Below are 57,671 nucleotides of genomic sequence, written 5' to 3'. Positions count from 1 at the left end.
AGCGTCGTGCCAGAGTATGGCTTCCTGCAACGTCCTCGCCCGTCCATCATGCAAGAAACCGGCTTCAGGATGCACCTTTTTGGCCAGGCCGATTCCCCACAGTGGTGGTGTGCGCCATTCACGGCCACTCGCCGCAAAGTCTGGCCTATGGTCGGCCAGGCCTTCACCCATATCATGGAGCAACAAATCGCTATAAGGGCTAATGCTGCGCTGGTTTAACAGCGCAATACTGGCGTGTTGCCCGGTGCGCAATTGATCCGTGTGGCATTCTATGCACTGCGCCTGCCTGAATAACAATGCACCACGTTGCAACGCCTGGCTAGTCGCTTCGGGTTGAGGCACTGCCAGAGCGGCCAGGTAAAACTGTATTTCATGCAGTTGCTGGTCTGATAATTCCGGCGTGGTCTGAGAGGGTATCGATAGGCAATGCGTTTGCTGCGGTGTGCAGTTTTCTGCGGCAAACAGGCTGGAGGTGATCCCCAGGTCGCCATGGAAAGCGCTGGCGATCTGTTGGCGTAGATTCGGCACATTGGCCTTCCAGCCAAATTTACCGATCACTATTTTCTGTTGTGCTATATCCCACACCCTATTCGGCCGTCCGAAAATGCCCTTGGGCTTGCGCCGTTGCGCCTGGCGCAGGATCTCTGCATCTGGAATATTATCCAGCAAACCCAAGCCAAACACGGCAGGCGCAATCCGCGCAGAAGTCAGCACATTGGTGAGCGGGCCATAAGCCAGCTCGCTAAAGCTTAGTCGTGGTTGTCGTAATGGCACTGTTTCACCATCTGCCAGCGTGATGGTGATGGTGTCATAATGCACGCGTGCCACCCCTTCGCCAGTCACGCCAGGAATGCCGAACTCATTGAGCTGTTCGCCATACACCGGGTGCGGCAAAGTCCCTTGCAGCGGAGCATGCACGCTCAACCTGACCAGCATGGCTTTCATCGATTGTGAGGCGTCATCGGGTGCAAAACCACGACCATTGCCCGGATGACAGGCCACGCAGGAGAAGCGGCTATACAGCGGCCCCAGCCCCGAGAAACGCTGGTCTTCGCCACCCTGTATCGTCCACACCTGGCGGAATAAGGTACGCCCTTCCTGAAACGTCTTGAGGGCGATGGGGTCGGTTAAGCCCGCGTAGGGTTTTGTATAAGCGTCGGCTGAGCGCGAGGGTGTTGTTAACGTGGTCTCCTGAGCCGCGACATTGCACACATAGCACAGTACAAATCCGCACAGTATCAGCCGCATGTGTTAGTCACCATCAGGGTGCGACAAGCAATGTCTGTAAGGTGTTAGCGACAGACAAATAGCGGGTCTTGGCCAGTTCTGACCATTGTTTGATCAACGCTTCTTTTTCACTGCTCTGGTTTTGTTGAAAGCGCTGGTAATGCTCGGCAGTCAATAGCTGTTGTTCAGAGAGCAGCGGCTGCAATAACTGTTGTTCAAGCGCATTGATTTTTGCCGGGTCACGTTTCAGATGCCTGGCAAAATTCAGGTTCACAAATAAGGATTGCAACAGGGCCTGATGCCTGGCGAGCGTCGCTTCGAAATACGCATTCAGCAGGTTTTGCTCTGTCACGTCGCGCACTTGCCCGCTTTTGCTTTCTGCTGCGGCATAAGGGTTGAAATAACCATGCGGGCGTTGCGCATAGGCCGCTGGGTCTACCGGTAATTTTCGGATATCAGGCGTAAACAATAATTGCTGCCCGGCAGTCGATAACGTGAATTGCACAAAATCCCTTGCTGCTGACGAGTGAGGCGCCTCTTTTAATAGCGCGACATGTGCGGGCGAATAAGCCACTACTGGCGGATAAATATAGTGTAGCGGTGCGCCTTTGGCGATCGCCGATGCCGCAAAGAAATCCATGGTAATGCCAACCATGGCACGCCCTGCGGCTACTTCATCGGTGATAAATGTGGAGCCGTGTTCAATAAAACGTGCATTGAGGGTGATTTTAGTGAGCATGACCCAGCCATCTGACCAGGTCTTTTCTCTTAACATGGCATCAATCAGCCCACCGGCAAAGCCGATTTTAGCAGGCAAGGGAAAGGCGATCTGCCCTTCTAAGCTTGGCTGCGTCAGGTCTTGCCAGTCTTTGGGCGCAGGCAGTTTGGCTTTAGAAAATGCCGAAGGCGCAATCACCATGCCCAGGCCGGCAATTTCTGTCGCCGCATAATCACCTTGTGGGTCATTCAGTAAGGTGCCATGCAAACTGGCAGGCGATTTAATCCATACCGGGTCCAGTGTTTGCAATAATCCTTGCTGCTTCAGCTGCATAAAATTCTGCCGTGAAGGCGTCCAGTACACATCCACTTCGCCATGGTGCTGGGTGAGGTAGGGCAGGGCATCATTCGATTGTTTCCACAACACTTCCAGCCGGTATTGTGGAAACTGCTTTTCAAACGCCGCTTCAAACTGCGAAATCATCTCTTGCGGATAGCTGGTCATGATGACTACTTTCTCAGCCGCATTGGCCGCCATGCTGAATAGCCAACTGCTGCCAATTAGTAATCCATACAACAGGCTAACAAGTGTACGGCGAAGGGACATGAAATAACTCCTGCTTAACATGGATAACGCACTGTTTAACTGCATGCCTGCATCTGTGAAACCATGGCAGGCATGCCGTCTTGGCCGGAAAGTAACGGCTTGACATGCTTAGAACTGGTAACGCGTCGATAACAGGAAGTGACGGCCCTGCGAAGGATAACCGGCCGACAACTCATAATTCCTGTCGAGCAGGTTATTGGCGGCAAAAGACACTACCCAGTCGTTCACGATTCTGTAATCAACCTTGAGGTTGAGTAAGCTGTAAGAGCCTGTTTCCACATATCTCGGCCCGGGAACCCCGGTTAACTGCGAAGACCAGCGTTGATCTGCCACTTCATAGCTAGGCACGATGTTCCATTTGTTGGTTGGGTTCCATTTTGCATAGAGGAAGCCTTTGTTTTTGGGTGTCGCCAGATAAGGATACGAAGTCACCGTGCCCGGTGGCGGCGATATCTCGGCATCGATCCACGAGTAATTGCCACCCACTTCGAGTGTGGGAAACACAGAGGCGACCAGCCCAAGCTCTATACCTTTAATCGTGGCTTCGCCGACGTTCTGGTTCTGAGCAAAGAAGCCTCCGTCCACCCCTGCGACAAACACAGCATTCGGTACTTGCTGAATGTAGTCTTTAATTTTGTTATGAAATATCGCTGCTGTACCGCGCACGCCCTGTGCCAGGTTATCCTCTATGCCCAGCTCATAGTTGCGCGAGCGTTCCGGGTCTAGTCCGGGATTCGAGACTGCCGTACCAAAGCGGCCACTGTAGCGCTCAAAGATCGTGGAGAAACGTACGCGGTCAGATACTGAAAAATGTGCTTTCCCGCCCGGTTGGTAGCGCCAGATCGCCGCAGCCTGGTAGTTTGTCGCATTCGTATCTTTCACTGGCAGATTAAATAGTACTGCTGGTTGCAATGACACTGCCTGGTTGAATTCCTCTGCTTGTTTGGATCCACGCATGTCGCGGCTGATGCCTCCTACCAGGTCGATGGTGGGCGAGATATGCCAGGTGTCTTCTAGTGCGAGCGACCAAATATCCTCAACGGTTTTTTGCTTTGGCTCAGGTGGGTTATTGTTGGCAGCCACTGGCGAGTTGTTCAACCGATTGGTGTTCATCTCAATATGTTCATCACGACGATAGTGCAACGATGTTTTCAGGGTCTGTTGTGCAAAGTAGGTAGTCCCAAGCTCGACACTGAATCCCTTGGAATTGTCATCATAGGTACTGGAGTTCGCCAGGGTACCGAGGCGATTACCGCCACCCGGTGCCACGGTATAGAAATCCAGCTGGTTGTTAAAGGTATTGTAAAAAGCGCGGGATTTCAGATAAGTTTTGCTACCAAGCTGGGTGTTCGACAGAAAGTAAAGACTGCTGGTATCCCAGATCGGCCAGTCCCAGACACGCGTGTTAGCGCCTGTACTCTGCACATCATCATTCCCTCGCACTGGCGGCGCACGACGCTTTTCACCACTTTGCTTGGAGTAATTGAATGAATACTCATCAGTCTCGTTCGGTGTAAAACCTAACTTTACGCTGCCACGCCAATCACTCGAATCCGAGAAGTTACGCAACCCGCTGCCTTGGTAGTTAGGTGCAGTAGCAGGCAAGTCGGATTTATAATCCCTGGAGAGCCGCCAGCCGTCAATGTCGCGTTGCTGCAGGCTGGCTTGCCAGTAAAACTTCTCCTGCTTGCCGCCGAGGTTGGCATACCAGATATCGCCATCGTGCTGGCCATTGTTACCCAGCAGCGCAGAATAGCGTACTTCACCCTCGAAGTTTTTGACTGGCTTGCGCGTCACCAGGTTAATGGCGCCACCCATACCGTCCGGGCCGTTAATAACCGAGACATAGCCTTTGGCGACCTGAATTTCTGAAAGGTCAGCCGTCAGGAAGCGGCTAAAGTCGATACGGTTGTCCGCAGGCAAGAACAGGCGGATGCCATCAATAGTGAGTGGCACACGTGTACGGTCAAGACCGCGCAGACTGATGTCAGACTCGTTGCGCCGACCTTGCCCGGAAACCATGGTAGTCGCTACCCCCGGAATCAGGTTCAGCGCGTCAGCCACACCATTCTTGCCAAAATCCCACAGTTGCTCACGATCCAGCGTGGCAGTCCCCAGTGGATTTTCTGAGTCGCGGTTGCCGGTCACTGTGATTTGGCCCAAGGTAAATACGTTGCTGCTGTTATTGTTATCTTCTGCCAGAGCCTGAGCGCTGGTGCCTCCCAACAGGCAAGCGATGATGCCTGCTATTTTTTTATGATGTAAAACTGCCACCGTAGGTTGTCCTCTCTTTTTAGTGCTTTATGCCAAGAAAAATCATTCGATACATCCGAAAGGGAATAGCGATATGTAAACAAATACTGACTTTTCTTCTCCCTTAAATCGACAGGGATTTTAGCATCGTTATATTCTATCGGGAATATCGATGGCTTTGACCTTGGCGTTAAAAAGAATAATAGCGTTGGAAAGTTGCGATTTATGACGAATGATTGCAACGCCAGATGTTATTCAAACGCCACTTGTTATTTAAACGCCACTTGGGCAGCGCGTTTTGAACGGCATGCGAATGTACGCCGCATCATGAGAATGGTAATTATTTTTGATAGCGCGAAAATGCCAGGTCTTGAGTCTCAATCGCCGGTTTTTCCCCGGCAATCAAATCAGCTACCACCTGGCCAGAACCGCACGCCATGGTCCAGCCCAGCGTGCCATGCCCGGTATTCAGCCAGACATTGGCAAACCGGCTATCGGCCTGCCCGATAATCGGTGTGCCATCTGGTGTCATGGGGCGCAGGCCTGCCCAGAATTTGGCTTGCGTGACATCGCCTGCTTTGGGGAATAAGCCGTTCAGTACCTTCTCCAGGGTTTCACGGCGGCGCGGGTGCAGCGTTAGATCAAAGCCTGCCAGTTCCGCCATGCCGCCGACACGTATGCGCTGGTCAAAGCGGGTGATGGCGACTTTATAGGTTTCATCCATCACTGTGGAAACCGGTGCGGCATCACTGTTGATAATCGGCACCGTCAGCGAATAGCCTTTGACCGGGTAGACCGGTAAATTCAAACCTAGCCCTTGCATGAGTTCGCGCGAGTAACTGCCCAGGGCGACGACATAATGGTCGGCAGCCAGTGTTTCAATGCCATTGCCGCTATTGATCTCCACGCCGTGCAACTGATTGTTTTGCGTGATCAGGCGAGTGATAGTAACGTCCTGCCTGAATTGCACCCCCAGCGCTTGTGCCTGGGAAGCCAGGCGGGTGGTAAACAGCTGGCAATCACCTGTTTCATCATCAGGCAAATGCAGGCCACCCAGCAGCTGGTCTTTCACCTGACTCAAAGCCGGTTCAATACGCGCGCAACCTTCCGGGTCCACATGCTGGAAAGGCACGCCCATCTGGCTGAGCACGGCGATATCCTTGGCTTCAACATCCAGTTGCTTTTGTGTGCGGAAGACCTGTAAGGTGCCACGGCTGCGTTCTTCATACTGGATACCCGTATTGGCCCGCAACTCACGCAGGCAGTCGCGGCTATATTCGGCCAGACGCACCATGCGGGATTTATTCAGGGTATAGCGTGCAACAGAGCAGTTGCTTAGAAATTGCGCCATCCATTGCGCCTGCCACTGGCTGAAATCCGGCCGCAACCGGAGTGGCGCATGCCGTTGAAACAGCCATTTGAGTGCTTTGAAAGGGACGCCTGGCCCGGCCCAGGGCGCCGCGTAGCCAGGCGATATCTGGCCGGCATTGGCAAAACTGGTTTCCATACCAACAGTCGGCTGACGGTCTATGACGGTGACATCAAAACCTTTTAACGCAAGGTAGTAAGCGCTTGTCACCCCAATCACACCAGAACCCAGCACTAGCACACGCATGAACAACACTCCTGGAGCAGCAATCTCTGATATAACGTGTTTAATTAAACCGTTTAAACCATATTACCAAAATTGATAAGGTAAGACGTCAGTTAGCCGCAGGAATTTGTATTTAAAGATATATATTGCGGTGTCAGCCCGTGCGAGAATGCCATGAAAGCACGCACAAGGCTATCGGAAGAGCGAGGAAGGCAGATGCTAGAAATGCGGTAAAGCCCGACTAAAGCATGCGCCAGCTTTAGTGAAGTTAAAATTATTTTTAACCTGCGATGCCTTTCTCCAATGCTTCCACCATCACTTTGGCCGGGTCGCAGGGCACGGCCCATTCCCTGGATTGCGCAGCGATTTCCACCATGCCGGTCGGGCTGGTGACATTCACTTCGGTGAGGTAATCACCAATTACATCTAAGCCGACCAGAAACAGGCTGTGCTGCTTGAGGGTTTTACCAACTGTTTCCGCAATTTCACGGTCACGGTCACTCAACGGTTGCGCGACACCTTTGCCCCCTGCGGCCAGGTTGCCGCGAGTCTCGCCAGCCTTGGGAATTCGTGCGAGCGCATAAGGCAGTGGCTCACCATTGATGATCAGAATACGTTTGTCGCCTTTGACTATTTCCGGGATATAGCGCTGCACCATGATGGTTTGCGTTTCAAACTGCGTCAGTGTTTCCAGGATAGCGAAAATATTCGGGTCATCTTTGCGTAGCCGGAAAATACCGCTGCCGCCCATGCCATCGAGTGGTTTGACGATGATGTCGCCATGTTCCGCCAGAAACGCCAGTATTTTGTCGCGCTGGCTGGTGACGATGAAGGGTGGCGTGAATTGCGGAAAGCGGGCGACCGACAGTTTTTCGTTCCAGCCCCTGATAGAGGCGGGGTCGTTAATGATCCTTGCGCCTTGTTGCTGCGCCAGTTCCAGCAAGTAGGTGCTATACAGGTACTCGTTATCAAACGGCGGGTCTTTGCGCATGAGAACGGCGTCAAAAACCGTGGGCGCATGCGTGGTTTTATCACCTACTACCCAGCCATTGTCATCAAAGTTGAAGGGTTGCGCATCCACCAGTGCGATCTCGCGCTGCAAATGCCAATCATGCTGTTCGCACACATAAAGATGGTGCCCGCGTGCCTGCGCGGCGCGCATGATGGCGAGGCTGGTGTCTTTATAAACGGTCAGGGTATGCAGCGGGTCGAGTATAAACAGCAGTTTCATCATGCGCCTTAGAGTCAGTTAAGCGTTTAGCGGGTCATTGTCCTGTAACTCCATGCCGGCTGCCAGCAAGGCCAGGCGCGCGACTACACCATAAGCGTAGAAGCGGTTGGGCGGCGCATCTGGCGCGTCGCTACAGTCGGGCAGGGTACAGGGCTTTTCAAACGCCAAAGGTACAAACTGCATGCCGGGCGCATTGAGGTTTTCATCCACGCCCCGGCTGGTGTGCACACGGTAAAAACCGCCGATGACAAAGTGATCCATCATGTACACCACCGGTTCGGCCACGGCATCATTGATGTTCTCAAAGGTATACACACCTTCTTGTATCATCACCTCGGAGACTTCTACGCCTTCTTTAATCACCGACATTTTGTTACGAGTCTTGCGGTTGAGGTCGCGCACTTCGTCGGCCGATTTGACGCTCATAATACCCATGCCGTAGGTGCCTGCATCTGCTTTAACGATGACAAATGGGGCGTGCGTGATGCCGTATTCAGCATACTTGGCGGCAATCTTTTTCAACATGGCATCGACTTTGTCCGCTAGTTGGTCTTCACCGACGCGGGCATGGAAATCAATGCCGCTGGCCGTATCAAAATAGGGATTCAGCAGCCAGGGGTCTATATCCAATAGTTTGGCAAAGCTATCCACCACCTTGTCGTACGCTGCGAAATGTTGCGATTTACGGCGGGTAAACCAGCCTGCGTGCAGCGGCGGGATCAGGTTCTGCTCCAGGTTTTGCAACAGGTCCGGCACGCCACCAGACAGGTCGTTATTGAGCAGGATGGCACAGCTATCAAACGCCGGGTAATCCACACCTTCAAACGTCACGGCCTTTAACTTGAGGCGGTTTTTCTCGCGTACCAGTGGTTCCAGGATCAAGGGCAGGCCATCATGGGTTTCCAGCCGGGTGACTTCGGTGATGTCTGGTGAGAGGCTGCCTACGCGTACTTCCATGCCAGCGGCCTTGAGGATATGGCAAAGCTCAACCACATTGCGCAGGTAATAAGTGTTACGGGTATGGTTTTCCGGGATCAGCAATAAACGGCGCGCGTCAGGACAGATTTTCTCCACCGCTACCTGCGCCGCCTGCACCGCCAGGCTGAGGAATTCCGGATTCAGGTTATTAAAACCGCCGGGGAACAAGTTGGTATCCACCGGTGCTAATTTAAAGCCTGCGTTACGTAAATCTACGCTGGCATAAAATGGCGCGGCGACTTCCTGCCACTGGCCACGGAACCAGTGCTCAATATCCGGCATGGCTTCCAGCATGCGCTTTTCCAGGCTGACCAACGGGCCGCTCAACGCGGTGGTTAAATGGGGAACCATATATTGCTCCTATGCAAATCTTTTTGGGCTGGCTGCTTCAGGTGCAGGCCAGCGATGCTGTTCATTATGCTTCTTGTGCGATGACTGCATGGGCTTGCGCATCCGCATGGTAGCTGCTGCGCACCATGGGGCCGCTGGCGGCATTATCAAAGCCCATGGCATCCGCCTGCTGTTTAAACCAGGCAAACGTCTCCGGCGTGACATAGCGTAGCACCGGCAGGTGATGCACACTTGGTTGCAAATACTGCCCCAGCGTCAGCATGCTGACATTGTGCGCACGCAAGTCACGCATGACTTCTATGATTTCTTCATCGGTTTCACCCAGGCCCAGCATGAGGCCGGATTTGGCAGGCACATGCGGGTACATCTCGCTGAATTGCTTGAGCAGGTCGAGCGAATGCTGGTAATCGGAGCCCGGACGCGCCTGTTTGTACAAACGCGGGACGGTTTCAAGGTTGTGGTTCATGACATCCGGCGGCGCTTCACGCAGGATTTTCAGTGAAATATCCAGGCGGCCACGGAAATCGGGCACCAGGATTTCGATTTTAATATTGGGGGATTGGGCGCGGATGGCGCGGATGCAATCCACAAAATGCTGGGCACCGCCATCGGGCAAATCATCACGGTCTACTGAAGTCACCACCACATAGCGCAGTTTCATCTGCGCGATGGTACGTGCCAGGTTTTCCGGCTCGTTCGGGTCAGGCGGCAGCGGTTTGCCATGCGCGACATCGCAGAACGGGCAGCGGCGGGTGCAGATATCACCCAGAATCATGAAAGTTGCCGTGCCGCTGCTAAAGCATTCGCCTATATTCGGGCAGCTGGCTTCTTCACACACGGTATGCAGGTTGTTGTCGCGCAATACCTGTTTGATTTCCTGGAAGCGGGCAGAATCCGGCACCTTCATGCGTATCCACTCCGGCTTGCGCAATACCGGCATGGGCACGATTTTGATCGGGATACGCGAGGTTTTTGCAGCGTCGATTTCTTTGACGCCAGCCACCTTTTTCGCCGGGCGTTCGGTTTGGCATTTATCTGACATGCGCCAGTTTCTCTTTCAATCTCTGGGTTAACTCGGTGGCGATATCAGCCATGGTTAACGGAATCTGTAATTCTTTGGTTTGCGTCATTTGCATGCCGGCATAACCACACGGGTCTATGTCAGCAAATGGCTGCAAATCCATCGCTATATTTAAACTTAAGCCATGATAACAGCACTGATTTTTAAGGCGTAATCCTAATGAGGCGATTTTTTTACCAGCCACATAGACGCCAGGTGCATCCGCGCGCGCTTCGGCAGGCACGCCGTAGGCTGCCAGGAATTCTATCAGGCTGCTTTCCAAGATGGTGACGAGTTGCCGTACATTCAAGTGATGGCGTGCCAGATCGATCAGACAATAGATCACCAGCTGGCCGGGGCCGTGGTAAGTGATTTTGCCGCCACGGTCTACATTCACCAGCGGGATGCCGTTCTCAGGCAGGCGTACGCCGCGCCGGTTCAGGCCCAGGGTATAAACGGGTGGGTGTTCGGTGACCCATAACTGGTCTGCAGAGTCGGCGTTGCGTTTCGCCGTATAGGCCTGCATGTCGGCCAGGGTGACTGCATAATCAGTCAGGCCCAGCTGGCGGATTTCCAGGGCAGGCATGGGAGGGGTTGAGAAGACTACAGCACGACCTTGACCATCGGGTGCGAGGTCAGGCTGCGATAGATATCATCCAGTTGCGGTTTGGAGGTGACATACACGAGGCAAGTCAGGCTCAGGTATTTGCCATTGCTGCTGCCACGGATCTCGATCAGGTGCGTATCAAATTCCGGCCAGTGGCCCTGTATCACACGCGTGACTTCGGCGCTAAAGTCATCATGTGTCTCCCCCATCACTTTGATGGGGAAGTTAGTGGGAAACTCAATCAGGGTTTCCTCTGCTGCCGGAACTGATTCTGGCGGATTCTGATCTTGCTGGCTCATACGGTCACCTGTTTGCTACGCGGTTATTGCAGGTACAAACGCACCTGGTCGATCATGCGTGAAAAAATATTACTGGCTTCAACCGCCTGCATAGTGACCAGAGGCACGCTGTGAACGACCTGGTTATTCAGCGTAAATTCGATTTTGCCTACGGTTTGTTGTGCCTTGAGTGGCGCTTCCAGCGGTTTGGCTATGCGCACATTGGCTTTCATATTGGCGTATTCGCCTTGTGGCAAGGTGAGGTACACAGGTTTGGCCACGGTCAGGTCGACTTCGCTTTCGGTGCCTTTCCAGACTTTCTGGCGGGTGATGGCTTTAGCGGCCGGGTAAATCAGTTTTGATTCAAAGAACTGGAAGCCGAAGTTCAGCAGTTTCTGGCTTTCAGCCGCGCGCACATTGTCAGAAGCTGTACCCAATACCACTGAGATCAAACGGAAATCGTTGCGCTTGGCGGAAGAGATCAGGCAATAACCCGCTGATTCAGTATGGCCGGTTTTCATGCCATCGACGCTAGGGTCGAGGAACAATAAGCGGTTACGGTTAGGCTGGGTGATCTTGTTATAGGTATAGGATTTTTGCGAATACAGGCGTGCGTAGTCTTGCGGGTAATCGCGGATCAGCGCATTGGCCAGGATAGACAGATCACGTGCCGTCGTCGTATGGGTCGGGTCAGGCAAGCCGGTAGAGTTAATGAAATGGCTGTTTCTCATACCCAGCGCTACTGCTTTTTTGTTCATCAGCGTGGCAAACAATTCTTCACTACCGGCAATGCCTTCTGCCAGCGTGATCGCTGCATCATTGCCGGACTGGATGATCAGCCCATGCAACAACTCGTCAACCGTGACTGTCATCGTGGTGTCGATAAACATTTTAGAGCCTTCGACCTTCCAGGCTTTGTGGCTCACCGGCAATGTTTGCGTCAGTGACAAGCGCTTCTGTTTGACGGCTTCAAAGGCCAGATACGCCGTCATCACCTTGGTCAGCGAAGCGGGTTCTACCGGCATATCCGGATTATTGGCGGCCAGTAATCCGCCGGTATTGGCATCGCGTAATACAAAAGCTTTGGCGGCCAGTGTCGGTGAAGGAACATTCAGGGTGACGGTTTCAGCCGCCAGCGTGATGATTGGTAAAGAGAGTAGAAGTGCAATGCAAGAGCGCCACATGGTTAGTCACTTAACGAGAAAAACAGTCAATGAGAAAAAACCCTAAACGGGAAACAAACTTCACGCAAAAAACCTTGCGTGAAAAAACAATTACCGGGAAAAAATCAGTGCAGGTAACTGCAGTTGGTCACGCATCTGACTGGCAGCCTGTGCGGCCAATGCGTGATCTGGATACGGCCCCAGTACAACCTGGAACAGCTTGCCATTATACACTTTGTTGAGCAGGGTTTGTGTCTTGGGGATGCTGTTGGAGATGCGTTTCTGCAAGCGGTCGGCATTTTCTTCCTGCCCGAAAGCCCCGACCTGTATGTAAATGCCATTGGCTTCAGGCCCTGTGGCAGGCATAGTTGACGTAGTTGGAATGCTTGCGGGTGCCGGTGTGTCAGAGGATACGGACTGGACGATCTGCCTGGTCATTTGCACGGTTTCACTGGCTGCTGGCGGCGTGGCAGGTGCCGCGAGCGTGGTGTCTATCAGTGTGATTTCTACCTGGCTGGAGCCATGCTGGATGATATCCAGCTGCTTGGCTGCCGCATAAGATAAATCAATGATGCGAGGACGCCCGAATGGCCCGCGGTCATTGACCCTGACGATCACAGATTTACGGTTGCTGAGGTTGGTCACACGCGCATAGCTGGGCAGAGGCAAGGTTTTGTGCGCGGCGGAAAGCTTGAACATGTCATAGACTTCGCCGCTGGCAGTTTTACGGCCATGGAATTTTTTGCCATACCAGGAGGCATGGCCGGTCTGGGTGAACGGTGTGGCAATCGTAGTCATCGGCGAAATCGTCTCGCCATTGACGATGTATGGCTTGGTGGTAGATTTGACGATAGGGTCCAGCCTGGGCGTGACTGTGGTTTCCAGCGGCGTATTCGGGTCTATGCCATCGGTGGCATTGCCTTCAAATTCCGGTTTCGGATCAATATTGATGATGCGCGGGCCCATGATGGTCGGTGTCGAGGGTGCCGTTGCCTGTGGTTTTGCGGCTGGCCGTTCAGTGGGCGTGGTTTTGCTGGCTGGCGGTTGTGAGGGTGTGGTCTGGCGTGGCGGCATACTGCTGCTACAGGCAGCCAGCAGGCTGGTAAGCAGCAGTATTCCCAGCATATTCAAATTGAAAGACATCCTATCCTCACTCAATGACAGCACTAGTCGGTCGCTACCAGGCGTTTATGCGATTGCACACTCATTAACAAGCCCAGGCTCAGGCCCAGGGTTAATAATGAGGTGCCGCCATAGCTGACCAATGGCAGTGGAATACCCACCACCGGCAAAATGCCACTGACCATGCCCATATTCACAAAACAATAAGTGAAGAAGGTGGCAGCAATACTGCCTGCCAGCAGGCGCGAAAAGGTATTTTTGGCTTGCGAGGCAATAATGAAAGCGCGGCCAATGATGATGATAAACAGCAGCAATAACAGGCAGCAACCCACCAGGCCAAACTCTTCGGCAAACACGGCAAAAATAAAGTCAGTGGTGCGCTCTGGCACAAAATCCAGTTGTGACTGGGTGCCGTTTAACCAGCCTTTGCCTGTCATGCCGCCTGAGCCAATCGCAATCGTTGCCTGAATGATATGGTAGCCCGCACCCAGCGGGTCCTGGCTGGGGTCTATCAAAATCTCGACCCGGCGCCGCTGGTAATCATGCAGCATGGACCACAGAATGGGCAGCGCAGCGCCAAACGCAATCGCACTGCCAAAAATAAATTTCCAGCTCAGCCCGGCCAAAAAGATCACGAAAAAGCCGGAAGCGAACACCAGGGTGGCGGTGCCGAGGTCAGGCTGCTTGGCGATCAGTAATACCGGCACCAGCAAAATCACGCCTGCCACCAGGTAATCGGCGGTACGCAACATGGTTTCACGTTTGGAAAAATACCACGACAGCATGATAGGCACCGCCAGTTTCATGAGTTCTGATGGCTGGATTTTTGTTACACCCAGATTTAACCAGCGCCTTGCGCCGTGGCTGATATCGCCTATCAGCGCGACCGCGAGTAATAGCGTCAGCCCAAAAATATATACCGGAAACGCGATGCGTTCAATCAACAGCGGCTGCGTATTCGCCACCACCAGCATCACTGCCATCATGATGATGATATTGATGATTTGCGCATTCACTTTGGTGAGCGACTGACCGGAGGCGCTGTATAGCACCATCAAGGCCACCACCAGCACCATAAGCACGGTGGCAAGCAAGATAGAGTCTATATGCCTGATAAAGCGGCCTATCAATTGTCTAATCATGTGGCTCCTCTTCTTCAGGCGCATTAGGCACGGTGACTTCAGGCGCCGCTGCGGCAGCCGGATCCACTGGCACTTTGCCCAGCAAATAATAATCCATCACCTTGCGCGCGATCGGGCCAGCAGTAGAGCCACCGTGGCTTCCATTTTCAACGATCACCGCCACTGCGATTTTCGGGTCATCCGCCGGGGCATATGAGATAAACCAGGCATGGTCGCGGTGCCGCTCGTTGATCAGTTTTTCGTTATATTTTTCGTTTTGCTTGATACCGACCACTTGTGCGGTCCCGGTTTTGGCCGCAATCAGATAGCCGGCATTGGCGCCAATCGCAGCAGCGGTACCGCCAGGCTGGGTCACATCCATCATGCCCAGTTTGACGATTTCGAGGTTGTTTGCGCTTAGATTCAACTGGTCGGCGATCTCATGCGGCAACAAACTGACCTGATTGGTTTTGGAGTTGACAATGGCATTCACCAGGTGCGGACGTATCGATTTGCCGCTGTTGGCCAGCATGGCGGTCGCGCGCGCGAGCTGCATGGGGGTGACCAGTGTATAGCCTTGCCCGATGCCGACAATTACGGTTTCGCCCATATACCAGGGTTGTTTGAAACGTCTTTTCTTCCAGGCCGGTGTGGGTAGCAGGCCGGACAATTCGCCCTGGATATCGATATTGGTTTTTTCACCAAATCCGAAATGCCGCACAAAGTCGGTCAGACGGTCTATACCCAGTTCCATCGCCAGGCCGTAAAAAAATGTATCGCAAGACACGGTGATCGCCCTGCGCATATCTACCGCGCCATGGCCGGAGGGTTTCCAGTCACGGTAGCGGTGACGGCTGTTTGGCAGCATGAAATAGCCAGGGTCGCTGATTGCGAACGGTGGCTGGCGTTTGCCTGACTCTAATCCTGCCAGCGCCACAAATGGTTTGAAGGTAGAGCCGGGCGGGTATATGCCTTTCAGGCTGCGGTTGATCAGTGGTTTATCCAGCGAGTTATTCAGCAGGTTCCAGTTATCGTAATCAATGCCATCGACAAACAGGTTGGCGTCAAATGAAGGCATGCTGGCCATCGCCAGCACTTCGCCGGTTTTTGGCTGGATGGCGACCAGCGCGCCGCGCCGACCTGCAAATTCATGTTCGGCGATCTCCTGCAACTTGGCGTCCATGGACAACACGATATTGTTACCGGAAGTCGGGGATGCGCTGGAAAGTACGCGTACCGCACGGCCATCTGCATCGATTTCTACCTGCTGGAAACCGGTGATGCCATGCAATTGCTCTTCGTAGGCTTGCTCCACCCCGGCTTTGCCTATGTGCTCGGTGCCTTTGTAATTCGATAGCTGGTTATTTTCTTTCAGCTGCTTAAGGTCGTTCTCGTTGATGCGGCTGATGTAACCAATCGCATGCGTACCCAACGTGCCATAAGGATAGTGACGGAACAAACGCGACTTCAGTTCTACGCCCGGAAAGCGAAAGCGGTTCACCGCGAATTTGGCCGCTTCATATTCATTCAGGTGGGTACGGATCGGGATGCTCTCAAAGGTGTGGCTTTGTCCGCGCAGTTTTTTAAAGCGCTTTAAATCAGTCGGCGAGATCTCGACCAGCTGGCCCAGTTCTTCTATCGTATCCTGGAGGTCATCGGTTTTAGAAGGTGTGATTTCCAGCGTATACACAAAAAAGTTGTGCGCCAGGATGATGCCGTTGCGGTCTGAAATCAGGCCACGGTTGGGCGTGATAGGGACAATCGAGATGCGGTTATTTTCTGCCAGCGTCTGGTAATAATCGTAACGGTAGATCTGCAAAAAATAGAAACGCCCGGCCAGTGCCGAAAACGCGGCAATCACCACTAATACCAGAAAAACCAGGCGAACCCTGAACTTGTGCTGTTCGTTCTGATGGTTCTTGAGTTCGGTGCTGTACCCCATGCGCTTACAGCTTTTTCGGGCGCGACAGTTCGCCAAACCACATGATCATGATTTGCCAAAGGATCAGGTCGGAGATGATAGGCAAGCCATAGGTCCAGTCAGGCAGTTCGCCGCCTGCAAACAGCTTGAGCAACATGATCAATACACGTTGCATGCCAAACAGGAAGATCAGGTAAAGATACAGCTGCCAGCGGTTGAACAACACCAGGCGACGCTGGTAGATCACGCCCAGAAAACCTGTGATCGAGAAAGTCAGTGCATGCTGGCCCAGCAGACTACCGGTGGCCAGGTCTACCAGCAAGCCCGCAAACCACACCCAGCCGATGTTGCAGTGGTAAGGCGCTTGTAACAGCCAGTAAAGTGCGATCACCAGCAGAAAATCTGGCCGGATGATCACGCCTGAGTTAGACCAAGGATAGAGCTGGAACACCAGCCCGACCAGCAGCGTAAAAAAGAAAGTGCTGAATTTAACCGGCTTCATGGATGCCCCGGTGTTGTCGTAGTCTGGCCATTATTCGGTGGCGTGGCGCCAGGTGTAGTGCCTGCTGGTGGTGTTGCCGGCGAAGTAGGCGTGGCAGGTGTTGGTTCGCTATCTGCCGCCGTATCCAGGCTGGGGATCTCGGTGACCGGGTGCGGGTCGACGGCTGCATTGTTTTTTTGCAGTACATCAACCACCGACTGATCCAGATGTTGGGCGTTATTGCGCGGCAGCACCGGTTTGTTGTCAGTCACCGGGTTGATGGCCGGAGATTCGGGGATCTTTAAAATCAATACGTGTTTATGGTTGTTCACCCCGGCGATCGGCCGGCTGACGATCTTGGCAAAAGGTGAATCCTGGCTTTGCTTGATTTGCGTGACAATGGCGACCGCCAGCCCGGCCGGGTACACGCCGTCTATGCCTGAGGTCACCAGTTTGTCGCCAACCTTGATATCGACGCTGGTCGGCAAGTAGGGGATGTCCAGGGTGTTACGTTTACCTTCCCCAAACGCGATCGCACGCAACTGGTTGCGCTCGATCTGGATAGGGATGGATAGTTTTTTATCGGTGATCAGCGTGACTTCACTGGTAAACGGGTAAACGCGCGTGATCTGTCCAACCACACCCTGCTCATCCACCACGGCTTGCCCGGGGGTGATGTCGTGGCGGCTGCCACGGTTGAGTGTGATGATATTGCTGAACGGGTCGCGCCCCATATGCATCACTTCGCCCAGTGTGGCTTTGGGGATGATAGGTGCATCACCGGCGAGCAGCGTGCGTAAATGCACGTTTTCGGCATCGACAGTGGCCAGCCGTTGTAGCGCGGCATTATCAATCAGGCCCTGTTGCTTGAGCTTGAAGTTTTCCTGGATCAGCTGATTGTGCGAGGTGAAATAAGTATTGATATTGCGCCCCCACTCATTCGGGGCGCTGGCGACGATCTCCAGCGGGTGCAGGGCAGCGCTAAACCATTGGCGGACCTGGCTCAGGTACTCAAAACGCGCGTCTATGGCCATCATGACCAGCGACACGGTGCAAAAAAACATCAGGCGTGAAAAAGGCCGCGGCCCCTGGATAAAGAAGGCCGGGGATTCGTGCGGGTCAAGCTGTTGGTGTATGCCTTTGAGCATGATGAGGGTGTCGCCAGCCAGACCTTGTTTTATTCACTGGCAAATACATTGCCCAGCTTGTCCATTTCTTCCAGCGCGCGGCCACAACCACGGGCCACGCAAGTAAGCGGGTCTTCAGCCACAATGACAGGCAAACCGGTTTCTTCAACCAGCAAGCGGTCCAGGTCGCGCAGCAATGCGCCGCCGCCAGTCAGTACCATGCCTTTTTCGGCAATATCGGCACCCAGTTCAGGCGGCGTTTGTTCCAGGGCGGATTTCACCGCACCAACGATGGAATTCAGTGGCTCAGTCAGTGCTTCCAGGATCTCGTTGCTGGAAATCGTGAATTTACGTGGCAAGCCTTCTGCCAGGTTGCGGCCGGTGACTTCCATCTCAAGTACTTCAGAGCCCGGGAAAGCAGAACCGATTCTTTTCTTGATCGCTTCAGCGGTCGGCTCGGAAATCTGCATGCCGTAGTTGCGACGGATGTAGTCAATGATTGCCTGGTCAAACTTGTCGCCACCGACGCGCTCGGATTTGGCATACACGATACCGCCCAGTGAAATCACGCCCACTTCAGTGGTGCCACCACCGATATCCACCACCATGGAGCCAGTGGCTTCAGCAACCGGCATGTCGGCACCGATCGCAGCTGCCATCGGTTCTTCAATCAGGAACACCTGTTTGGCACCAGCGCGCTCGGCGGATTCTTTGATCGCACGGCGCTCAACCTGGGTAGAGCCGACCGGCACACAGATGATGATGCGTGGGCTAGGGGAGAACCAGCGGGATTCGTGTACTTTACGGATGAAGAACTTGAGCATTTGCTCGGTGATGGTGAAGTCGGCAATTACGCCGTCTTTCATCGGGCGTATCGCCTGGATATTCGCTGGCGCGCGGCCCAGCATGCTTTTCGCATCAGAACCTACCGCCAGTAATACCTTTTTACCATTCGGTCCGCCTTCGGTACGAATGGCCACCACAGACGGCTCGTCCAGCACGACACCCTTGCCGCGCACATAAATCAGCGTGTTGGCTGTGCCAAGGTCAATGGCGAGATCATTGGAGAAGTAGCTGTTGAGTGCACCGAACATGTTTTATCCTGTAAAATTCCGACTTTTGAACTGTCAGCCGAGTGTGGCTTAAAATCAAGGTATAATAGCGCAAAACGCACATGAAATTAAGATGTGATTTCGAATTCTTGAAGACTTAACCTCTATGGCACTCATTCTTGAAGACATCAAACGTATAGCTCATCTGGCTCGCATCGAAGTCAGTGACAGTGAAGCGCAAGAAACTTTAAACAAACTTTCCGGCATTTTAGGGCTTATCGAGCAAATGCAGGCGGTGGATACCAGCGGTATTGCCCCCATGTCCCACTCGCAGGATGTGACGCAGCGCCTGCGTGAAGACGTGGTCACCCAAACCAATCAGCGTGAATTATTCCAGGCTATCGCGCCTGCTACACAAGATGGTTTATACCTTGTGCCCAAGGTCATTGAATAAAAAAATCGATACACGCACTGATCGAATAACCAGTCGCTCCCTCTCATACGGTTTTAATGATGATTAACAGTAGCCTCAAACAGCTGGGTCAACAATTGGCCAGCAAGCAAGTTTCCAGTGTCGAGCTCACGCAAGCCTATTTGCAACGCGTGACGCAACTCAACCCGGCCATCAACGCCTTTATCACTCTTGATGAAGAAAAAACCCTGGCTCAGGCCAAAGCTGCGGATGCGCGCATTGCTGTCGGTGATTTCGGGCCATTAACTGGCATCCCGCTCGCACAAAAAGATATTTTTTGCGCCAAGGGCTGGCGCACCACTTGCAGCTCAAAAATGCTGGAAAAATTCATTGCGCCTTATGATGCGCATGTCATCAGCCAGTTTGATGCCGCCGGTGCGGTGAATCTGGGCAAAACCAATATGGACGAATTCGCCATGGGTTCATCCAACGAGACCAGTTATTTTGGTGGCGTGAAAAACCCGTGGGACTTCGATCGCGTGCCTGGCGGCAGCTCAGGTGGTTCCGCCGCCGCCGTTGCCGCGCGCTTATGTGCCGCAGCCACCGGTACCGATACTGGCGGTTCCATCCGCCAGCCTGCCTCATTGTGTGGCTTTACCGGCCTGAAACCGACTTATGGGCTGGTGTCACGTTACGGCATGATCGCGTTTGCCTCTTCTTTAGACCAGGCAGGCCCGATGGCCAAGTCGGCGGAAGACTGTGCGCTGATGCTCAATGTGATGGCCGGTTTTGACGAACGTGATTCCACCAGCGTCAACCGTGAAAAAGAAGATTACACGCGTGGTCTGACCGCCATGACGGGCGACCAGCCGCTAAAAGGCCTGCGCATCGGCCTGCCTAAAGAATACTTTGCCGAAGGCCTGAGTGCCGAAGTCGCCAAAGTGATTGAAACCGCGATTGCCGAGTATAAAAAACTGGGCGCGGTCATTGTGGATATCAGCCTGCCGAATAACAACCTGTCTATCCCGGTTTACTACGTGCTGGCACCGGCTGAAGCCTCCAGTAACCTGTCGCGTTACGATGGTGTACGCTACGGGCACCGCGCTGCCGAATACAATGACCTGCAAGAAATGTATATGAAGTCGCGCGCCGAAGGTTTTGGTGCCGAGGTCAAGCGCCGTATCCTGATTGGTACCTATGTATTGAGCGCCGGTTATTACGATGCTTATTATCTGAAAGCGCAGCAGATCCGCCGCCTGATCGCGCAGGATTTTGTCGAGGCGTTCAAGCACTGTGATGTGATCATGGGCCCGGCTGCCCCTTCGACAGCCTTTAAGGTCGGGGAGAAGACCAGCGACCCGGTCGCCATGTACCTGGAAGATCTATATACCATTGCCGTCAACCTGGCTGGCTTGCCAGGCATGAGTGTCCCGGCTGGTTTCACCCAGAATGAAGGCAAGCCGTTGCCAGTTGGCTTGCAGATCATCGGTAATTATTTTGATGAGGCGCGCATGCTGGATGTCGGCCACGCCTATCAACAAGTCACAGATTGGCATACACGCATGCCGGAGGGCATCTAACATGCAGTGGGAAGTCGTGATCGGGTTAGAAACCCACGTTCAGTTACAAACCAAGTCCAAACAATTCAGTGGTGCTTCGACCACCTACGGCGCTGCGCCAAACACGCAGGCCTGTGAAGTGAGCATTGCTCTGCCGGGTGTATTGCCGGTCTTGAATAAACAGTCGGTCGAATGTGCCATCAAATTCGGCCTGGCGATCGATGCCGAGATCGCCCCGCGCAGCATCTTCGCCCGCAAGAATTACTTTTACCCGGATCTGCCCAAAGGTTACCAGATCAGCCAGTTTGAATTGCCGGTGGTGGGTAAAGGCAAAGTGACCATTCAGGTACCCGCTGGTAAAAATACCGAAGCCTACGAAAAAGTCATCAATATCACCCGCGCCCATCTGGAAGAAGATGCCGGTAAATCTGTGCATGATGCCGTGGAAGGCATGTCTGGCATCGATTTGAACCGTGCCGGTACGCCATTGCTGGAAATCGTGACTGAGCCGGATATGCGCAGTGCGGCGGAAGCAGTTGCCTATGCCAAAAAGCTGCATGAGCTGGTGCAGTGGATAGGCATTTGCGATGGCAATATGCAGGAAGGCTCTTTCCGTTGTGACGTCAACGTGTCTGTGCGCCCGAAAGGCACTGAAAAGTTAGGCACCCGCCGCGAAATCAAAAACCTCAATTCTTTCAAATTCATGTTGCAGGCGATTGAGTACGAAACCCAGTGGCAGATCGAAACACTGGAAGATGGCGGCACTATCCAGCAGGCGACTATCCTGTTTAACCCGGATACCGGTGAAACCCGCGCCATGCGCTCCAAGGAAGAAGCCAACGATTACCGTTATTTCCCTGACCCGGATCTGTTGCCGCTGGAAGTGACTGAAGCGGATAAAGCACGTGTTCGCGCGGAGATGCCGGAGTTGCCGCAGGCACTGCAGGCGCGTTTTACCAATGAATACCAGCTCTCGAGTTACGATGCCAGCAACCTGACCGGTTCACGGGCGGTGGCAGATTACTTTGTAGCTGTGGTGACTGCCGGTGGTGACGCCAAGCAGGGCGCTAACTGGGTGATGGGTGCGCTTTCGGCCAAACTGAATGCAGCTGAACTATCCATAGAGCAGAGCCCGGTCTCTGCGACACAACTAGCGACTTTATTGAAACGCATCGCCGATAACACCATCTCTAACAACGCCGCCAAACAGGTGTTTGAAGGGTTGTGGGCTGGTGAAGGTGAGGTCGATGCGATCATTGAAGCCAAAGGCCTCAAGCAAGTGTCAGATACTGGTGCGATTGAAGCCATCATCAATGAAGTGTTGGCGGCCAACCAGGCCATGGTTGAGGAATATAAAGCTGGCAAGGAAAAAGCGTTTAATGCGCTGGTGGGCCAGTGCATGAAGGCCTCTAAAGGCAAGGCCAACCCGGCACAGGTGAATGAGCTACTAAAAACCAAATTGGGTTAATCGCTGGTTTCAGGCTGGCAAAGCCTGAAGCGCAGCATTGCAAACAATGGCGTGAAGATTATTCTTCGCGCCATTTTGCATTAATGGCGATCAAATCGGGCAGGCAGTTGATCATGGCTTCTACTACCTGCGGATCAAAGTGCTGGTTGACCTGTGATTTGATTTCTTCCACGGCATTTTCCACTGACCATGCCTCTTTGTAAGGCCGTTTGCTCAATAACGCATCAAACACATCGGCAACCGCCACAATGCGAGCTTCTAGCGGAATCTCTTCGCCTTTCATGCCAAACGGATAGCCGCTGCCATCCCATTTTTCATGATGATACAGGGCGACGGTATGCGCCAGTTTGATCAGCGGAGAAGTAGATTTATCCAGGATATCGGCACCCAGTTGCGGATGGGTGCGCATGATGGCCAGTTCTTCGTCATCCAGTTTGCCAGGTTTGAGCAATACATGGTCGGGGATGCCGATCTTGCCGATATCGTGCATGGGGGCGGCATGCACCAGCTGCTCGGCAAAGCCTGCATCCAAGCCCATCTCCAGGGCTATCCTGCCCGAGACGTGGCTCATGCGGATGACATGCATGCCGGTTTCATTGTCTTTAAATTCGGCTGCGCGTCCCAGGCGTTGTATCAGTTCCAGGTGGGTGCGTTTTAATTCATCTATGTGCACTAATGACAGGTGGGTTTTCACGCGAGCCCGCACCAGTGCCGGCGAAATCGGTTTATTGATGTAATCAACACCACCCGCACTAAAGCCTTGTGACTCATCCGCTTCTTCTGCCAGTGCGGTGACAAAGATCACCGGGATCGTATGTGTGTCAGGGTCGCTTTTCAGCTGTTTACAGACTTCAAAACCGGTCATGCCCGGCATCATGACATCGAGCAGAATCAGCCCCGGTCTTTCTTTTTTGACCAGCTCCAATGCATCCATGCCGCTCTTGGCAAAACTCAGGCGATAGTCGTCCTGCAACACTTGCTTGAGCACTTTCAGATTGAGCGGCTCGTCGTCGACAATCAGGATCTTGGGTTGCTGGATGGTGTAATCGGTCATGAAGTCGTCCCGTGCGCCTGGGTCTCCAGTAATGTATCGATATGAATCACCGCCTGTTCAAAATCAAAATCATTCAGGCATTGCGAGACGGTATGTAATGTCTGGCGCCACTCAACGGGCGCATGCTGTATCAGCTTGTTCGCCAACGCATCATCCAGCTCGGCCATTGCCGCAAGCGCGCGCAACTCTTGCAACCATGCCCGCAATTGTTCCGTATCGATATTGGCAGTGATGACAGCGTGTTGAGCCGATACTGGCTCACTCTCAAGCAATGCACGGATGGTGTGCTGCAAGGCTTGAATGGTGATGTGTAAACGCTCGACCAGGGCAGGACATTCTTGCCAGTGCTCTTCAGTCATTTGCTCCAGCGCATCATAAATGGACTGTACTTTAGGCAATGCCAGATTGGCACTCACGCCTTTATTGGCGTGCGCGATCATCCTGAATGCGGCATGATCTTTCGCCTGGATGGCCGTTTGCAATGCTTCTATATGTCGCGGTGATTCTTCCAGGTACTGGCCGACTTCAATCAGGTAAGTTTGCTGGTCGCCCCATAACATCACGCCTTTATTCAGGTCGAATTCTTTTTGCGCCAGCGTTTGTGCGTCCGTAACTGCTGGCTGTGATGCGACATTACCCGTCAATACACGCTGCATTTCTGCCAGTAATAGTGGTAATTCAATCGGCTTGGAGCTAAATCCATCCATATCCGCCTGTTTGGCAGCCAGTCTATCCTGCTCCAGCACACTGGCGGTCAAGGCAATGATCGGTGTTCTATCCCAGCCCGCTTCGCGTTCCATTTCACGGATGCGCAAGCTGGCAGTCAAACCATCGACGACCGGCATTTGTACATCCATTAAAATAATATCAAAGGAGCGGGTCTGCACGGCGTCAATGACTTCCTGGCCGTTTGAGGCAAAGCTGACTCTGTGGCCTTGCTTTTCCAGCATGATACCGAGGAGTTTACGGTTCTGTTCAATGTCATCTGCTGCCAAGATATTCAGAGAGGGCAACACACTTAGACTGACATCTACCGCAGGTTCAATACGCATGCCTTCGGGTAAGGGCAGCACGACACTGAAACAGCTGCCCTGACCGATCTGGCTGCTAGCCCTGATGCGGCCACCCATGAGTTCAACCAGTTGTTTGCTGATGGTGGTGCCCAAGCCGGTGCCGCCAAAACGGCGGCTCATGGTGGCATCTGCCTGGGTGAATGGGTCGAAGATGCTTTCCAAACGGTCTGCGTCTATGCCTATACCACTATCAATGATGTCAAACTGTACTTCGTCACCTTCGAGCGGGTATACCCTGAGTTCTACATGGCCGGTTTCGGTGAATTTAACCGCGTTACCCAAAAGGTTGGTCAACACCTGGCGGATACGGTGCTCAGCGCCTTTGAAATAGCCGGCGGCTTCCGGCGCCAAGGTCAGCTTTAATTCCAGATGCTTTTTACGCGCTTGCAGCCACAGCGAAGAAATCACGCTGTCGACCAGTTCACGCATGGAGAAATCCAGGATTTCCAGCTCCAGCATGCCTTTTTCCAGCTTGGCACTATCCAGAATGTCATTCAGCAGATGCAGTAATGATTTGGCCGACTGGCTGATGGTGGATAAATAATTGCGTTGCTCCTGTTGCATGGCGGTGTCCAGCAGCAATTCGCTAAAGCCGATAATCGAGTTCATCGGTGTGCGGATCTCATGGCTCATATTGGCCAGGAAGGTACTTTTGGCACTGGCCGCCTGTTCGGCTTTATCTTTGGCCAGCAGCATCTCTTGTTCCATCTGCTTGCGTTCACTAATGTCTATCATAAACATCAGTACTTTAATGACTTTGCCATCCATATCGCGAATCGGGCTGTAAGACGCATGGATCCAGATTTTTTTGCCATGTTTGCCATGACGCAAAAATTCGCCATGCACAAACTCACCGTTTTTGAGAGAGAGCCACTTTTGTCTGTAACGGTCAGTGGTAATAAATTCTGGTGGGCAAAGGAGGGAATGATGTCGGCCCAGGATGTCTGGCAGTTCATAGCCGAGCAAGTCCAGAAAGCTCTGGTTAGCGGTCAATACAAACCCGTCAATGGTGAATTCAGCCATGCTGGTCGAGTTATTAATAGCATTCGCAATACCCTCAAACTCGGCATTTTTCTGTTTGGATTCAGTGACATCCAGCATGACGCCGTCCAGCGCTTCGGCTGTGCCATCGTTGCTGTAAATGGCAGAAGCAAATTCTGAAATCCACTTTTCATTGCCTTTGCGGTCGGTGATCCTGTACTCGATCGCATAGTTGGTGCGGTGGGCGACGGCGGCTTCGACGATAGGTTGTATGCGCTGTGCGTCGTCGGGGTAGATCAGCTGCGAGAAATGAATATTGCCGCTCAGGAAGTCTTCTACTGTCCAGCCGGTCATTTCCAGCACGGCATCACTGATCAGGCGCATGCTCCAACTGTCGTCCAGGTTGCAGCGAAAAGTCACGCCGGGAATATTGTTCATCATGGAGCGAATCTGCTGGTCTTTTTCACGGATGGCTTTTTCGATTGCTTTGCGCTGTGAGAGGTCGGTAATAAAGCCGACAAATAGTTTTTCGCCCGGCAGTTTGACCTCACCGATTGCCAGGCGGATGGGGAACTGCGTGCCATCTTTTTTAATGGCTTCGAGATCGCGGCCTTCGCCAAGGATTTGTGCCTGTCCGCCAGCCTGGTAGTTTTTAAGGTAGTACAAATGATTGGAGCGGTCCGGTTCCGGCATCAACATTGAAATATTTTTGCCTTCCATCTCTTTTTTGCGCCAGCCAAATATGCGTTCTACGGCTTCGTTGCAGGAGATGATCTGGCCGCTGGCATTGATGGTGACTATGCCGTCGACGGCGGTATTGAGAATCGTCGATAAACGGGTTTCGCTGACTTTGATATTAACGAGCGCCTGCCGGTAACTGATCAGCACATTGATCGCGGCAGCGATGATGCCTATCAGTATGGTCACCAGCGTGATGCCGAGTGCCAGTGAGATGGATTGGTTATCTTCCGGGTTGAAGCCGGGTTGCGCCTGCCCGAGAAAGCGCGCCGATGCCATGCCGGTGTAATGCATGGCGGTGATGGCACTACCCATCAGGATACCGCCCAATGCGATACTCAGTTTAGCCGGCAGCTTGCCTTTCTGGTTAAGGAAAATGCCTGTCCATAATGCCAGTGTTGCCAAACAGACCACCACCACTACCGAAATCAAAACCCATACCAAGTCGAATTTGAGTACCGGTTCCATTTTCATGGCCAGCATGCCGGTGTAATGCATGGCGCCTATGCCGGTGCCTACAGAGAGGCCACCCTTGATCAGTTTGCCATAATCAAGCTGGTTCTCCGTCATCAGGTTGAGCGCATAGTAAGACGCCAGAATGCCCGGCATCATCGAGATCATGGTGACTTCTGGGTTGTAAGTGACTTTGGTACAGATCTCGTAGGCCAGCATGCCGATGAAATGCATGGCCCAAATGCCTGCCCCGAGTGAAATGGAGCTGGCGATAATGGAAAATTTTTGCGAAACCAGCGAGGTCTGCTTTTGCGAAAGGCGCGTTAGCTGTAGCGCCAGCACCGAGGTGCCGATGGCAACCAGTGCTGAGAGGATGACTAGCCATGGGTTATACGTACCATAGAGCAGGGCGGTGGGCGACCCTTCCCTAAAAAAGAAAATACTGTACCAATCCATGCGCTAAAGCCTTAGAAGTAAAAGGTTAATCATTCTTGCTAACGATATTCTAGCTTGCGTATACGATAAATTATATTGAGAACAATGCTGTTTTAAAAGGCTATTTCCGGATTTAGATCGTAGGCTGGCCCGATATTCAACCAGGACGGAAAAGCAAAAAACCCTGCGGTTGCAGGGTTTCTATTAAGGGCTTGCGTGTTCGCTTAACGGGTCAATGGCACAGCACGTGGCATATCAACTGATAGCAGATCGTCATAAAACCAATAGTGGTCAGCACAAAGCTGATGGCAGAAAATACCTTCCACTTCATTTTGCTCCAGAAATCCGGATCAAATGCAGCAATGGTGAAAATGGTCGGGTTGGTAAAGCCACCGATCGCGACACAGATGCAGGCAAAGTGGTGCAGCTCTATGCCTGCTGCTTTGGATGCGGCAAAAAACCCCAGTTGAAACAACGCCATCAGGGCGTAATCAACGTGGGCACGGATCATGGTTTTGTAATCGATCAGAAAGCCGCCATCTATCCCCGGGATGGGAAACCAGCGGGCAAATGTCATCAACCATGCGGATAAAATTAAAGCGGTAGTACAGGCAACTGCGCCAATCAATAAGACTTCCATGTTTTTCTCCTGAGCTCTGATTTAAAGGTAACCCGTATTTTTATTATGTGGGTCATGTGATTGTAGACAGATCTGTCTATCTGTCAATATGCGGCAGGCCAAATGCAGAGTAACTTGCGTTAACTGTGGTTTTCCCGCACAATCCGTCCCTTGCTAGGGGTCTGTAAACCCTTCACTCAGTGAAGATTTTACAGTGAGAGTTACCCTTCGAACCTGACGCGGTTGATACCGCCGTAGGGAATGCAAAGGTGCGCATCCTTACGTCTATCTATTTTAAGGATGCCTAATGAACGCTATTGATAAAAATATCAAGTTCGTCAACGCCGATGCCAAAGTTGACGAAGCTACCACCAAACCATTTGCCAAATCGCGCAAAATCTACGTTCAAGGCTCCCGCCCTGATATCCAGGTGCCGTTTCGTGAAATCTCCCTGAGTGATACGCCATCCAGCTTTGGTGGTGATATCAACCCGCCAGTAGTGGTGTACGACACTTCCGGCCCTTATACCGACCCAACAATCGATATCGATATCCGTAATGGTTTGCCAGCATTGCGCGCACAATGGATCATGGAGCGTGGCGATGTAGAGCAGCTCGATGGCCCGACCTCAGAATTCGGTCATCAGCGCCTGGTTGACCCGGCATTATCCGACATGCGTTTTAACCTGCACCGCAACCCTTTGCGTGCCAAGGCCGGCCATAACGTCAGCCAGATGCACTATGCACGCCAGGGAATCGTCACGCCAGAGATGGAGTTTATCGCCATCCGTGAGAACCAGCGCCGTGAAAACATGAGCGAATTGCTGCAAACCCAGCATCCTGGCCAAAACTACGGCGCCAGCATCCCTGCTGTGATCACGCCTGAATTTGTGCGTGATGAAGTGGCGCGTGGCCGGGCGATCATTCCTGCCAACATCAACCACCCTGAAATCGAGCCTATGATCATAGGCCGTAATTTCCTGGTCAAGATCAACGCCAATATCGGTAACTCGGCACTGGGTTCGTCTATTTCCGAAGAAGTGGAAAAAATGGTGTGGGGTACGCGCTGGGGTGGCGATACCGTGATGGATCTGTCTACCGGTAAGAATATCCACGAAACACGCGAGTGGATCATCCGCAACTCACCGGTGCCTATCGGTACCGTGCCTATCTACCAGGCACTGGAAAAGGTCAACGGCAAGGCCGAAGACCTGACCTGGGAAATCTTCCGTGACACCCTGATTGAGCAGGCCGAGCAAGGTGTCGATTATTTTACGATACATGCAGGCGTGCGCCTGGCGTATATCCCGATGACGGCCAAACGTATGACCGGCATCGTGTCACGCGGTGGTTCCATCATGGCGAAATGGTGTCTGGCGCATCATAAAGAATCTTTCCTTTATGAGCATTTTGAAGACATCTGCCAGATCATGAAGCAATACGATGTAAGCTTCTCACTTGGTGATGGCCTGCGTCCGGGCTCTATCTACGATGCGAACGATGCCGCGCAATTTGCTGAACTGAAAACACTGGGCGAACTGACGCAGATTGCCTGGAAGCACGATGTACAGTGCATGATCGAAGGCCCTGGCCATGTGCCCATGCACCTGATCAAAGAGAATATGGATCTGCAACTGGAGCACTGTGGTGAAGCGCCTTTCTACACCCTTGGCCCGTTGACCACTGATATCGCCCCTGGTTATGACCATATCACTTCCGGTATCGGCGCTGCGATGATCGGCTGGTATGGTTGTGCCATGCTGTGCTACGTGACGCCGAAAGAGCACCTGGGTTTGCCGGACAAGGAAGACGTGCGCGTCGGTATCATCACTTACAAGATCGCAGCGCATGCGGCTGACCTGGCCAAAGGCCATCCTGGCGCGCAGATCCGTGACAATGCTTTATCCAAAGCCAGATTTGAATTCCGCTGGGAAGACCAGTTCAACCTCGGCCTGGACCCGGAAAAAGCCAAGGAATTCCACGATGAAACCCTGCCACAGGAAGGCGCGAAACAGGCGCATTTCTGCTCTATGTGTGGTCCGCACTTCTGTTCAATGAAGATCACGCAGGATGTGCGCGATTATGCTGAAAAAATGGGCGTAGACGAGAAAGAAGCGCTACATAAAGGCATGCAGGAAAAAGCGATTGAATTCGTCAAAAAAGGCAGTGAGGTTTATCAGAAGGTGTAGTGAAACTTCTATGTTTGAATAAGCGATGTGATTAAAAGCCAGCAGGGATGCTGGCTTTTTTTATGATGGATTACGCGCAACACTATGCAGAATGTAAAGAATTGAATTTAAATCAATATATTACTTCTAACCATGACTGGATGTAAAAGGTACTTGATAAGGAGAACGCTATGAGACGCAGACTCTATTTTGTTTTACCTGATGTTAAAAGTGCGCATACGTTGATGGACGAATTACTGCTGCAAAGAATCGAAGAGAATCACATCCATTTTCATGCCGATCAGCAACAGTCATTAGGCAATCTGCCAAAGGCAGACGCCATGGAAAAGTCTGATGTGGTTTACGGTGCCATGGGCGGCTTTCTGTTTGGTGCCATATTCGGGCTGTTAGGCGGCATTTTGGCCTATATGGTGCCCTGGTGGTTCGGTGAAGTGTCGCTGACGGTGATCCCCTATTGCATGGTGCTAGGTGCGATTGCGTGTGCGGCATGGGCAGCGGCCGTGGCGACTGCAGCGCCGAGTTTTCGTATCAAATCTTACAAAAACGCGATCGAGCAGGGCAATATCCTGATGATAGTCTCAGTGCCATTGCGCAGGCTTAATGAGATTCGCTTAGGCCTGGTGACCAAACACCCGGAGGCGACTTATAGCGGTGTCTGGCCTGCCGAGCATATTTTGTTCCCTTAAACAAAAAGCCAGCAGGTGCTGGCTTTTTTGTGATGCATGTTCAGATCACTCAACCTCTTTGAGCCGTATGGCTTCAATCTCAAAACTGCCCCCTTCGTGACTCACCAGTATCTGCTGATCCTGTATGGTGAAGCTGATGGACAAGCCACGCGCCGCTGCGGCGGCTAGCTGTTCTGTGTCTGGCAGGTTGATAATGGTGACATTATCCAGTTTGAGCATGGCTTTGCTGTTTTGCGCCCACCACATGTCGGCCGTCCGGCCGCCATACAGCACCTGCACCACATGCTTGGACCTGCCACAGGCTTTGCGGATATCGCGTTCTTCCGGCAGGCCAACGCATATCCAGCGCTGGATGGCGCCGGTTAAATCCTTTTGCCAGAGGTCGGGCTCATCGTCATCGCTGAGGCCATTGCCGAACATCATGTTTTCATCGGCGTAAAGTACAAATGCCAGCAAACGGACCATTAAACGCTCGTCAGTTTCGGAAGGATGTTTGGCCAGCGTCAGGTTGTGCTGCTGGTAATAATGCCTGTCCATATCCGCAATATTGAGGTCGATTTTATAAATGGTGGATTTCAGCGCCATGCGTGAATATCTCTTGTGTATGAAAGTGTGGCGAGTATAGCAAACATGCGCCCTGGACTGGTAAAACAAGTCGATTGGCACATGCAAGCCGGGAGATGCGTATCGGAGCCGATACAAGAAATGACTTGCGTCTTTTTTCTATTGACATAAAATGAAAAAGAAACGTTTTATTTTTATTTTATGCAGACGCTGACTTCTACACCCACCATGGAAATCTCACCCCATAAAGTTAAAGCCGGACGCCCCAAAGCCGGCACTGAGCAGGATAGACATGCGCTATTGCTGGAACAGGCGCTGGAAATCTTCATGCTGGAAGGCGTCGCGCAAACCAGCATAGGCCGCATTGCAGCGGCGTGCGGCGTGTCCACGCGGACCATTTATGAGCGCTTTGAAAATAAATATGCCTTGCTGATTGCCGCAATCAAACACATGGTCGAAAAAGATGTCTCTGCCATGGTGCAAGTCGATCATTTATCCAACCAGACGCTACACCAGGTACTCACCGAGATAGGCCGCTTTATGCTCAAGCGTGTGCTGGAGCCACGGATGTTGTCTTTCTTTAAGATAGGCGTAGCCGAAGCCTCGCATCTGCCGGAATTATCGCGCGCCATGAAAGCGGTAGGGCCGGAACGTATCCACCAGATGCTGGCGGATATCTTCAGTTTTTATGCCGCAAAAAACCTATTGCCTGCGCAGGATTTCAAACGTGCGGCGGAGTCTTATTGCGAGTTGCTGATCGCCGCGCCGCGTCTGAAAGCGTTATTCGGTGTGCTGGAGCCTGACTGGGATGCAGAAGCGCACCTCGCCTTTGTGGTGAATTTGTTTTTGCACGGATTACAGGGAATGGAGCCAGCCAATGCAGTTAAATAAACATTGGCACTGGCTGCTCATGCTGCCGCTGGCAGGGTGTTCGGTGATAGATGAATATATCCGCCCCACGCCGATTGCAGTTGAGCAATGGCAGGCGCCGTTACCGCACAATGGCAACCTGGGTTCATTGATCAACTGGTGGGCGCAATTCAAAGACCCGGTGCTGGACCAGTTATTGGCGCAGGCGCAAAAAGAAAGTCCTTCACTGGAAATCGCCCTGGCCAATATTCGCACCGCACGCGCGAATGTGCTTTCGGCACGGGCGCAGGGCATCCCTGATTTAACCAGCACCGGCAGTATGAACCGCAGTAAAGGCGGTGGCGGTGGCGGTGCGTTTCCTGCCACGACCATTGAAATCGACTCGATCTCACTGGATGCGAGCTGGGAAGTCGATTTGTTCGGCAAGATCAAGGCCACTAAACAGGCAGCCAAAGCCCAGCTGGAAGCAAAGAAGATCGCCTGGCATGATGCGCGCCTGACAGTGGCGGCAGAAGTCGCCAATAACTATGTGAATTACCGTGCTTGCCAGGCTTCGGTGGATGCCTTGCAAGGCGCATTCAACTCACGCAAGGAAACCGCGCGTTTGACAGGCATTTCAGCCAAGGCCGGGTTCACTGCCCCGTCTGACCTGGCGCTGGCAGAGGCAGCCACCCACGCCAGCAAATCTACCCTTGATGGGCAGCAGGCTGAATGCGATGGTTTGGTAAAAGCGATCGTCGAGCTCACCAACCTGCCAGAACCGGAATTACGCACATTGCTAGCCAAGCGCAAAGGCGTACCGCAACCGGCCATGTTTGAAGTGAATGCGCTACCTGCAAACCTGCTCACCCGCAGGCCAGACCTGGCGATTGACGAGCGCAACCTGGCTGAAGCCAGCGCCAATGTGGGCGTAGCCAAAGCCCAGCTTTATCCCAGCCTGACACTGAGTGGCTCTATCGGTTATCGCCGCACCAGTTTTGGTGGCGCAGTCACGCGTACCGATTCATGGTCTTATGGGCCGTCAATAAAATTGCCTATCTTTGATGGGGGCACCTTGCGTGCAGATCTGGCTGAATCGCGCGCCAATTTTGACAGCCTGATGGCGACTTATAAGCAAGACGTGCGCAAGGCTTTGAAAGAAGTAGAGCAGGCGCTGGTCAACCTGGACAGTGCCAACCGGCGTGCGCAGTCTGAACAGGCGAGTGCTCAGCAATATGCACGCTATTTCCAGGCGGCTGAGCTGAACTGGAAATCTGGCGGTATCGATTTGCTGTCGCTGGAAGATGCACGCCGTCAGAAGATCAATGCCGAGCTGAATGTAGTCACTCAGCAAAAGAATCGGGTTTTACAGTGGATCGCACTCTATAAGGCTTTTGGTGGCGACTGGTATGAATCGCAGCAGCAAGCAAATCAAAACAAGCAGGCCGCGCAAAGTAATAAAACGACAGAAAAGGGTAAATAAACATGGCGAGAGGACTCTCAAAAAAAGCAAAATTCCTGATCATTGCCGCTGTGCTGGTCGGTGTGAGTTTATGGTTTATTCAACACCCGCTGCATAAAGCAGAGCTGGCAGAAAAACGCGGTAATCGGCCAACTGCCAATGGTGCCGCTGAATCTAGTAAAGCCACCTTGAGTGTGGAGGCCACCAGTCCGGCGAGTGTGCAATGGCCGATGACATTAGTACTAAATGGCAGCATTTATCCATGGCAAGAGGCGCTGGTTAGCGCTGAAATCTCCGGCTTGCGTATCCAGCAGGTATTGGTCGAAGTCGGTGCGCAGGTGAGCAAAGGCCAGCCTTTGGTTTTATTGGCAGATGAAACAGTCAAAGCAGACTTGCAAAAGCAGCTGGCAACGGTGGAAAAAGACAAAGCAGGCCTGGCCGAAGCTAAAAGCAATGCCGACCGTGCCAATGAGATCAAGGATAGCGGGGCTTTATCCGCGCAGAAGATCAATGAGTATGTGATTGCGCTGCAAACGGCGAGGGCCAATCTTGCGCTTTCCGAAGCGGAACTGGAAAACCAGAAGATCCGCATTCGTCAGACTAAAGTCGTCGCGCCGGATGATGGTGTGGTGTCTGAACGGTCAGCTAATCTCGGTAATGTGGTGTCATCTGGCACCGAGTTGTTCAAACTGATCCGCCAGGGCCGTATCGAATGGCGCGGCGAGGTTAACTATGACCAGCAAGCTGCCTTGCATACCGGGCAAACTGTGAGCCTGAATTTGCCGGGAGGTAAATCTGTGGCCGGTAAAGTGCGCCTGATTTCGCCGGTGGTGGATAGCAATACCCGTAATGCGCTGGTGTACGTCGATATCCCTAAAGATACCGCCAAACCTGGCATGTATGTACAAGGCAAGATCGATATCGGCCAGCAGCGTGGCCTGGCGATCCCGCTCAGTGCCGTGACTTACCGGGATGGCTTTGCCTATGTGTTTGTACTAGGTGAGGGCAACGCCGAGGGTATGAGTAAAATTATCCAGCGCAAAGTACAGACCGGCCGTACGCTGGAACAGCAGATCGAAGTGTTGAGTGGCATAGAAGCCGAAACCCGACTGGTGCTGAGCGGTGGTGCCTTCCTCAATGATGGGGATACCGTGAAAATCGTCACTACTGGCAAAACCGGAGCTTAAGCATTATGAATTTTTCGGCCTGGTCTATCCGTAATCCGGTTCCGGCGATCCTGCTGTTTGTGGTGCTGACGTTTCTGGGTGTCAGGTCGCTGAACCAGTTAGGCAAACAAAACTTCCCCGATATCGAGCTGCCGGTGATTATGGTCAGCGCAACGCTTGAAGGCGCCGCGCCGCCGCAGCTGGAAACCGAGGTTGCCCGCAAGCTGGAGGATAAAATCGCCACCATAGGTGGCATTGAGCATATGTCCAGCGTCATTACTGATGGTGGCGTCAGCATCAGCGTGCAATTCACCATAGATACCAACAGCGAAGAAGCGCTCAACCTGGTGCGCAACGCGGTAGATAGCGCCCGTTCAGAACTGCCCGCAGCGGTCACCACGCCTACTGTCTCCAAATTAACCACCACCGGCAGCGCCATCCTCACCTATGTCGTCTCGGCAGATAATATGGACGAGGGCGAGTTGTCCTGGTTTGTCGATAACGAAATCAGCAAAGCCATGCTGTCGGTGACCGGCGTCGGCAAGATCACGCGCACCGGTGGCGTAGACCGCGAAGTGCAGGTGAATCTGGACCCGACGCTGATGTCAGGGCTGGACGTGAATGTCAGCGATGTGTCGGCACAACTCAAGCGTGTACAGCAGGATGCTTCGGGCGGGCGCGGTGATATTGGTGACAATATCCAGTCAGTACGCACCTTGGGCGCATTACATAGTGCCGATGAAGTACGTAATCTGGATATCCCTCTCGGTGATGGACGGCATATCAAGTTGTCACAAGTGGCCAAAGTGCTGGACACTTATGCCGAGCGCAGCACCTATGCGAGTTATGACGGCAAAGAAGTGATCCGTTTTGAAATCACCCGCAGCAAAGGCACCAGTGAAGTCACCGTAGCCAAACACGTGCGTGAGGCACTGGCCAAATTCGAGCAGCTGCATCCGCAGGTCAAGATCGTCGAAGCCTTCAATATGGTCAAGCCGGTAGAAGATAACTACAACGGTTCCATGCAGTTATTGTACGAAGGCGCGTTACTGGCGGTGTTAGTTGTGTGGTGGTTTCTGCGCGACTGGCGTGCGACCATCATCGCCTCGGTGGCGTTGCCGCTGTCCATGATCCCCACTTTTGCCTTTATGCAGTATTTCGGTTTTTCACTCAACCTGCTGACCTTGCTGGCGCTGGCGCTGGTGGTAGGTATCCTGGTGGATGACGCGATTGTGGAGATCGAGAATATTGTGCGCCATTTGCGCATGGGCAAAACGCCTTACCAAGCGGCCATGGAGGCCGCTGACGAGATCGGCTTCGCCGTGATCGCCACGACATTTACGCTGGTGGCTATCTTTCTGCCGACCGCGTTTATGAGCGGCATCCCCGGCAAGTTTTTCAAGCAATTTGGCATCACTGCTGCGATTGCCATTACCTGCTCACTGATCGTGGCGCGCTTGCTGACGCCCATGATGTCAGCTTACCTGCTCAAACCGCATCCGGTTAAAGAAGAGCAAACCTCAGCCACCATGCGCACTTATCTGCGTTGGGTGACCTGGTGTTTGGGCCATCGTAAAACCGTGGTGCTCGGTTTTGTGTTGTTTATTGTCGGGTCTTTAAGCCTGATGCCATTGCTGCCCAAAGGTTTTGTGCCTTCTTCTGACAGTAGCCAGACCAAAGTGAATATCGAACTGCAACCCGGCACGCCTCTGGCACAAACCCGCCATCTGGTGGAGCAGGCCGAGCATATCGTTAAGCAGCACCCCGAAGTAAAAGCCGTATTTAGCGCGGCCGGTGCGGCCAGTACCGGCGGTGGCGGCCCACATGCGGCTGAAAGTACCACCGATGTACGTAAAGGCAGCCTGATCATCTCCCTCACCGAGCGTAGTGAGCGCAAACAGAAACAATCGGAGATCGAAGCTGATTTGCGTGAACGACTGAAAAGCCTGCCGGGCGCACGGATCTCGGTCGGTTCAGGCGAATCGGGCGAGCGCTTGCAAGTGACACTGGCCAGTGATGACCCGGTGGCCTTGCTCAGTGCCAGCCAGCAAGTGGGGCAGCAATTAAGAGGCATCAATGGCCTGGGCAATATTACCTCCAGTGCCAGTTTGCAACGGCCAGAAGTGCAGATTATCCCTGACGTAGATAAAGCGGCTGAACTCGGCGTCACCGTAGAAGCAATTGCGCAGGTGATCCGCGTGGCGACTTCCGGCGATTTCTCCAACAGCATGCCTAAACTCAACTTGCCGCAACGTCAGGTGCCGATTCGCGTGCGTCTGGGACCTAGTGTACGCAGTAGCCTGCAGGAAATCGCACAGTTACGCGTGCCAGCTCGCAACGGCAGCGTGAGCCTGGAAACTGTCGCCACGGTACGCATGGGCAGCGGGCCACAGCAGATTGATCGTATGGACCGCATGCGCAACGTCACCTTTGATATCGAGTTGAATAAACGCCAGATCGGCGAAGTCATGCGCGAAGTGCAGCAGCTCTCCGCCATGCAGAATCTGCCTCCTAGCGTGAAACAGCTAGAAGCCGGCGATGCCAAACGCATGAACGAATTGTTCAGCAGTTTTGGCGGCGCCATGGTGATCGGCATCATGTGCATTTATGTGGTGCTGGTGTTGCTGTTTGGCGACTTCCTGCAACCGGTCACCATTCTGGGTGCCTTGCCGTTATCGTTAGGCGGCGCATTTTTTGCACTCTTGGTGACGCATAACAGCTTCTCCATGCCTAGCGTGATCGGCCTGTTGATGCTGATGGGCGTGGTGACCAAAAACTCTATTTTGTTGGTGGAATACACCATCATGGCGCGCAAACAATCCAAAATCAGCCGTTTTGACGCCATCATTGATGGTTGCCATAAGCGGGCACGGCCAATTGTGATGACCACCATCGCGATGGCGGCAGGCATGATGCCGATAGCGCTAGGCTGGAGTGCCGACCCCAGCTTTAGAGCACCCATGGCGATTACGGTCATTGGCGGGTTGATTACATCAACAGTGCTGAGTCTGCTGGTGATCCCGGTGTTGTATACCTATGTGGATGATTTGTTGGGGTGGTTGCGCGGGGTGGGGAGATTGGCCAGGAGGCATACCTAGTTACGGTATTTGGTTGGATGTGGAGGCGATGTATTTAGCGGCTTGGTGCAAGTGCAAAGTTTCTGTGTGTTGTAATAACAGAGGCCTTAGAAGTAAGGTTTCACGCTACTGTTGTACACCTGAGTAGCGACTTCCTTTGCTCTAAAATAGATGCTTCTTGCCTTCGGTCGTGATTCTGTTCTGGCGCAGTGTGTAACAGGGGTTCTAAGAGCATGCTCTGAGCCTGTGTAACGGTTGGCTTATGCGACAGTGAACCGCCCTGCAATACGGATACGCCATCGTTCGTCATTCTGGCGTAGGCCAGAATCCAGGCCAGTTTCATGCTTAGCTTGGTTGCAACAAAGTGCAAGAGTCACCTTTGTTGATAGTTTTAGTAGGTATTTCTTTGGGTGGTTAAGCATTGGATTTCGCTGCTTCGTTGCACCATTCCTTTTCGCCTGTAGGCGAGTGACTTTTCTTTGCTTGCCCAAAGAATAAGTCACCAAAAGAAAGGGCACCCTAGCTTCCGCTTATTTCCTGTGTTGCTCGCCAAAATAAGCGGTCGCGAAACTCGCCCTAGCGGCTTGCAAAAGACGCAAGCCACCGCGGAACTCAGGCAGTCGCTCCCTTCCTCCTTATTTTGACTGCGCTACTCGGCGCGTCAGATAGGGGCCCGTTTAGACCCACCACGATGAAACGTTTTTTTTTGATGTATAGCATTCAGGGCGCTAAGAGACCTCTTTAATTTCTAAAACAAGAAAGCCCCACAAAATAATTGGTTTGTGGGGCTTTCTTGTTTTGTTTTATTGCTTTGTTGTTTTATTTCAATGGTTGAGCGGGATTCAATGTGAGAGTTCTCACTGAAGTAACAGCGTAGTGCTTTTCACGGGCCCCTATCTGACGCGCCGAGTAGCGCAGTCAGCGTGGGAGTCTTCGGCCAGCGGCTGTTTGAGTTCCGCAACAAGCCATGGTGTGTGTGGCTTGTCAGGGCGAGTTTCGTTGGACGCCCACGTTGACGAACAACGCAGGATACAAGCGGAAGCTAGGGTGCATTTCTTTTGGTTACGTTTTCTTTGCGTAAGCAAAGAAAAGTAATTCGCCTAGAGGCGAAAAAGAATGGTGAGTACTCAAGAAAGATTGACGAGGACTTCAAGCAAGTGCAGCACTCGGTTTTTTTTAGCCAGGCTTAGTATTCACCTCGCCGGCATTCCAGCCATCGCCGGAATGTCAGGCTACCTATGACGTATGACGCTTAACCTTCAAGCGCACATTCCACCCGCTCAGCCACCACTCTCTGCAATTGATCCCTCACCGCCTTGGTCAGCGGCGGCACCTCGGAATCCCTTGTTGGCTCTCCCCAGTGGCTATTCGGAAAGTGTTTGTCACCTTCAAAACGGGGAATCACATGCCAATGCATATGCGGTGTCTTATTGCCCAGACTGGCCAGGTTAATTTTATCAGGTTGTATGGTTTCCCGCATCGCTGCTTCCACTGCAAAGACCACCTTCATGGTCCGTGAACGCTCAGCGGGAGGCAGGTCTGTCATTTCCTTGATATGTGCCAGTAATTCAACGCGGCAATAGGCAGGATAATCGGCATCATTCAGCAGCACTATGCGGCAAAAATCATCCTGCCACAGGATATCTTGCGATGAAAGCTCACACAGCGCACAGCTTGACATTAAGAGACCGCCAGCATTCTGTCCAGGGTGAGTTTCGCCAGTTTGGCCTCATGTTCAGGCACTTTGATCTGGTTGACGATATTGCCTTCTGCCAGGTTTTCCAGACACCAGGCCAGGTGTTGCGGGTCTATGCGGGCCATGGTCGAGCATTCGCAAACCACGTGGCTCATAAATTGCACCAGTTTGTTCTGTGGTTTCATTTCTTCAGCCAGGCGGGTGACCAGGTTCAGCTCTGTGCCCACCAGCCATTTGGTGCCGGGTTCTGCTTCGCTGACGGTGCGCAGGATGTATTCCGTAGAGCCGACATAGTCAGAGTTGATACACACTTCAAACGCGGTTTCCGGGTGGGAGATCACTTTGCCATCCGGGTGTTGAGCGCGGAATTGTTCGATATTCTGTTTGCGGAACATCTGGTGTACAGAGCAGTGACCTTTCCATAACAGGATTTTCGCGTCTTTGATCTGTTGCTCGGTCAGTCCACCCATAGGCAGGTCAGGGTCCCACACCGGCATTTGTTCCAGCGGGATGCCCATTTTGTAACCACTCCAGCGACCCAGGTGCTGGTCGGGGAAGAACAGGATTTTTTCGCGTTGGCTAAAACCCCATTCCAGGATTTTTGGCGCGTTGGTACTGGTACAGACGATGCCGCCATGCTCACCGCAGAACGCTTTCAAATCGGCAGCCGAGTTGATGTAGGTGACCGGGGTGATGGTTTCATCAAAGTTGAGCACTTTGCTTAACTCGCGATAGCTGCGTTCAACTTTTGCCAGGTTGGCCATATCTGCCATCGAGCAACCGGCAGCCAGGTCGGGCAGTACGACAATTTGCTCCGGGCGACTCAGGATATCTGCTACCTCTGCCATAAAGTGTACACCCAGGAAAACGATGTATTCGGCGTCCAGACTCTCGCAGTATTTTGAGAGCTTGAGTGAATCACCTGAGAAATCAGCATGGCGGTATACACTTTCATGCTGGTAGTGGTGGCCTAGAATCACCAGGCGTTTACCCAGTTTTTTTCGTGCAGCCAGAATACGCGCCTGACAATCGTCGTCTTGCGCGGTTTGGAATTTCTCAAATTGAATAGTGGCAGTTTGCATGCTTTTCAGATGTCGGGCCAAGCCCGGCTTTCATAAAAATAGTATTTTACAGCCGATCAGGATTTATCCCAATCATATAAGGTGTTGCAAAGGCCAACAAGGTATTTACAAATACCGTGCCTCATCACACTAGATGGTGGCGCTCCCCCAGCTTTTTCAAGGCTTCTACGTTGGTCCAGCTAAATACTTTTTTTGCGGCTTCGCGCCAGTCTACCCATTCATAGCGAGTGTGTTCATCGGGCGCCAGTGTCACGGGTAATGTGGTGGGCAAGCATAGCCCGAAGACGTGCTCGGTATTTTCAATCACGCCGGGCGCATACCTATGGCGCCAGTGCGGGTAGATCTCGTAAACATTGCTGGTGTGCCAATCCTCGAAATCATAGGTTAGCGGATTAAGCCCGGTTTCTTCATGCACTTCGCGAATGGCCGCTTCGGCGGGTGTTTCGGTGCCTTCTATACTGCCGGTCACCGATTGCCAGTAGCCTGCTTTGTCTGCCCGCTCCAGCAGTAGCACCTGCAAGTCAGGCGTGTGAATCAGGACAAGGGCAGAAACCGGCGTTTTGTAAGGCTGTGTCATCCGGGTATTGTCCATGAAATGGGCCGCTACTGTCTATGGTGATTGTCGGCACAATTGCCACGACAAACATCGTTTTTTTGAAAGATTGTCGTAAGCGATACACGGTATTATGATTGCAAAATAACGGCTAGCACATAAAGGGAATCTTCAATGCTGTGGCGTCAATCAAGGGTTGTTTGCTGTGTGTTGTTAGCGGTCTGGATGCCACCACTCTATGCAGAGAATGCAGCAGTGCCCGATCTGCAAACTATCCCGCTTGATCATTTGACCCTGCCACAGGCTGAGCAATTGTTTGCCGGCTATAGCCGCGAATTGCTCGCTGCCAAGCGCTCTGTACAATCTGCTGAGGCCGATACCGTAATCGCCGGGCAACGCCCTAACCCGGTCTTATCCGTAGGTGTTTCCAGCCTGAATCTCAACCGTGGTCAGGGCAATAACAATCAAAATGGCAGCAACGGATTATGGGATAAAACCTACAACTCTACACTCCAGGTCAGCCAGTTATACGAGCGTGGCAATAAACGCGAGTTGCGTACTTCTGTCGCTGAAAGTGCGGTCAAAGCTTCCGAATTCGATTTAAAAGAGACGTATCGTCGGCAGGCACTGGTCATGGCAACCGCTTATTATGACCTTAAGCTGGCGCAAGAGACGGTGCAAATCCAGCAACTGAATGTCGGGCTATATGATAAAACCCTGCAAGCAGCCGAATTTCGCCTGAAGGCAGGCGATGTCGCTTCTGCCGATGTGGCGCGGATTCGGGTAGATGCCTTGCGTGGCAAGAATGATTTACGGCAAGCAGAAGCGACCCTGCAAAAAGCGCAGGCACAACTGGCTTATTTGATCGGTAAAGACCAGGATGCTGCGACACTTTATGTAGCCGATCCATGGCCAGCGCCGGGCGGGGAATCCGGAGTGCAGGCAGGGGATGCCTGGCTGACAGATCGCTCTGATATCAGGGCTGCCGAGGTGCGCATGCAACAGGCACAAGAAGCCAGGAAGCTGGCAGAATCCCTGAAAACCAGGGATCTGACCTGGTCGCTGGCTTACCAGCATTTCCCCGGACAAGAGCCTGGCTCCGGGCCTGATACTGTAGGTGCCATGGTCAGCATTCCTTTATTTACTAATTACAACTATGAAGGCGAAGCCGCGCGTGCCGAAGTGGATTATAACGCCGCGACTGACGCCAAAGAACAGGTGAGGGCAGCTGCGCTGGCTGAAATGCGCACTGCCAAAGCCGATTTAGAAGCGGCCATAGACAAAAACCGTCGCTTCGACCAGCATATCCTGACCGAGGCACAAAAAGCCTCTGATGCCGCCGAATTTGCTTACCAGCATGGCGCCATGAGCGTCATGGATCTGCTGGACGCCAGGCGTATTCTACGTGCGCTACAGCTTGAATCCGCCAGTGTCAAAGCAGATTATGCCAAATCGCTGTTTGCCTGGCTGGCGGCCACTCATCAAGTGTTTAACACCCCATGATCATGAAAACGACCCTCACTCAAATGCGCATATCCTTCATTTTGAATGCTTATCACAGGCAACTGGCTGGCGGGATGATACTGCTGGCCGGGTTAGCGGGCTCTAGCCCTACGCTACATGCAGCTGAAAAAAATGCAGCCACACCGCGGATGGCAAACGAGATTGTGCTCACCGCCGGTTCGCCGCAGGTCGCGAGCCTGAAGGTAGAGGCGGTGACGGAGATCCCGGTGCCGGTGACCGAGCCACTCAATGGCAAGATCATTCTGGATGAGAACCGCACCGCACGCGTTTTTTCACCGGTGGCTGGGCGGGCGATGGCGATCAAGGCGCAAGTCGGCGATCAGGTCAAAGCCGGGCAGGCCTTGCTGGTGATGGATTCACCGGATGTGGGTGGCGCAGTGGCCGATGCCCGCAAAGCACAAGTCGATCTGCAGCGTAAGCAGCAAGTGCTCGAACGTAACCGCATGTTGATGGAAGGCGGCGTGCTGGCCAAAAAAGAAGTAGAGACATCGCAAGCTGACTTTTCACTGGCACGTGCCGAATCTGATCGTGCTTCCGCGCGCCTCAAAAACCTGGGTGTTTCAACCTCGGCCAATGATAATTACGCCTTACGCTCGCCCATCAGCGGCACGGTGGTCGACCGCAAGATTAACCCGGGCAGTGAAATCAGGCCAGATGCCACTGACCCCTTGTTTATTGTGACCGACCCTACCAATCTGTGGGCCAATATCGATCTGCCGGAACGGGATCTAAGCCGCATCACCCAGGGGCAAAAAGTCAGTGTGCAGGTGGATGCCTATCCGGATGAAGTATTCAGTGGCGAGGTGAAAACCATAGGTGTGATGGTCGATACAACCACCAGGCGCATCCCGGTGCGCTGCGCAATCGAGAGTAAAGGCAAGCTCAAGCCGGAGATGTACGCGCGTATCACACCGCTGGATAACAGCCAGCATAAAGTCATACGTTTGCCTAACAGCGCCCTGATCACGGAAGGTTTGTATAGCTACGTGTTTGTCGAGGAACAGCCGCTGCATTTCAGGAAGCGCGTAGTGACGCTGGATGTGCAGCGCAGGGAATACGCAACGGTGAAGCAGGGGCTGAAGGCCGGTGAGCGGGTAGTCACTGGCGGCGCGATCTTGCTGAATTCTGATTTATCCGTGAATAAATAACGTTGCCGCTCAGCCAGCAGTCCATCATTCACCGGTTTGCCATGCGCCGGGTTATCGAAAGCCAAACATGTTAAAAGGGTTGATCACTTTTTCTCTACAACAGCGCGTGTTCCTGCTGATAGGTGCTGTGGTGCTGATGATATTTGGCTGGTTTGCGGTGCAAAACCTGCCGATCGAATCTTTCCCTGATGTGGAAGATGTACACGTCGTGATTGTGACGCAATCACCCGGCATGGCGCCTGAAGAGGTCGAGCGCGTGGTTTCGTTGCCGATCGAGCATGGTATGAGCGGCGTACCAGGCTTAACGCAGATCCGTTCCGTGTCGATTACCGGCTTGTCAGTGGTGACGCTGACTTTTGCCGAGAACACGGCAGATTATTTCGCCAGGCAGCAAGTGCTGGAGCGTTTGCAGGGCGTGAGTTTGCCCAATGATTTGCAACCCACGCTGGCGCCGTTAACCACCGCGGTAGGGGAGATTTACCGCTACCTGGTAGAAGCCCCAGCAGATATGCCGCAGCGCGAAGTGCGCGCCATCCAGGACTGGAAGATCATCCCCCAGTTACGCATGGTGCCAGGCGTGGCGGATATCACCAGTTTTGGCGGTGCGGTCAAAGAGTATCAAATCAAGCTGGACCCGCATCTGCTCAAAAAATTCGCGGTCAGCATAGACCAGGTCAACCAGGCGGTCAGCCATAACAGCAGCAACGCCGGTGGCGGCCTGATGCACAGGGGGGACGAATCGCTGGTGGTGCGCGGCATCGGTTTATATCGCGATGTGGATGACATCGCGCAATCCGTGGTCGATACCCGTGATGGCAAGCCTATCCTGGTCGGTGATCTGGGTGAAGTGAAGATAGGCGACCGCCCGCGCTCTGGCATCGTATCATTCAACCAGCAGGATGACATTATTGAAGGCATCATCCTGATGACCAAAGGCCAGAATGCGGCCAAAGTGATTGAAGCATTGCGCGAGAAAGTGGTGCAGGTCAACCAGACCCTGCCACCCGGCGTGAAAGTCGTCCCGTTCTATGACCGTACCGGACTGGTAGATCACACCGTACACACGGTTTCGGAAAACCTGATCGTCGGCGCCTTGCTGGTGGTGGCCATCCTGATTATCTTCCTGCGCAACTGGCGCGCGGCCTTGATCGTCGCTTCGGTGATCCCCTTGTCGCTGTTGTTTGCGTTTATTGTCATGGATTTGCGCGGCGTGTCTGCCAACCTCATTTCGCTGGGCGCGGTCGACTTTGGCATCATCATCGACAGTGCCGTAGTGCTGGTGGAGGCGCTGATGGTGCGGCTGGCGGTGGCGGAAACCGACAATAATCCGGCACATGCAGGCCTGGCTTGGCGCATGCAAACGCTGAAAAATACCGCGATTGATATGGGCCACCCGATCTTGTTTTCCAAAGCCATCATCATCACCGCTTTCCTGCCTATCTTTACCTTTCAGCGTGTAGAAGGCAAGATTTTCTCCCCCATGGCGTTTACCCTGAGTTTTGCCCTGCTGGGTGCGATTTTGCTGACCTTGACCTTGGTGCCGGCCTTGCTCTCCTACACCATGAAGCGTGAGGATATGGCAGAGAAACATAGCACCTGGATGCAGAATATCCAGGATGCCTACCGTAAAGTATTGCTCAAAAGCACCAAGCTCAGAAAGCTGGTAGTGCTGGCGTCAGTCGGTGTGCTGGTGCTGGCGATGCTGTGCGCGCCTATGCTGGGGTCGGAGTTTTTACCCAAGCTCGATGAAGGTAATATCTGGCTGACGGTTGATTTGCCACCTTCCGCCAGCCTGGAGAAAACCAAGGAAGTCGAGCGGCATATCCGGAAAATCCTCAACAGTTACCAGGAAGTCAGGCTGGTCGTGGCGCACGTTGGCCGCCCGGATGACGGCACCGACCCTAAAGGGCCTTACCATATGGAGATTTTGGCCGACCTTAAACCGCATAGCGAATGGCATTTCGCCGATAAAGAAAGCCTGATCAAAGATATTTCACGCCGTATCCACGAAATTCCTGGTATCCCGACCAATTTCTCACAGGTGATCCAGGACAGTGTTGAAGAAGCCTTGTCTGGTGTAAAAGGCGAGATTGCGGTCAAGATTTTTGGCCGTGACCTGGCTATTCTGGAACAAAAAGCCGCAGAAGTGGTAGATGCCATCAATAGTGTACGTGGCGCGACAGACGTGGCCGCGGTGAGGATCTCAGGCAATTCAGAACTGGATATCACTTTAAACCGCAGCCAGCTGGCTCGCTATGGTTTATTGGTAGACGACGTAAACAATACCGTGCAAACGGCACTGGCTGGCAATGCTGCCAATACCTTTTACGATGGCGACCGGCATTTTGATGTCACTTTGCGTCTGGAAAGGTCTTATCGCGATTCGGTGGATGACATTGATGAGTTGCCGATCGCACTGCCAAATGGCGCCGGCAGTATTCCGCTCAGTGAAGTGGCTGAGGTGACTATCAAACAGGGCGCGTCACGTGTCAGCCGCGAAGCAGGTTCGCGCATCGTCTCTATCAAAGCCAATATTACCGACCGGGACCAGGGCAGCTTTGTGCAGGAAGCCATGCAACGGGTGAAAGAACGGGTCAAGTTGCCGCCAGGCTATACCATGACCTGGGGCGGGCAATTTGAAAATCAGCAGCGAGCGATGAAGCGCCTGATGGTGATCGTGCCGCTGTCTGTGCTGCTGATCTTTGTGCTGTTGTTCTGGGCATTCAAGTCAGTGAAAAACGCCTTGCTGGTGTTGCTGATGATTCCATTCGCGCTGGTGGGTGGGCTGGCTGGCCTGGCTGTCGCAGGCTTGCACTTATCGGTTTCTGCCGCCGTGGGCTTTATCGCGCTGGCCGGTATTTCCGTTCAAAACGGGGTGATCATGGTGGAGCAGATCAAACATCTGATGCGGGAAGGCAAGCGGGGAAGTGAGGCGGTGATTGAAGGCGCGGTGGCCCGCTTGCGGCCTATCCTGATGACGGCCCTGATGGCGGGCATAGGCTTGATGCCTGCCGCCTTGTCTCATGGTATCGGTTCCGAAACGCAAAGGCCATTCGCCGTTGTGATCGTGGGCGGCCTCATCACGGCTACGCTTTTCACCCTGTTATTGCTGCCATTATTGTTCCCAATGTTCACGGATGAACGTCGCCAGAGAGGTTAGCCGCAGCTAAGTTGGTTTTTTGAAGCCAAACTGGTGGTTTAAAATAACCAGCTCTTAGGGGCTGGTTTATTTTTTTGAAAATTTTATTTTAATAATCAATAACTTGTTGAAGATTCAAGTTTGGCATATTTAATGCTATTTAATTTATTATGATATTTAATTGCGTACACATGTGTTTACACAGATAGGTGTCGCAGCGATCTCCAGAACCCAGTGATCTCCAGAACCCAGTGATCTCCAGAACCCAGTGATCTCCAGAACCCAGTGATCTCCAGAATCCAGTGATCTCCAGAATCTTAGTGTCGTTGAAACGTTGCATAACAACAATGAGCCATTTTTTCCCCTATTATCCTTTCCCGAGGATATTGCTTGAGCCCAGGCCTAGTGCTTGGGTTTTTTTTGCCTGATGATTAGATGGCGGGATAAACTGCATTGAATGCCAGGCTGGGGTCGGCAGCCGCCGCCAGATGCTGAATTGGCTGGTGATTACGGGGCGACCGGGTTTTGCGTACGTTTTTCTGCATTCACCAGGTTTTTAGGCAGTTGAAACACCACATTCTCGACTACGCCTTGCAGCTCTTCGACATGAGAGATGCCCATGGCATGCAACGCCTGAATGACTTCCTTGACTAACACCTCAGGTGCGGAAGCACCGGCTGAAATGCCGATTTTTGTTTTACCTTTCAACCATTCCGGGTTGAGCAGGCTGGCGTTATCCACCATATAGGCTTCTACGCCCTGGTTTTTAGCTACTTCGCGCAAGCGGTTGGAGTTTGAGCTATTCGGCGAGCCGACAATGATCACCAGGTCGCAATCTTTGGCCATGATTTTGACGGCATCCTGGCGGTTTTGCGTGGCATAGCAGATATCATCGCTTTTAGGGGCTTTGATATTAGGAAAGCGGGTTTTCAATGCGTTGATCACTTGCGTGGCATCGTCCACTGACAGTGTCGTTTGCGTGACATACGCCAGCTTGTCGGCATCGGATACCTGTAAGGCAGCGACATCTTCCGGGGTTTCTACCAGGTACATGCCGCCAGCTTCGGATTGGCCCATAGTGCCTTCGACTTCAGGATGACCTTTATGGCCTATCATGATGATCTCCAGGCCTTCTTTACGCATCTTGGCGACTTCAATATGCACCTTGGTCACCAGCGGGCAGGTGGCATCAAATGCAGTCAGGCCACGGGACTCGGCCTCTGCGCGCACGGCTTTGGATACGCCATGGGCACTGAAAATCACAATATTGCCTGCCGGAATCTTTTCCAGCTCATCAACAAAAATGGCGCCTTTTTCGCGCAGCTGGCCAACCACGAATTTGTTATGCACGACCTCGTTACGCACGTAGATCGGCGCGCCGAATTTTTCCAGGGCCTGTTCGACAATAATAATGGCGCGGTCTACGCCGGCGCAAAAACCGCGCGGGTTAGCCAGCACAATATTCGGTGAGTCATTTGTTTGCATAAATCAATTCCGTGAAGGAGGCTATTGCATTGCGCCCGCTAATCCTTAAGGTTAAGCCATGGTCAGTCACAAGGTCTGGCATGCATCAGGTATAATCGGCGTTTTGTTGCCAGTTACCCACCAAAAGTTATGAAAAACACTGCTACTTTGCTGATTACCTGCCCGGATACCAAAGGGATTGTGGCGGCGATTGCGCAATTTTTATATGAGCACAATGCCAATATTTTACACGCAGACCAGCATCAGGATGCGGAAAATAATCTGTTTTTAATGCGTGTCGAGTGGGATTTGAGCGATTTCAATGTGGCGGTGGCAGATTTTGAGCAGGCATTCAGCCCTGTCGCCGAGCGCTTTGCCATGACCTGGCAGCTGAAACTTTCCGAGCAAAAAACACGGTTGGCGATTATGGTCTCGCAGTATGACCATTGCCTGGCAGACTTGTTGCACCGGCATCATAGCGGCGAGCTGGCCTGTGATATTCCGCTGATCATCAGTAATCACCGCGATACGGAAAAGCTGGCTGCTTTTTATGGCATTGATTTTCATTATCTGCCCATGACCAAGGAAACCAAGCCAGAGATCGAGGCGCAACAGTTTGCGCTGTTCGACAAATACCAGATCGATCTGATTGTGCTGGCGCGTTATATGCAGATATTGTCACCTGATTTTGTGGCGCGTTATCCGCAAAGAATCATTAATATCCACCATTCTTTCCTGCCGGCTTTTATTGGTGCGCGCCCGTATCACCGTGCGTTTGAGCGTGGCGTGAAGCTGATAGGCGCTACCAGCCACTACGTGACTGAAGTGCTGGATGAAGGGCCTATCATCGAGCAGGATCTGGCGCGGATTTCGCACCGTGACCAGGTGGAGGATCTGATCCAGAAAGGCCGCGACCTGGAGCGTATCGTGCTGTCGAAAGCAGTGCGCTGGCATATCGAACACCGTATCCTGCTCTATGCGAACAAGACGGTGATCTTTGATTAAACATGCGCCATTCATGGCTGCGTTATGGCGGTAAAACCCAATAAAAAACCGAAGCTAAATGGCTTCGGTTTTTTTATTATGCATTTACATCATGCATTTATATTTTAGCGCCGTTGAATAGAAGCGCTATGGAGCAAGCACTAGGGCAAGATACGTTCCAGTTTAAACAGATCGGCGATCTGCTCGCGTTCGCGGATCACATGTACCTGGTCACCATCAACCAGCAGCTCTGCCGCCCGTGCACGGGTATTGTAGTTGCTGGCCATGCTCATACCATAAGCACCGGCGGAGTGGATCGCCAGGTAGTCGCCTTCTGCAATCGTCAGGGTGCGGTCATGGCCAAGAAAATCTCCACTTTCACACACCGGGCCGACCACTTCGTAGATTTGTGCCTGGGCTGACGAATCGGCAATGGTGGTGATGTTGTGATAGGCGTCGTACAGTGCCGGGCGCATCAGGTCGTTCATGGCGGCATCGACAATCGCGAAGTTTTTGCTCTCGCCTGGTTTTAAATATTCCACTTTAGTCAGCAACACGCCAGCATTGCCTACTAATGCACGGCCAGGCTCAAACAGCACTTTCACGCCACGGCCAGCCAGTTTTTGCATGATGGCTGCGGTATAAGTCGCAAAATCCGGCGGGGTTTCGTCACTATAAGTAATGCCCACGCCACCGCCGACATCGATATGCTGGATATGGATATTGCGTTCTGATAAGGCATCCACCAGGCCCAGCACTTTATCCAGTGCGTCCAGAAAAGGCGATAACTCGGTGATTTGTGAGCCGATGTGGCAATCTACCCCATGCACGGCGATATTCGGCATGCTGGCGGCTTGCTGGTATAGATCCAGCGCATCTTCAAACGCCACGCCGAATTTGTTGTTTTTGAGGCCGGTGGAAATATACGGGTGGGTTTTGGCATCCACATTCGGATTCACCCGCAATGAAACCGGTGCAATGTTGCCCATGTCGGCAGCAACTTGCTGAATGCGGTGTAATTCATTAATGGATTCAACGTTAAAGCAAAGAATGCCCGCTTCGAGCGCAGCGCGGATTTCGCTATGAGATTTACCCACGCCGGAGAACACCACTTTTTTCGGATCGCCGCCCGCAGCAATCACGCGTGCCAGCTCGCCACCAGAGACGATGTCAAACCCAGCGCCCAGGCGGGCAAACAGGTTGAGGATAGCCAGGCTGGGGTTGGCTTTGACCGCGAAACAGATCAGGTGCTCATGACCCAACAGGCCAGCCTGAAAACGTTTGAAAGTTTCAGTCAGGGCATGGCGGGAATACACATAAGTCGGTGTCTGGTGTTGTTGGGCGATGTCGCGCAAGGCTACATTTTCGGCATGTAGCAGGCCATTTTTAGTATTGAAAGCAGTCACTGGGCAGGGGTTTTTGGTTGAGGTTGAGGATACTGGCGTTCGGGGATATATAAATCACCCTTGAGCCCGCAGGCGCTTAATTGTGCCAATAACAGGCTAAGCGCTAATAGTCGCGTCCAGAAGGAAAGCATAATCCACAGTCCGATTTAAATAGACCTCCATTTTATCACTAAACCACCAGTGCTTGATGGCAAGCATGGTTGACCGTTTATCGGCTAAACCTTGCCACTGGTCAGTCAGCGCTGGACATCCCTCTATGCAATTCGCATGATAGGCACATCGTAAAAAAGGTCTCACTATGATGCGTCGCGCAATGCACCAGGGGTTTAGCTTGATTGAAGTGATGATCGTCGTTGCCATCATGGGCATACTGGCGAGTATCGCGGTGCCTGGCTACCAGGATTACATTAAAAGCGGTAACTCGGTAGAGGCGCCTGCGAATCTGGCTAACTGCCGGGTGCAGGCAGAGCAGTTTTACCAGGATAATTACACCTATGTCGGCTTTGTGTGCAGTCCGGCAGACGCCAAATTTTTTGATTATGCGATAGACAACCAGACGGCGACCACTTACACCCTGAAGGCCACCGGGAAATCGACGCAAAACATGGGTAATTTTGAATTCACGGTGAATCAGGATAACGTCAAGACTTCAAAATACGATGGCACGGCAGGCAGCTCGTGCTGGTTAACCACTTCATCAGGTAGTTGCTAGCCATGCAACAGCAGGGGTTCACACTGATTGAGCTGGTGGTCACAGTCGTGGTGTTGATGGCCGTTTCTATGCTGGCAATTCCGGCGTTCCAGTCCTCTCTTGGAAACTCGCAGATCAGGACGGTGGCAGAGTCTATCAAAAATGGTTTGCAGCAGGCCAGGGCAGAGGCGATCAAGCGCAATGCCAGTATCAAGTTCACGCTACAAAGTAATTCCAGCTGGCAACTCGGCTGCCAAACAGTCACCGACAATTGTCCGGCTAACATTTCTGCTAAAAGCGCCGCCGAAGGGTCATCCGCCAATATTCAGGTGACCACAGATAACAACACCGCGGTGTTCACCAGCTTTGGCACCCGTGACCCGGCCATACCGGCTGCGCTGTCACGTGTGGATATCACTAATCTGCAGGTCAATAGTAGCGAACGCAGAGCGCTGCGTATTTTACTGGCCGCCGGAGGCTATACTAAATTGTGTGACCCTTCGGTGACTGCTACAGGAGATGCGAGAAAATGCTAAAACCTGTGCCTAAACAGTTAGTTGCCTCTGGTCTGCCCACGCAGCGCGGATCCGTGCTGATCGAAGCGATGGTAGCGGTGGTGATTTTCAGCATGGGCGTGCTGGCGCTGGTGGGTTTGCAAACCGCCATGCTGAAAAACAGCAATGACAATCGCTACCGTGCGGAAGCACAGTTGATCGCCCAGACACATCTGGCCAATATGATGGCTTACGGGGGAGGGGCCTCAGGCTATGTCAGTAAAGTGGATGGTGAGAAAATCAAAGCGCAACTCCCGAATGGTACGCTGAGTTTTTCTTCACTGACCAATAGCATGGTGACGGTGACGGTGGGATGGCAAGTGCCAGGTGGCAGCCAGCACCATGTGAATGCTTCAAGTTATTTGTTTGACGTGCTGCCATGAGACAGGACATCCATCACATGCCAGCTAAACGAATCGGTTTTTTGCGCCATCAGGCAGGCATGAGCCTGATCGAATTGTTAATCGGCCTGTTAATCGGCCTGGTGGCCACCTTGGCGATCAGTAATTTGTTCAGCGGTTTTGAAGCACGGAAACGCATGATCTCCGGTGGGTCGGATGCGCAATCCAGCGGTGTACTTGCGCTTTATTATATACAGCGCGATGCACAGAATGCGGGCTATGGTTTGCCGCTTTATAACAGCTCAGACCCTTCACCATTGCTGTGCCCGATTGATACCTCGATTAATCAGGCCGGCGTGGTGATCAATTTGTCACCCGTGGTGATTGTGGATGGCGGTACTGGCCATGACATCGTGCGTATCCGCTACGGTAATCCTGCCAGTGGTGGCGCATCCCTGCGCTCAACCGGCCTGATGTCTGGCCCTTCCCTGGATGGTCGCCTGATCGGCTGCCAGGAAAATGACATTGTGCTGTTTCATCAGACACCGGCGACGCCTAACTGCACGTTAGCGAGGATCCAGAAGCTGAACGCAGACCGCACGATCAATACCCTCACCGAGCTCAATACCGCGCCGACTGCCAGCCCGGTCACCAACCTGAATGGGTCTGACTGGGTGCGTTTCTCTTGCCTGGGCGCATGGAACCAGTACGAATTTACCGTAAATGACAAACAGGAGTTGACGCGCACCGGCGGCACGTCTAGCTCTACACCGTTCCCCAATAGCATCGCCGTGCCAGTCGCCAGCGATATTGTTGCCTTGCAAGCGCAATATGGCATTGCAAGTACCGAGGACTCGGCCTCTACTTCAGTCACGGCGGCAAAGTATTTGAATCGCGTAGATGCATGGGTGAATGCCACCGGCACCTATGGCACGAGTATTAGCCTGCTGGACAGAAACCGTATTCGCGCCATCAGGATCGCGGTGGTTGCCAGAGATGGCAATCTACAAAAAAACATCGTCAGCCAGGAATGCAACGGCGCAGCGCCAGGCGTCAGCAAGGTCTGTATCTGGAAAAGTGACGCGACCCCCGCCAATGTCAATTTAAGCGCTAATACTGACTGGCAACAGTATAGGTACCGGACGTTTGAAGTCACCATCCCGCTCAGAAATGTGATCTGGAATCGCGATGCTTTATAACCGATCATCATCCAACCACCACCGTCATCACCCTGCCAACCAGGCCGGGCTGGTGCTGTTTTTTGCATTATTGGCACTGGCAGTCATGTCGATTGCTGCCGTTTCCCTGATTCGCAGTGTCGATACCAACGCCTTGTTATCCGGCAATATGGTGTTTCGTCAGTCGGCCAGCTCGGCTTCGAATGTGGCGCTCGAAGGCGTGGCCGAGAATATAAGCAAGAAAGTGTTATTGATCGATAGCGTGAAACATAATGCGCAACTAGGCTATTACGCGAATTGCAGCCAGTTTGATGCACAGCCAAGTGCCTTGATCTGCGATGCGAAATTGTTAACCACCATGGCCTGGAACGACGCCAACAGCAGTCTGGTCCCCAGCCAGACGGATGGTAATGATGAGATACGCAATGGCATAGACCGGCAGGGTAACGAGATCCGCTATGTGATCGAACGCATGTGTAATTACAGCGACGCAGAGATCAATGCAGGCACTGCCAAAAGCGAGGCAGCACGGTGCATGATGGCCAGTTCACCCAGCAACGGTGAAAACTGCTCGCACAATGTGACCAATATCGAGTTATTCAAACAATGTATCGCCAGTTCGGATTCACCTTTATACCGGGTGACCCTGCGCATTGCCGGCCCGAAAAATACATTAACTTTTATGCAATCCTTTATTTCCAACTAAACGGGTGGAATCATGAAAAACACACTCTGGGCACGCCTATTTATTTGTTTGGGATTATTGCTACCAGCGGTTTCACAGGCTGAATTCCTGGATCTGGCGACCATGCCTTTGCAAACTTCCGGCAGTTCGGATGTTAAGCCGAACCTGATGTTCATACTGGATAACTCGGGCAGTATGGGGTTTGATTACACCCCGGACTGGGCATTGGATGATCACAAACTGAGAACTTATCGTTCAGGTTTAAGAGATGTTATTCTAGATTCACCAGATAGATTATTCAGCAATTCTGCCTATAACACGCAATTTTATAATCCAGAGGTGACATATACGCCGCCGCTCAACTCCCTAGGCGTAAGCCTGGTAAACCGCACCTCCTATAGCAGCTTTTCGCAAACGGCGAGGGTATACGAGCAAAATGCATCTAACAATAATATTTTTATTACAAGAGGTGCTTCTGCCTATTATTTTTACTATGTGGCAGGTGAATATTGCACGACCACAGCATTAACCAGCTGCATTATTTCAAAAGTGGCTGTAGGAGATTATAAGTATCCTGCACCATTAAGATGGTGTAATTCAGCCGCCACGGCCCTTAAAAGAACACTTGGTACGAATGACAGTTGCCAGGGGATACGCAACGAAGTGGTGACGGGAGGCATCAGGTATATATCGCTAAGAGAACCTTTAGCAAGATACAGCCTGACCTTTAGCACGAGCAGATCTGTCAGTGTCACTAGTATTAAAATCAATAATATAGAAATATTATCCGAATCTACTAATTCAAGTTCCAATTCAGGGACTATTGCTAGTAACGTTGGTAGTCGGATTTGCACCACAGATAACCCCACAGGTAATTGCAAACTGGGTGGAAATAAGGTTTCTGTTTCAGGAAGCCGTGTTGACATCACCACTTTGGCAGGTGATCCAATCAACACGGCAAATCCAATTCAGGTCACTTTCTCAGGTACTGGCGGTAGCTATACTGCTGAGAGGCTCAATTCACCGACTAATGGGAGTGATATTCCCGGTAGCCTGGTTTATCAGGAAATAAACAGCAGTCAAAGCAGCTATGTCATGCCAGGCTCCGCTGCCCGTGGTTTAGAGCGTACTGATTGCAAAGCGACCAGCGCTTGTACATATGACGAAGAGTTTATGAATTTTGCTAATTGGGCCACCTACTATCGTACTCGCCTTTTAGCAATGAAAACGGCGGCTAGCCAAGCTTTTAAAGGATTGGATTCGCGCTATCGTGTTGGATTCGTGACGATTAATAACCCTGATGGTAATTATTTAGCCTTGGCGCCTTTTGATCCCAAGCAGAAGAAGGACTGGTACGACAAGCTTTTTGCTGTTACGGCAAAAGATGGGACGCCATTACGTAAAACGCTATCCAATGTGGGCAGGCATTTTGCGGGCAAAAAAACGTTAGGTTCGGATGACCCCATGCAGTATGCCTGCCAGCAAAATTTTGCTTTGCTCACGACAGATGGTTACTGGAATGAGGATGCAACTCAAGCGAGAGATATTCTTGATCTTAAGGGCGCTTTGATTGGAAACCTTGATGGTGCCGGCACACTTAAACCGCAGTTTGATAGTGCTGATGCCACTAGAACGTTAGCCGATGTCGCTAAATATTTTTATGATACCGATATAAGGGACGGCACATTCTCAAACTGCACTGGTTCAGGTGGTACTTCAGTGTGCGGAACTGCCCTTGATTATCCCAAGCAAAATATGGTGACACTCACTTTAGGGTTGGGTATTGATGGAACACTGGTTTATAGCGAGAACTATAAAAATCAGACTGTGGGTGATTACCAAGACCTGACCACGGGTGCTAAAAACTGGCCTGATCCTACTAAGGCAGAGAATGGCACCCGGATTGATGATTTATGGCATGCGGCAGTCAATGCCGGGGGCACTTACTACAGCGCAAGCAATCCTAAACTATTGCGTGAACAACTGGTTAAAGGCCTGTCAGAGATTAAGTCAGTACAAGGCGCTAGTGCCGCGGCGGCGGCGAGTAGTTTAGCCCCGATTAAAGGGGATAACTTTCAGTATGTCGCTAGCTATCAAACAGTAAAATGGATCGGTAACCTTGAAGCGCGTACTGTCAATATTAATACATTGGAAACTTCAGAGGCCGCCGTCTGGTGCGTGGAGCATGTAGCCGCTGAAAGATGCTCAAATCCCGCGACGCAATATGCCGGGCCAGATGGAAAGCTTTATTGTAAAACGGTGAGTTCTAAGCAGTCGGATTGCGCCAGTGCAAATTTGGGTTCCTCATTAGGGTTTAGTGAGTCTGACTCTTGCTACGTGGAAATTGCCAAAAGTTGTAAGGGCCGTTTGCCGGATCAAATGGCCACGACTAACGGTCGTACAATCTACGTTAACGCCAATAATACGTTGAAGTCATTTGCTGTGGATAATTTATCTGTCACACATCGGAATGCACTTGAAACTGGTTATAAAGCGCTCAGTCAAATGCTAGGGTTACCAGCCACTGATCAGAGAATGAAGGATCCAGATAAGGTGGGTAAGTTGGTGGATTATTTACGGGGTAATAAAACCTATGAAGATATTAGTTCAAATCCTAAAACTGAAAATAAGCTATTCAGAGAGCGCCAGGCGACACTAGGCGATATTTCCCAATCGCGCCCGATTTATTTTAAAGTCTCAAATGCAGGCTATCTGGACCCAGGTTATAAAAAATATAAAACCGATATGGCCAGCCGCACACCTGCCGTTTATGTTGGCGCAAATGACGGCATGTTGCATGCTTTCAATGCGGACACGGGCTATGAGTTGTGGGCGTTTATCCCAACCCCTGTGATTCCTAATCTGGCAAATTTGGCAGACAAAGAGTATGGCGCAAACTATCACACAAACTATGTGAATGGCAGCCCGGTAGTCACTGATATTTGTATTTCAGGTTGTAGTGGTACCAATGCTGTCTGGCGCACTATTTTAGTTTCTGGTTTGAATGGCGGTGGTCGCGGCTACTTTGCGATTGATGTGACAAGCCCTGACAATCCGGTACTGTTGTGGGAGTTTGGTACGCAATCTACTTTAGATAGCAACCACTTAGGCTATAGCTTTGGTAATCCGGTCGTCACTAAAATGAAAGATGGCCGCTGGGTGGTTTTAGTCACTTCGGGATACAACAACGGCAATGATGCGAGAAAGCTAAATAGCACCACTGTTGTACCAAATAGCCCGGCAGGGGATGGCGCAGGTCATTTATATATTCTGGATGCGAATACGGGTGCGCAAGTTGGGCATATCTCCACTGGCAATGGTAGCGGGGCTGAACCTAGCGGCCTGGCTAAAATCTCTGCTTATGCGGAGCAGATGTTTGAAAACAATTCGGCATTGAGGGTCTATGGTGGCGACCTTAATGGCAATATCTGGCGATTTGATATCAATACGAACTCTGTCGCCAGAGTCGCTATCTTGAAAGACACTGGCGGGAATATACAGAAGATCACTACCCAGCCTGAATTAGGCAAGGTGGATAAAAATATGGTGGTG

45 protein-coding genes and 1 riboswitch (2 of these 46 cut by a window edge) are annotated in these 57,671 nt (G+C 52.3%); of the genes, 19 read left to right on the top strand and 26 right to left on the bottom strand.

The window, feature by feature from the left end; genetic code table 11:
- From ACTS9Y_RS05860 to ACTS9Y_RS05785, 16 genes are all read right to left on the bottom strand, one after another.
- On the bottom strand, window positions 1-1,248 hold the 5' portion of the coding sequence (locus tag ACTS9Y_RS05860; protein ID WP_442585034.1) for a di-heme oxidoreductase family protein. Its footprint begins 84 nt before the window's first position; 1,248 of the gene's 1,332 nt are visible here — the first part of the coding sequence; its start codon is at window positions 1,246-1,248; the stop codon falls past the left edge of the window.
- A gap of 13 nt (window positions 1,249-1,261) precedes the next feature.
- Window positions 1,262-2,551, bottom strand: coding sequence for an ABC transporter substrate-binding protein (locus tag ACTS9Y_RS05855; RefSeq protein ID WP_442585033.1), 1,290 nt, complete (start codon window positions 2,549-2,551; stop codon window positions 1,262-1,264).
- A 108-nt stretch (window positions 2,552-2,659) separates the two neighbouring features.
- Window positions 2,660-4,825, bottom strand: coding sequence for a TonB-dependent receptor plug domain-containing protein (locus tag ACTS9Y_RS05850; protein WP_442585032.1), 2,166 nt, complete (start codon window positions 4,823-4,825; stop codon window positions 2,660-2,662).
- 319 nt (window positions 4,826-5,144) lie between these two features.
- Entirely contained in the window at window positions 5,145-6,419 is a 1,275-nt protein-coding gene (locus tag ACTS9Y_RS05845) for a D-amino acid dehydrogenase (RefSeq protein ID WP_442585031.1), read from the bottom strand.
- A gap of 259 nt (window positions 6,420-6,678) precedes the next feature.
- Window positions 6,679-7,629, bottom strand: a complete 951-nt coding sequence (gshB, locus tag ACTS9Y_RS05840) for a glutathione synthase (protein WP_442586909.1) — start codon at window positions 7,627-7,629, stop codon at window positions 6,679-6,681.
- A gap of 18 nt (window positions 7,630-7,647) precedes the next feature.
- Complete coding sequence (gene gshA / locus ACTS9Y_RS05835; protein WP_442585030.1) at window positions 7,648-8,958, bottom strand: glutamate--cysteine ligase; 1,311 nt, start codon at window positions 8,956-8,958, stop codon at window positions 7,648-7,650.
- 64 nt (window positions 8,959-9,022) lie between these two features.
- On the bottom strand, window positions 9,023-10,000 hold the full coding sequence (lipA, locus tag ACTS9Y_RS05830; protein WP_442585029.1) for a lipoyl synthase: 978 nt from the start codon (window positions 9,998-10,000) through the stop codon (window positions 9,023-9,025).
- Window positions 9,990-10,604: a lipoyl(octanoyl) transferase LipB gene (lipB, locus tag ACTS9Y_RS05825; RefSeq protein ID WP_442585028.1), complete on the bottom strand. Its 615-nt coding sequence runs from the start codon at window positions 10,602-10,604 to the stop codon at window positions 9,990-9,992. Before lipB ends, lipA begins: the two co-directional genes overlap by 11 nt.
- A 17-nt stretch (window positions 10,605-10,621) precedes the next feature.
- Complete coding sequence (locus ACTS9Y_RS05820; RefSeq protein ID WP_442585027.1) at window positions 10,622-10,924, bottom strand: HP0495 family protein; 303 nt, start codon at window positions 10,922-10,924, stop codon at window positions 10,622-10,624.
- 23 nt (window positions 10,925-10,947) lie between these two features.
- A complete protein-coding gene (locus ACTS9Y_RS05815) occupies window positions 10,948-12,045 on the bottom strand; it encodes a D-alanyl-D-alanine carboxypeptidase family protein (protein WP_442586908.1) in 1,098 nt (365 codons plus the stop codon).
- 132 nt (window positions 12,046-12,177) lie between these two features.
- A complete protein-coding gene (locus tag ACTS9Y_RS05810) occupies window positions 12,178-13,209 on the bottom strand; it encodes a septal ring lytic transglycosylase RlpA family protein (protein ID WP_442585026.1) in 1,032 nt (343 codons plus the stop codon).
- Window positions 13,210-13,232: 23 nt separating this feature from the next.
- Window positions 13,233-14,330 carry a rod shape-determining protein RodA gene (rodA, locus tag ACTS9Y_RS05805; RefSeq protein ID WP_442585025.1) on the bottom strand — a complete coding sequence of 366 codons (1,098 nt, stop codon included), beginning with the start codon at window positions 14,328-14,330 and terminating at the stop codon, window positions 13,233-13,235.
- Entirely contained in the window at window positions 14,323-16,251 is a 1,929-nt protein-coding gene (gene mrdA / locus ACTS9Y_RS05800; RefSeq protein WP_442585024.1) for a penicillin-binding protein 2, read from the bottom strand. The genes rodA and mrdA overlap by 8 nt, the downstream gene beginning before the upstream one ends.
- A 4-nt stretch (window positions 16,252-16,255) precedes the next feature.
- Window positions 16,256-16,732: a rod shape-determining protein MreD gene (mreD, locus tag ACTS9Y_RS05795; protein WP_442585023.1), complete on the bottom strand. Its 477-nt coding sequence runs from the start codon at window positions 16,730-16,732 to the stop codon at window positions 16,256-16,258.
- The gene (gene mreC / locus ACTS9Y_RS05790; RefSeq protein WP_442585022.1) at window positions 16,729-17,859 is read right to left on the bottom strand and encodes a rod shape-determining protein MreC; all 1,131 of its coding nucleotides are present in this window, start codon (window positions 17,857-17,859) and stop codon (window positions 16,729-16,731) included. Before mreC ends, mreD begins: the two co-directional genes overlap by 4 nt.
- Window positions 17,860-17,888: 29 nt before the next feature.
- Window positions 17,889-18,932, bottom strand: a complete 1,044-nt coding sequence (locus ACTS9Y_RS05785) for a rod shape-determining protein (RefSeq protein WP_055830500.1) — start codon at window positions 18,930-18,932, stop codon at window positions 17,889-17,891.
- Window positions 18,933-19,056: 124 nt separating this feature from the next.
- On the opposite strand from ACTS9Y_RS05785, the gene gatC reads away from it, so the two are divergent.
- Genes gatC through gatB form a run of 3 tightly spaced genes read left to right on the top strand, consistent with a single transcriptional unit; the run spans window position 19,057 to window position 22,329 of the window.
- Entirely contained in the window at window positions 19,057-19,344 is a 288-nt protein-coding gene (gene gatC, locus ACTS9Y_RS05780) for an Asp-tRNA(Asn)/Glu-tRNA(Gln) amidotransferase subunit GatC (protein WP_442585021.1), read from the top strand.
- 59 nt (window positions 19,345-19,403) lie between these two features.
- The gene (gatA, locus tag ACTS9Y_RS05775) at window positions 19,404-20,882 is read left to right on the top strand and encodes an Asp-tRNA(Asn)/Glu-tRNA(Gln) amidotransferase subunit GatA (RefSeq protein ID WP_442586907.1); all 1,479 of its coding nucleotides are present in this window, start codon (window positions 19,404-19,406) and stop codon (window positions 20,880-20,882) included.
- Window position 20,883: 1 nt separating this feature from the next.
- Window positions 20,884-22,329, top strand: coding sequence for an Asp-tRNA(Asn)/Glu-tRNA(Gln) amidotransferase subunit GatB (gene gatB / locus ACTS9Y_RS05770; protein WP_442585020.1), 1,446 nt, complete (start codon window positions 20,884-20,886; stop codon window positions 22,327-22,329).
- Window positions 22,330-22,387: 58 nt separating this feature from the next.
- On the opposite strand, the gene ACTS9Y_RS05765 is transcribed toward gatB, so the two are convergent.
- From ACTS9Y_RS05765 to ACTS9Y_RS05755, 3 genes are all read right to left on the bottom strand, one after another.
- A complete protein-coding gene (locus tag ACTS9Y_RS05765) occupies window positions 22,388-23,383 on the bottom strand; it encodes an HD domain-containing phosphohydrolase (RefSeq protein ID WP_442585019.1) in 996 nt (331 codons plus the stop codon).
- Window positions 23,380-27,084: a PAS domain S-box protein gene (locus ACTS9Y_RS05760; RefSeq protein ID WP_442585018.1), complete on the bottom strand. Its 3,705-nt coding sequence runs from the start codon at window positions 27,082-27,084 to the stop codon at window positions 23,380-23,382. The genes ACTS9Y_RS05765 and ACTS9Y_RS05760 overlap by 4 nt, the downstream gene beginning before the upstream one ends.
- Before the next feature lie 211 nt (window positions 27,085-27,295).
- Entirely contained in the window at window positions 27,296-27,703 is a 408-nt protein-coding gene (locus tag ACTS9Y_RS05755) for a hypothetical protein (RefSeq protein ID WP_442585017.1), read from the bottom strand.
- Between the two features lie 145 nt (window positions 27,704-27,848).
- Window positions 27,849-27,961: riboswitch (TPP riboswitch) on the top strand.
- A gap of 28 nt (window positions 27,962-27,989) precedes the next feature.
- Between ACTS9Y_RS05755 and thiC the strand changes: the two genes are divergently transcribed.
- Both thiC and ACTS9Y_RS05745 read left to right on the top strand, forming a co-directional pair.
- A complete protein-coding gene (thiC, locus tag ACTS9Y_RS05750) occupies window positions 27,990-29,870 on the top strand; it encodes a phosphomethylpyrimidine synthase ThiC (RefSeq protein WP_442585016.1) in 1,881 nt (626 codons plus the stop codon).
- Between the two features lie 170 nt (window positions 29,871-30,040).
- Window positions 30,041-30,556, top strand: a complete 516-nt coding sequence (locus tag ACTS9Y_RS05745) for a hypothetical protein (RefSeq protein WP_442585015.1) — start codon at window positions 30,041-30,043, stop codon at window positions 30,554-30,556.
- Window positions 30,557-30,601: 45 nt separating this feature from the next.
- Here ACTS9Y_RS05745 and ACTS9Y_RS05740 read toward each other — a convergent pair whose 3' ends face one another.
- Window positions 30,602-31,141, bottom strand: a complete 540-nt coding sequence (locus ACTS9Y_RS05740) for a YaeQ family protein (protein ID WP_442585014.1) — start codon at window positions 31,139-31,141, stop codon at window positions 30,602-30,604.
- A 180-nt stretch (window positions 31,142-31,321) separates the two neighbouring features.
- Between ACTS9Y_RS05740 and ACTS9Y_RS05735 the strand changes: the two genes are divergently transcribed.
- From ACTS9Y_RS05735 to ACTS9Y_RS05720, 4 genes are read left to right on the top strand one after another with little or no spacing between them, the layout of a single operon-like run.
- The gene (locus ACTS9Y_RS05735; RefSeq protein ID WP_442585013.1) at window positions 31,322-32,011 is read left to right on the top strand and encodes a TetR/AcrR family transcriptional regulator; all 690 of its coding nucleotides are present in this window, start codon (window positions 31,322-31,324) and stop codon (window positions 32,009-32,011) included.
- Window positions 31,998-33,452, top strand: coding sequence for an efflux transporter outer membrane subunit (locus ACTS9Y_RS05730; protein WP_442585012.1), 1,455 nt, complete (start codon window positions 31,998-32,000; stop codon window positions 33,450-33,452). Before ACTS9Y_RS05735 ends, ACTS9Y_RS05730 begins: the two co-directional genes overlap by 14 nt.
- 2 nt (window positions 33,453-33,454) lie before the next feature.
- Entirely contained in the window at window positions 33,455-34,618 is a 1,164-nt protein-coding gene (locus ACTS9Y_RS05725) for an efflux RND transporter periplasmic adaptor subunit (RefSeq protein ID WP_442585011.1), read from the top strand.
- A 5-nt stretch (window positions 34,619-34,623) separates the two neighbouring features.
- Window positions 34,624-37,695, top strand: a complete 3,072-nt coding sequence (locus ACTS9Y_RS05720; RefSeq protein ID WP_442585010.1) for an efflux RND transporter permease subunit — start codon at window positions 34,624-34,626, stop codon at window positions 37,693-37,695.
- A gap of 1,231 nt (window positions 37,696-38,926) precedes the next feature.
- Here ACTS9Y_RS05720 and ACTS9Y_RS05715 read toward each other — a convergent pair.
- The 3 genes from ACTS9Y_RS05715 to nudB form a co-directional block, all read right to left on the bottom strand.
- The gene (locus ACTS9Y_RS05715; protein WP_442585009.1) at window positions 38,927-39,355 is read right to left on the bottom strand and encodes an HIT family protein; all 429 of its coding nucleotides are present in this window, start codon (window positions 39,353-39,355) and stop codon (window positions 38,927-38,929) included.
- Window positions 39,355-40,452 carry a quinolinate synthase NadA gene (gene nadA / locus ACTS9Y_RS05710; protein ID WP_442585008.1) on the bottom strand — a complete coding sequence of 366 codons (1,098 nt, stop codon included), beginning with the start codon at window positions 40,450-40,452 and terminating at the stop codon, window positions 39,355-39,357. Before nadA ends, ACTS9Y_RS05715 begins: the two co-directional genes overlap by 1 nt.
- A gap of 124 nt (window positions 40,453-40,576) precedes the next feature.
- Window positions 40,577-41,029, bottom strand: a complete 453-nt coding sequence (nudB, locus tag ACTS9Y_RS05705; protein ID WP_442586906.1) for a dihydroneopterin triphosphate diphosphatase — start codon at window positions 41,027-41,029, stop codon at window positions 40,577-40,579.
- 183 nt (window positions 41,030-41,212) lie between these two features.
- On the opposite strand from nudB, the gene ACTS9Y_RS05700 reads away from it, so the two are divergent.
- The 3 genes from ACTS9Y_RS05700 (at window position 41,213) to ACTS9Y_RS05690 (ending at window position 46,837) form a co-directional block, all read left to right on the top strand.
- A complete protein-coding gene (locus tag ACTS9Y_RS05700; protein WP_442585007.1) occupies window positions 41,213-42,508 on the top strand; it encodes a TolC family protein in 1,296 nt (431 codons plus the stop codon).
- 23 nt (window positions 42,509-42,531) lie between these two features.
- Window positions 42,532-43,677, top strand: coding sequence for an efflux RND transporter periplasmic adaptor subunit (locus tag ACTS9Y_RS05695; protein WP_442585006.1), 1,146 nt, complete (start codon window positions 42,532-42,534; stop codon window positions 43,675-43,677).
- A gap of 67 nt (window positions 43,678-43,744) precedes the next feature.
- Window positions 43,745-46,837, top strand: coding sequence for an efflux RND transporter permease subunit (locus ACTS9Y_RS05690; protein WP_442585005.1), 3,093 nt, complete (start codon window positions 43,745-43,747; stop codon window positions 46,835-46,837).
- Window positions 46,838-47,323: 486 nt separating this feature from the next.
- Here ACTS9Y_RS05690 and ispH read toward each other — a convergent pair whose 3' ends face one another.
- On the bottom strand, window positions 47,324-48,301 hold the full coding sequence (gene ispH, locus ACTS9Y_RS05685) for a 4-hydroxy-3-methylbut-2-enyl diphosphate reductase (protein ID WP_442585004.1): 978 nt from the start codon (window positions 48,299-48,301) through the stop codon (window positions 47,324-47,326).
- 129 nt (window positions 48,302-48,430) lie between these two features.
- Between ispH and purU the strand changes: the two genes are divergently transcribed.
- Window positions 48,431-49,285: a formyltetrahydrofolate deformylase gene (gene purU / locus ACTS9Y_RS05680; RefSeq protein WP_442585003.1), complete on the top strand. Its 855-nt coding sequence runs from the start codon at window positions 48,431-48,433 to the stop codon at window positions 49,283-49,285.
- Window positions 49,286-49,425: 140 nt separating this feature from the next.
- Here the strand turns inward: purU and lysA are convergent, their stop codons facing one another.
- Window positions 49,426-50,670 carry a diaminopimelate decarboxylase gene (gene lysA, locus ACTS9Y_RS05675; protein WP_442585002.1) on the bottom strand — a complete coding sequence of 415 codons (1,245 nt, stop codon included), beginning with the start codon at window positions 50,668-50,670 and terminating at the stop codon, window positions 49,426-49,428.
- Window positions 50,667-50,801, bottom strand: a complete 135-nt coding sequence (lptM, locus tag ACTS9Y_RS05670) for an LPS translocon maturation chaperone LptM (protein ID WP_379058604.1) — start codon at window positions 50,799-50,801, stop codon at window positions 50,667-50,669. The genes lysA and lptM overlap by 4 nt, the downstream gene beginning before the upstream one ends.
- A 167-nt stretch (window positions 50,802-50,968) precedes the next feature.
- On the opposite strand from lptM, the gene ACTS9Y_RS05665 reads away from it, so the two are divergent.
- The 6 genes in view from ACTS9Y_RS05665 to ACTS9Y_RS05640 are tightly spaced (at most 17 nt apart) and all read left to right on the top strand, a layout consistent with a single transcriptional unit that may run on beyond the window.
- A complete protein-coding gene (locus tag ACTS9Y_RS05665; protein WP_442585001.1) occupies window positions 50,969-51,382 on the top strand; it encodes a type IV pilin protein in 414 nt (137 codons plus the stop codon).
- Window positions 51,383-51,384: 2 nt separating this feature from the next.
- Window positions 51,385-51,897: a GspH/FimT family pseudopilin gene (locus ACTS9Y_RS05660; protein WP_442585000.1), complete on the top strand. Its 513-nt coding sequence runs from the start codon at window positions 51,385-51,387 to the stop codon at window positions 51,895-51,897.
- Window positions 51,891-52,298 (top strand): type IV pilus modification PilV family protein, encoded by a 408-nt coding sequence (locus ACTS9Y_RS05655; RefSeq protein ID WP_442584999.1) that lies wholly within the window; start codon window positions 51,891-51,893, stop codon window positions 52,296-52,298. Before ACTS9Y_RS05660 ends, ACTS9Y_RS05655 begins: the two co-directional genes overlap by 7 nt.
- A gap of 17 nt (window positions 52,299-52,315) precedes the next feature.
- The gene (locus ACTS9Y_RS05650; RefSeq protein ID WP_442584998.1) at window positions 52,316-53,455 is read left to right on the top strand and encodes a PilW family protein; all 1,140 of its coding nucleotides are present in this window, start codon (window positions 52,316-52,318) and stop codon (window positions 53,453-53,455) included.
- Window positions 53,445-54,140 carry a pilus assembly PilX family protein gene (locus tag ACTS9Y_RS05645; RefSeq protein WP_442584997.1) on the top strand — a complete coding sequence of 232 codons (696 nt, stop codon included), beginning with the start codon at window positions 53,445-53,447 and terminating at the stop codon, window positions 54,138-54,140. The genes ACTS9Y_RS05650 and ACTS9Y_RS05645 overlap by 11 nt, the downstream gene beginning before the upstream one ends.
- 12 nt (window positions 54,141-54,152) lie before the next feature.
- A protein-coding gene (locus ACTS9Y_RS05640) for a pilus assembly protein (RefSeq protein ID WP_442584996.1) crosses the window boundary here: on the top strand, window positions 54,153-57,671 show its 5' portion. Its footprint extends 588 nt past the window's final position; 3,519 of the gene's 4,107 nt are visible here — the first part of the coding sequence; it begins with the start codon at window positions 54,153-54,155; its stop codon lies off the right edge, out of view.

It is taken from the genome of Methylophilus sp. (genome assembly GCF_052173275.1).
Classification (GTDB): Bacteria; Pseudomonadota; Gammaproteobacteria; order Burkholderiales; family Methylophilaceae; genus Methylophilus.
Note: the sequence above shows the minus strand (reverse complement) of the source record. Positions and strands in the feature narration are given on the sequence as shown.

Excerpts from the sequence above, each read along its gene's own strand:
- ACTS9Y_RS05855 (WP_442585033.1), bottom strand. The coding sequence starts at position 2,551 with ATGTCCCTTCGCCGTACACTTGTTAGCCTGTTGTATGGATTACTAATT.
- ACTS9Y_RS05845 (WP_442585031.1), bottom strand. The coding sequence starts at position 6,419 with ATGCGTGTGCTAGTGCTGGGTTCTGGTGTGATTGGGGTGACAAGCGCT.
- gshB (WP_442586909.1), bottom strand. The coding sequence starts at position 7,629 with ATGAAACTGCTGTTTATACTCGACCCGCTGCATACCCTGACCGTTTAT.
- gshA (WP_442585030.1), bottom strand. The coding sequence starts at position 8,958 with ATGGTTCCCCATTTAACCACCGCGTTGAGCGGCCCGTTGGTCAGCCTG.
- lipA (WP_442585029.1), bottom strand. The coding sequence starts at position 10,000 with ATGTCAGATAAATGCCAAACCGAACGCCCGGCGAAAAAGGTGGCTGGC.
- lipB (WP_442585028.1), bottom strand. The coding sequence starts at position 10,604 with ATGCCTGCCCTGGAAATCCGCCAGCTGGGCCTGACTGATTATGCAGTC.
- ACTS9Y_RS05820 (WP_442585027.1), bottom strand. The coding sequence starts at position 10,924 with ATGAGCCAGCAAGATCAGAATCCGCCAGAATCAGTTCCGGCAGCAGAG.
- ACTS9Y_RS05810 (WP_442585026.1), bottom strand. The coding sequence starts at position 13,209 with ATGTCTTTCAATTTGAATATGCTGGGAATACTGCTGCTTACCAGCCTG.
- rodA (WP_442585025.1), bottom strand. The coding sequence starts at position 14,330 with ATGATTAGACAATTGATAGGCCGCTTTATCAGGCATATAGACTCTATC.
- mrdA (WP_442585024.1), bottom strand. The coding sequence starts at position 16,251 with ATGGGGTACAGCACCGAACTCAAGAACCATCAGAACGAACAGCACAAG.
- mreD (WP_442585023.1), bottom strand. The coding sequence starts at position 16,732 with ATGAAGCCGGTTAAATTCAGCACTTTCTTTTTTACGCTGCTGGTCGGG.
- mreC (WP_442585022.1), bottom strand. The coding sequence starts at position 17,859 with ATGCTCAAAGGCATACACCAACAGCTTGACCCGCACGAATCCCCGGCC.
- ACTS9Y_RS05785 (WP_055830500.1), bottom strand. The coding sequence starts at position 18,932 with ATGTTCGGTGCACTCAACAGCTACTTCTCCAATGATCTCGCCATTGAC.
- gatC (WP_442585021.1), top strand. The coding sequence starts at position 19,057 with ATGGCACTCATTCTTGAAGACATCAAACGTATAGCTCATCTGGCTCGC.
- gatA (WP_442586907.1), top strand. The coding sequence starts at position 19,404 with ATGATTAACAGTAGCCTCAAACAGCTGGGTCAACAATTGGCCAGCAAG.
- gatB (WP_442585020.1), top strand. The coding sequence starts at position 20,884 with ATGCAGTGGGAAGTCGTGATCGGGTTAGAAACCCACGTTCAGTTACAA.
- ACTS9Y_RS05765 (WP_442585019.1), bottom strand. The coding sequence starts at position 23,383 with ATGACCGATTACACCATCCAGCAACCCAAGATCCTGATTGTCGACGAC.
- ACTS9Y_RS05760 (WP_442585018.1), bottom strand. The coding sequence starts at position 27,084 with ATGGATTGGTACAGTATTTTCTTTTTTAGGGAAGGGTCGCCCACCGCC.
- ACTS9Y_RS05755 (WP_442585017.1), bottom strand. The coding sequence starts at position 27,703 with ATGGAAGTCTTATTGATTGGCGCAGTTGCCTGTACTACCGCTTTAATT.
- thiC (WP_442585016.1), top strand. The coding sequence starts at position 27,990 with ATGAACGCTATTGATAAAAATATCAAGTTCGTCAACGCCGATGCCAAA.
- ACTS9Y_RS05745 (WP_442585015.1), top strand. The coding sequence starts at position 30,041 with ATGAGACGCAGACTCTATTTTGTTTTACCTGATGTTAAAAGTGCGCAT.
- ACTS9Y_RS05740 (WP_442585014.1), bottom strand. The coding sequence starts at position 31,141 with ATGGCGCTGAAATCCACCATTTATAAAATCGACCTCAATATTGCGGAT.
- ACTS9Y_RS05735 (WP_442585013.1), top strand. The coding sequence starts at position 31,322 with ATGCAGACGCTGACTTCTACACCCACCATGGAAATCTCACCCCATAAA.
- ACTS9Y_RS05730 (WP_442585012.1), top strand. The coding sequence starts at position 31,998 with ATGCAGTTAAATAAACATTGGCACTGGCTGCTCATGCTGCCGCTGGCA.
- ACTS9Y_RS05725 (WP_442585011.1), top strand. The coding sequence starts at position 33,455 with ATGGCGAGAGGACTCTCAAAAAAAGCAAAATTCCTGATCATTGCCGCT.
- ACTS9Y_RS05720 (WP_442585010.1), top strand. The coding sequence starts at position 34,624 with ATGAATTTTTCGGCCTGGTCTATCCGTAATCCGGTTCCGGCGATCCTG.
- ACTS9Y_RS05715 (WP_442585009.1), bottom strand. The coding sequence starts at position 39,355 with ATGTCAAGCTGTGCGCTGTGTGAGCTTTCATCGCAAGATATCCTGTGG.
- nadA (WP_442585008.1), bottom strand. The coding sequence starts at position 40,452 with ATGCAAACTGCCACTATTCAATTTGAGAAATTCCAAACCGCGCAAGAC.
- nudB (WP_442586906.1), bottom strand. The coding sequence starts at position 41,029 with ATGACACAGCCTTACAAAACGCCGGTTTCTGCCCTTGTCCTGATTCAC.
- ACTS9Y_RS05695 (WP_442585006.1), top strand. The coding sequence starts at position 42,532 with ATGCGCATATCCTTCATTTTGAATGCTTATCACAGGCAACTGGCTGGC.
- ACTS9Y_RS05690 (WP_442585005.1), top strand. The coding sequence starts at position 43,745 with ATGTTAAAAGGGTTGATCACTTTTTCTCTACAACAGCGCGTGTTCCTG.
- ispH (WP_442585004.1), bottom strand. The coding sequence starts at position 48,301 with ATGCAAACAAATGACTCACCGAATATTGTGCTGGCTAACCCGCGCGGT.
- purU (WP_442585003.1), top strand. The coding sequence starts at position 48,431 with ATGAAAAACACTGCTACTTTGCTGATTACCTGCCCGGATACCAAAGGG.
- lptM (WP_379058604.1), bottom strand. The coding sequence starts at position 50,801 with ATGCTTTCCTTCTGGACGCGACTATTAGCGCTTAGCCTGTTATTGGCA.
- ACTS9Y_RS05665 (WP_442585001.1), top strand. The coding sequence starts at position 50,969 with ATGATGCGTCGCGCAATGCACCAGGGGTTTAGCTTGATTGAAGTGATG.
- ACTS9Y_RS05660 (WP_442585000.1), top strand. The coding sequence starts at position 51,385 with ATGCAACAGCAGGGGTTCACACTGATTGAGCTGGTGGTCACAGTCGTG.
- ACTS9Y_RS05655 (WP_442584999.1), top strand. The coding sequence starts at position 51,891 with ATGCTAAAACCTGTGCCTAAACAGTTAGTTGCCTCTGGTCTGCCCACG.
- ACTS9Y_RS05650 (WP_442584998.1), top strand. The coding sequence starts at position 52,316 with ATGCCAGCTAAACGAATCGGTTTTTTGCGCCATCAGGCAGGCATGAGC.
- ACTS9Y_RS05645 (WP_442584997.1), top strand. The coding sequence starts at position 53,445 with ATGCTTTATAACCGATCATCATCCAACCACCACCGTCATCACCCTGCC.